The sequence below is a fragment of the Flavobacterium hibernum genome (assembly GCF_000832125.1).
GTDB classification, from domain to species: Bacteria; Bacteroidota; Bacteroidia; order Flavobacteriales; family Flavobacteriaceae; genus Flavobacterium; species Flavobacterium hibernum.
Map to the genome: position 1 here is coordinate 346,029 of NZ_JPRK01000008.1, position 57,671 is coordinate 403,699.

General features: G+C 32.6%; 56 protein-coding genes and 2 tRNA genes (2 of these 58 cut by a window edge). 35 read left to right on the forward strand and 23 right to left on the reverse strand.

All coding sequences use genetic code 11. The features are described from left to right. From IW18_RS10655 to pruA, 4 genes are all read left to right on the forward strand, one after another. Positions 1 to 586, forward strand: partial view of a DEAD/DEAH box helicase gene (locus IW18_RS10655; RefSeq protein WP_041517554.1) — the end only. 2,318 nt of this gene lie to the left of the window's left edge; the window shows 586 of its 2,904 coding nt (coding positions 2,319-2,904); its start codon lies beyond the left edge, outside the window; its stop codon occupies positions 584 to 586. An 82-nt stretch (positions 587 to 668) separates the two neighbouring features. Continuing rightward, entirely contained in the window at positions 669 to 1,931 is a 1,263-nt protein-coding gene (locus IW18_RS10660; protein ID WP_041517555.1) for a type IX secretion system plug protein, read from the forward strand. Between the two features lie 79 nt (positions 1,932 to 2,010). Then, the gene (apaG, locus tag IW18_RS10665; RefSeq protein ID WP_041517556.1) at positions 2,011 to 2,397 is read left to right on the forward strand and encodes a Co2+/Mg2+ efflux protein ApaG; all 387 of its coding nucleotides are present in this window, start codon (positions 2,011 to 2,013) and stop codon (positions 2,395 to 2,397) included. A gap of 154 nt (positions 2,398 to 2,551) precedes the next feature. After that, the gene (gene pruA, locus IW18_RS10670) at positions 2,552 to 4,177 is read left to right on the forward strand and encodes an L-glutamate gamma-semialdehyde dehydrogenase (protein ID WP_041517557.1); all 1,626 of its coding nucleotides are present in this window, start codon (positions 2,552 to 2,554) and stop codon (positions 4,175 to 4,177) included. An 81-nt stretch (positions 4,178 to 4,258) separates the two neighbouring features. Here the strand turns inward: pruA and IW18_RS10675 are convergent, their stop codons facing one another. Next, positions 4,259 to 5,011, reverse strand: coding sequence for a carbonic anhydrase family protein (locus IW18_RS10675; RefSeq protein WP_041517558.1), 753 nt, complete (start codon positions 5,009 to 5,011; stop codon positions 4,259 to 4,261). Positions 5,012 to 5,461: 450 nt separating this feature from the next. Here IW18_RS10675 and IW18_RS10680 point away from each other — a divergent pair, with 450 nt between their 5' ends. Then, positions 5,462 to 6,106, forward strand: a complete 645-nt coding sequence (locus tag IW18_RS10680; protein WP_240475551.1) for a hypothetical protein — start codon at positions 5,462 to 5,464, stop codon at positions 6,104 to 6,106. A gap of 66 nt (positions 6,107 to 6,172) precedes the next feature. Here IW18_RS10680 and IW18_RS10685 read toward each other — a convergent pair whose 3' ends face one another. Continuing rightward, positions 6,173 to 7,351, reverse strand: coding sequence for an NHL repeat-containing protein (locus tag IW18_RS10685; protein WP_041517559.1), 1,179 nt, complete (start codon positions 7,349 to 7,351; stop codon positions 6,173 to 6,175). A 284-nt stretch (positions 7,352 to 7,635) separates the two neighbouring features. Between IW18_RS10685 and IW18_RS22680 the strand changes: the two genes are divergently transcribed. Both IW18_RS22680 and IW18_RS10695 read left to right on the forward strand, forming a co-directional pair. Continuing rightward, positions 7,636 to 8,688, forward strand: coding sequence for a sensor histidine kinase (locus tag IW18_RS22680; protein ID WP_052480138.1), 1,053 nt, complete (start codon positions 7,636 to 7,638; stop codon positions 8,686 to 8,688). Positions 8,689 to 8,717: 29 nt separating this feature from the next. After that, positions 8,718 to 9,422: a LytR/AlgR family response regulator transcription factor gene (locus tag IW18_RS10695; RefSeq protein WP_041517560.1), complete on the forward strand. Its 705-nt coding sequence runs from the start codon at positions 8,718 to 8,720 to the stop codon at positions 9,420 to 9,422. Between the two features lie 87 nt (positions 9,423 to 9,509). Here IW18_RS10695 and rsmG read toward each other — a convergent pair whose 3' ends face one another. Beyond that, a complete protein-coding gene (rsmG, locus tag IW18_RS10700) occupies positions 9,510 to 10,139 on the reverse strand; it encodes a 16S rRNA (guanine(527)-N(7))-methyltransferase RsmG (protein WP_041517561.1) in 630 nt (209 codons plus the stop codon). Positions 10,140 to 10,246: 107 nt separating this feature from the next. Here rsmG and IW18_RS10705 point away from each other — a divergent pair, with 107 nt between their 5' ends. The 7 genes from IW18_RS10705 (at position 10,247) to IW18_RS10735 (ending at position 18,059) form a co-directional block, all read left to right on the forward strand. Continuing rightward, positions 10,247 to 11,341: a fatty acid desaturase family protein gene (locus IW18_RS10705; RefSeq protein WP_041517562.1), complete on the forward strand. Its 1,095-nt coding sequence runs from the start codon at positions 10,247 to 10,249 to the stop codon at positions 11,339 to 11,341. Between the two features lie 67 nt (positions 11,342 to 11,408). Further along, complete coding sequence (locus tag IW18_RS10710) at positions 11,409 to 12,599, forward strand: pyridoxal phosphate-dependent aminotransferase (protein ID WP_041517563.1); 1,191 nt, start codon at positions 11,409 to 11,411, stop codon at positions 12,597 to 12,599. A gap of 119 nt (positions 12,600 to 12,718) precedes the next feature. Then, positions 12,719 to 13,498 carry a hypothetical protein gene (locus IW18_RS10715; protein ID WP_041517564.1) on the forward strand — a complete coding sequence of 260 codons (780 nt, stop codon included), beginning with the start codon at positions 12,719 to 12,721 and terminating at the stop codon, positions 13,496 to 13,498. A 139-nt stretch (positions 13,499 to 13,637) separates the two neighbouring features. Continuing rightward, on the forward strand, positions 13,638 to 15,509 hold the full coding sequence (locus IW18_RS10720; protein WP_041517565.1) for a peptidase U32 family protein: 1,872 nt from the start codon (positions 13,638 to 13,640) through the stop codon (positions 15,507 to 15,509). A 494-nt stretch (positions 15,510 to 16,003) separates the two neighbouring features. Next, positions 16,004 to 17,164: a formate-dependent phosphoribosylglycinamide formyltransferase gene (purT, locus tag IW18_RS10725; protein ID WP_041517566.1), complete on the forward strand. Its 1,161-nt coding sequence runs from the start codon at positions 16,004 to 16,006 to the stop codon at positions 17,162 to 17,164. Between the two features lie 2 nt (positions 17,165 to 17,166). Beyond that, positions 17,167 to 17,484, forward strand: a complete 318-nt coding sequence (locus tag IW18_RS10730) for a DUF6370 family protein (RefSeq protein WP_041517567.1) — start codon at positions 17,167 to 17,169, stop codon at positions 17,482 to 17,484. Beyond that, complete coding sequence (locus tag IW18_RS10735) at positions 17,484 to 18,059, forward strand: Crp/Fnr family transcriptional regulator (protein WP_041517568.1); 576 nt, start codon at positions 17,484 to 17,486, stop codon at positions 18,057 to 18,059. Before IW18_RS10730 ends, IW18_RS10735 begins: the two co-directional genes overlap by 1 nt. A 200-nt stretch (positions 18,060 to 18,259) precedes the next feature. Here the strand turns inward: IW18_RS10735 and aceA are convergent, their stop codons facing one another. Together aceA and aceB are read right to left on the reverse strand one after the other, a co-directional pair. Then, entirely contained in the window at positions 18,260 to 19,540 is a 1,281-nt protein-coding gene (aceA, locus tag IW18_RS10740; RefSeq protein WP_041517569.1) for an isocitrate lyase, read from the reverse strand. 193 nt (positions 19,541 to 19,733) lie between these two features. Next, the gene (aceB, locus tag IW18_RS10745) at positions 19,734 to 21,335 is read right to left on the reverse strand and encodes a malate synthase A (protein ID WP_041517570.1); all 1,602 of its coding nucleotides are present in this window, start codon (positions 21,333 to 21,335) and stop codon (positions 19,734 to 19,736) included. Positions 21,336 to 21,531: 196 nt separating this feature from the next. On the opposite strand from aceB, the gene IW18_RS10750 reads away from it, so the two are divergent. From IW18_RS10750 to IW18_RS10770, 5 genes are all read left to right on the forward strand, one after another. Then, positions 21,532 to 23,013 carry a helix-turn-helix domain-containing protein gene (locus IW18_RS10750; protein ID WP_041517571.1) on the forward strand — a complete coding sequence of 494 codons (1,482 nt, stop codon included), beginning with the start codon at positions 21,532 to 21,534 and terminating at the stop codon, positions 23,011 to 23,013. A gap of 6 nt (positions 23,014 to 23,019) precedes the next feature. Continuing rightward, positions 23,020 to 23,379, forward strand: coding sequence for a hypothetical protein (locus IW18_RS10755; protein ID WP_041517572.1), 360 nt, complete (start codon positions 23,020 to 23,022; stop codon positions 23,377 to 23,379). A 419-nt stretch (positions 23,380 to 23,798) separates the two neighbouring features. Next, positions 23,799 to 24,515: a pirin family protein gene (locus IW18_RS10760; protein WP_041517573.1), complete on the forward strand. Its 717-nt coding sequence runs from the start codon at positions 23,799 to 23,801 to the stop codon at positions 24,513 to 24,515. A 171-nt stretch (positions 24,516 to 24,686) separates the two neighbouring features. Beyond that, complete coding sequence (locus tag IW18_RS10765) at positions 24,687 to 24,923, forward strand: (4Fe-4S)-binding protein (protein ID WP_041517574.1); 237 nt, start codon at positions 24,687 to 24,689, stop codon at positions 24,921 to 24,923. Positions 24,924 to 25,154: 231 nt separating this feature from the next. Then, positions 25,155 to 25,688 (forward strand): YceI family protein, encoded by a 534-nt coding sequence (locus tag IW18_RS10770; protein ID WP_041517575.1) that lies wholly within the window; start codon positions 25,155 to 25,157, stop codon positions 25,686 to 25,688. A gap of 191 nt (positions 25,689 to 25,879) precedes the next feature. Here the strand turns inward: IW18_RS10770 and IW18_RS10775 are convergent, their stop codons facing one another. Continuing rightward, positions 25,880 to 26,743 (reverse strand): helix-turn-helix domain-containing protein, encoded by an 864-nt coding sequence (locus IW18_RS10775; RefSeq protein WP_041517576.1) that lies wholly within the window; start codon positions 26,741 to 26,743, stop codon positions 25,880 to 25,882. Positions 26,744 to 26,928: 185 nt separating this feature from the next. On the opposite strand from IW18_RS10775, the gene IW18_RS10780 reads away from it, so the two are divergent. From IW18_RS10780 to IW18_RS10790, 3 genes are all read left to right on the forward strand, one after another. Then, positions 26,929 to 27,291, forward strand: coding sequence for a DUF983 domain-containing protein (locus IW18_RS10780; protein WP_041517577.1), 363 nt, complete (start codon positions 26,929 to 26,931; stop codon positions 27,289 to 27,291). Positions 27,292 to 27,363: 72 nt separating this feature from the next. Then, the gene (fabD, locus tag IW18_RS10785) at positions 27,364 to 28,239 is read left to right on the forward strand and encodes an ACP S-malonyltransferase (RefSeq protein WP_041517578.1); all 876 of its coding nucleotides are present in this window, start codon (positions 27,364 to 27,366) and stop codon (positions 28,237 to 28,239) included. 123 nt (positions 28,240 to 28,362) lie between these two features. Next, positions 28,363 to 28,644, forward strand: a complete 282-nt coding sequence (locus IW18_RS10790; RefSeq protein WP_041517579.1) for a hypothetical protein — start codon at positions 28,363 to 28,365, stop codon at positions 28,642 to 28,644. A gap of 50 nt (positions 28,645 to 28,694) precedes the next feature. On the opposite strand, the gene IW18_RS10795 is transcribed toward IW18_RS10790, so the two are convergent. The 4 genes from IW18_RS10795 to IW18_RS10810 all read right to left on the reverse strand — a co-directional run bounded on the left by IW18_RS10795 (position 28,695) and on the right by IW18_RS10810 (position 31,670). Further along, on the reverse strand, positions 28,695 to 28,904 hold the full coding sequence (locus IW18_RS10795; RefSeq protein WP_041517580.1) for a hypothetical protein: 210 nt from the start codon (positions 28,902 to 28,904) through the stop codon (positions 28,695 to 28,697). 163 nt (positions 28,905 to 29,067) lie between these two features. After that, positions 29,068 to 30,081 (reverse strand): UDP-glucose 4-epimerase GalE, encoded by a 1,014-nt coding sequence (gene galE / locus IW18_RS10800; protein WP_041517581.1) that lies wholly within the window; start codon positions 30,079 to 30,081, stop codon positions 29,068 to 29,070. An 11-nt stretch (positions 30,082 to 30,092) separates the two neighbouring features. Next, positions 30,093 to 30,533 (reverse strand): nuclear transport factor 2 family protein, encoded by a 441-nt coding sequence (locus tag IW18_RS10805; RefSeq protein WP_041517582.1) that lies wholly within the window; start codon positions 30,531 to 30,533, stop codon positions 30,093 to 30,095. Positions 30,534 to 30,536: 3 nt separating this feature from the next. Continuing rightward, on the reverse strand, positions 30,537 to 31,670 hold the full coding sequence (locus tag IW18_RS10810) for a DegT/DnrJ/EryC1/StrS family aminotransferase (protein ID WP_041517583.1): 1,134 nt from the start codon (positions 31,668 to 31,670) through the stop codon (positions 30,537 to 30,539). 135 nt (positions 31,671 to 31,805) lie between these two features. Here IW18_RS10810 and IW18_RS10815 point away from each other — a divergent pair, with 135 nt between their 5' ends. Then, positions 31,806 to 33,035, forward strand: coding sequence for a 3-deoxy-D-manno-octulosonic acid transferase (locus IW18_RS10815; RefSeq protein WP_041517584.1), 1,230 nt, complete (start codon positions 31,806 to 31,808; stop codon positions 33,033 to 33,035). 348 nt (positions 33,036 to 33,383) lie between these two features. Continuing rightward, positions 33,384 to 33,596: a PG1828 family lipoprotein gene (locus IW18_RS10820; protein WP_041517585.1), complete on the forward strand. Its 213-nt coding sequence runs from the start codon at positions 33,384 to 33,386 to the stop codon at positions 33,594 to 33,596. A gap of 117 nt (positions 33,597 to 33,713) precedes the next feature. Here the strand turns inward: IW18_RS10820 and IW18_RS10825 are convergent, their stop codons facing one another. The 4 genes from IW18_RS10825 to mutS form a co-directional block, all read right to left on the reverse strand. Continuing rightward, positions 33,714 to 34,097 carry a hypothetical protein gene (locus IW18_RS10825; RefSeq protein ID WP_041517586.1) on the reverse strand — a complete coding sequence of 128 codons (384 nt, stop codon included), beginning with the start codon at positions 34,095 to 34,097 and terminating at the stop codon, positions 33,714 to 33,716. Positions 34,098 to 34,220: 123 nt separating this feature from the next. Further along, positions 34,221 to 34,306: transfer RNA gene (locus IW18_RS10830), tRNA-Leu, on the reverse strand. A gap of 14 nt (positions 34,307 to 34,320) precedes the next feature. Then, positions 34,321 to 34,393 (reverse strand) — tRNA-Gly (locus IW18_RS10835). Between the two features lie 161 nt (positions 34,394 to 34,554). Then, positions 34,555 to 37,161 (reverse strand): DNA mismatch repair protein MutS, encoded by a 2,607-nt coding sequence (gene mutS, locus IW18_RS10840; protein WP_041517755.1) that lies wholly within the window; start codon positions 37,159 to 37,161, stop codon positions 34,555 to 34,557. Positions 37,162 to 37,317: 156 nt separating this feature from the next. Here mutS and IW18_RS10845 point away from each other — a divergent pair, with 156 nt between their 5' ends. From IW18_RS10845 to IW18_RS10855, 3 genes are all read left to right on the forward strand, one after another. Continuing rightward, entirely contained in the window at positions 37,318 to 37,743 is a 426-nt protein-coding gene (locus IW18_RS10845; RefSeq protein WP_041517587.1) for a DUF1573 domain-containing protein, read from the forward strand. A gap of 78 nt (positions 37,744 to 37,821) precedes the next feature. Next, on the forward strand, positions 37,822 to 38,364 hold the full coding sequence (locus IW18_RS10850; protein WP_041517588.1) for an RNA methyltransferase: 543 nt from the start codon (positions 37,822 to 37,824) through the stop codon (positions 38,362 to 38,364). A gap of 109 nt (positions 38,365 to 38,473) precedes the next feature. Then, a complete protein-coding gene (locus IW18_RS10855) occupies positions 38,474 to 40,657 on the forward strand; it encodes an Ig-like domain-containing protein (RefSeq protein WP_041517589.1) in 2,184 nt (727 codons plus the stop codon). Between the two features lie 212 nt (positions 40,658 to 40,869). On the opposite strand, the gene folK is transcribed toward IW18_RS10855, so the two are convergent. Continuing rightward, complete coding sequence (folK, locus tag IW18_RS10860) at positions 40,870 to 42,003, reverse strand: 2-amino-4-hydroxy-6-hydroxymethyldihydropteridine diphosphokinase (protein WP_041517591.1); 1,134 nt, start codon at positions 42,001 to 42,003, stop codon at positions 40,870 to 40,872. 280 nt (positions 42,004 to 42,283) lie between these two features. Between folK and sppA the strand changes: the two genes are divergently transcribed. The 3 genes from sppA (at position 42,284) to IW18_RS10875 (ending at position 47,768) form a co-directional block, all read left to right on the forward strand. After that, positions 42,284 to 44,041 (forward strand): signal peptide peptidase SppA, encoded by a 1,758-nt coding sequence (gene sppA, locus IW18_RS10865; RefSeq protein ID WP_041517592.1) that lies wholly within the window; start codon positions 42,284 to 42,286, stop codon positions 44,039 to 44,041. Between the two features lie 10 nt (positions 44,042 to 44,051). Then, positions 44,052 to 45,002, forward strand: coding sequence for an alpha/beta hydrolase (locus IW18_RS10870; protein WP_041517593.1), 951 nt, complete (start codon positions 44,052 to 44,054; stop codon positions 45,000 to 45,002). A gap of 174 nt (positions 45,003 to 45,176) precedes the next feature. Next, complete coding sequence (locus tag IW18_RS10875) at positions 45,177 to 47,768, forward strand: AsmA family protein (protein ID WP_041517594.1); 2,592 nt, start codon at positions 45,177 to 45,179, stop codon at positions 47,766 to 47,768. A 71-nt stretch (positions 47,769 to 47,839) separates the two neighbouring features. On the opposite strand, the gene IW18_RS10880 is transcribed toward IW18_RS10875, so the two are convergent. Next, positions 47,840 to 48,919, reverse strand: a complete 1,080-nt coding sequence (locus tag IW18_RS10880; protein WP_041517596.1) for a glycosyltransferase family 9 protein — start codon at positions 48,917 to 48,919, stop codon at positions 47,840 to 47,842. A gap of 257 nt (positions 48,920 to 49,176) precedes the next feature. After that, positions 49,177 to 49,971: a DUF2797 domain-containing protein gene (locus tag IW18_RS10885; protein ID WP_041517597.1), complete on the reverse strand. Its 795-nt coding sequence runs from the start codon at positions 49,969 to 49,971 to the stop codon at positions 49,177 to 49,179. A 222-nt stretch (positions 49,972 to 50,193) separates the two neighbouring features. Here IW18_RS10885 and IW18_RS10890 point away from each other — a divergent pair, with 222 nt between their 5' ends. The 5 genes from IW18_RS10890 to IW18_RS10910 all read left to right on the forward strand — a co-directional run bounded on the left by IW18_RS10890 (position 50,194) and on the right by IW18_RS10910 (position 53,904). After that, positions 50,194 to 51,702: a GH3 auxin-responsive promoter family protein gene (locus tag IW18_RS10890; RefSeq protein WP_041517598.1), complete on the forward strand. Its 1,509-nt coding sequence runs from the start codon at positions 50,194 to 50,196 to the stop codon at positions 51,700 to 51,702. 42 nt (positions 51,703 to 51,744) lie between these two features. Further along, complete coding sequence (locus tag IW18_RS10895; protein ID WP_041517600.1) at positions 51,745 to 52,326, forward strand: hypothetical protein; 582 nt, start codon at positions 51,745 to 51,747, stop codon at positions 52,324 to 52,326. 109 nt (positions 52,327 to 52,435) lie between these two features. After that, positions 52,436 to 53,020: a hypothetical protein gene (locus IW18_RS10900; RefSeq protein ID WP_041517602.1), complete on the forward strand. Its 585-nt coding sequence runs from the start codon at positions 52,436 to 52,438 to the stop codon at positions 53,018 to 53,020. A 3-nt stretch (positions 53,021 to 53,023) separates the two neighbouring features. Continuing rightward, positions 53,024 to 53,614 (forward strand): Zn-dependent protease, encoded by a 591-nt coding sequence (locus IW18_RS10905; RefSeq protein ID WP_041517604.1) that lies wholly within the window; start codon positions 53,024 to 53,026, stop codon positions 53,612 to 53,614. A 44-nt stretch (positions 53,615 to 53,658) separates the two neighbouring features. Further along, positions 53,659 to 53,904 carry a hypothetical protein gene (locus tag IW18_RS10910; RefSeq protein ID WP_041517605.1) on the forward strand — a complete coding sequence of 82 codons (246 nt, stop codon included), beginning with the start codon at positions 53,659 to 53,661 and terminating at the stop codon, positions 53,902 to 53,904. A gap of 207 nt (positions 53,905 to 54,111) precedes the next feature. On the opposite strand, the gene serB is transcribed toward IW18_RS10910, so the two are convergent. The 6 genes from serB to IW18_RS10940 form a co-directional block, all read right to left on the reverse strand. After that, positions 54,112 to 55,341, reverse strand: coding sequence for a phosphoserine phosphatase SerB (serB, locus tag IW18_RS10915; protein WP_041517606.1), 1,230 nt, complete (start codon positions 55,339 to 55,341; stop codon positions 54,112 to 54,114). A 159-nt stretch (positions 55,342 to 55,500) separates the two neighbouring features. Beyond that, positions 55,501 to 55,944 (reverse strand): VOC family protein, encoded by a 444-nt coding sequence (locus IW18_RS10920; protein ID WP_041517607.1) that lies wholly within the window; start codon positions 55,942 to 55,944, stop codon positions 55,501 to 55,503. Between the two features lie 38 nt (positions 55,945 to 55,982). Then, a complete protein-coding gene (locus IW18_RS10925) occupies positions 55,983 to 56,420 on the reverse strand; it encodes an SRPBCC family protein (protein ID WP_041517608.1) in 438 nt (145 codons plus the stop codon). Between the two features lie 2 nt (positions 56,421 to 56,422). Further along, positions 56,423 to 56,830: a VOC family protein gene (locus tag IW18_RS10930; protein ID WP_041517610.1), complete on the reverse strand. Its 408-nt coding sequence runs from the start codon at positions 56,828 to 56,830 to the stop codon at positions 56,423 to 56,425. Between the two features lie 154 nt (positions 56,831 to 56,984). After that, positions 56,985 to 57,389, reverse strand: a complete 405-nt coding sequence (locus IW18_RS10935; RefSeq protein ID WP_041517611.1) for an SRPBCC family protein — start codon at positions 57,387 to 57,389, stop codon at positions 56,985 to 56,987. A gap of 45 nt (positions 57,390 to 57,434) precedes the next feature. Next, a protein-coding gene (locus tag IW18_RS10940; protein WP_041517612.1) for an SRPBCC domain-containing protein crosses the window boundary here: on the reverse strand, positions 57,435 to 57,671 show its 3' portion. The gene runs 168 nt beyond the window's last position; only the last 237 of its 405 coding nucleotides appear in the window; the start codon falls outside the window, past its right edge; it ends in the stop codon at positions 57,435 to 57,437.

The following is a 57,671-nucleotide window of genomic DNA, read 5'->3' on the forward strand; positions in this document are numbered from 1 at the left end:
TATTATAAATACTTTGATGAAATTAAGACAATTGAGTAACCATCCCAAAATGGTAGATCAGGAATCAGAAATTGATTCCGGAAAATATATTGCAGTTACTCATTATCTGGAAAATTTAGTCAAAGCAAAGCAAAAAGTAATCATTTTTAGTTCGTTTGTTACTAATTTGAGTTTTTACACTTCTTGGTGTAAAGAAAATAAAATAGATTTTTGTGAGATTACCGGCGAAACTCCAGCAAGTAAAAGAGAACAGCAGGTAAAATTATTTCAGGAAAAAGAAAATCCTTTGTTATTTTTTATTTCGCTTAAAGCGGGTGGTGTTGGTTTAAATATTACAAAAGCTTCATATGTTTTGTTTTTAGATCCGTGGTGGAACCCTTTTGCTGAAAAACAAGGAGTGGGACGAGCACATAGGATTGGACAATTGAATAAAGTAAATGTTATTCGTTTTATTTCTAAAAATACGGTTGAAGAAAAAATAATCAAACTACAGGAGAACAAAAAGTTATTATCTGACTCTCTTTTGGAAGAAAGCTTTATCAGCGATGAAATCGAAAATAATTTAGAATTTATTTTGGGGGCATAATAATTTGTTTTTTAGAACCAATATATTGGCTCATTTTTCGTTATAAAAAATTGCTATATTTACAATCTTACAATGTAATACGATGCCAAAATTTTTATATACAAGCTTAGTTCTGTTATTTATTTTTACTTCGGCGAAAGCTCAAGAAATACAAAACGAGATTGATCCACCCTACAATATTAAAACTGTTTCGTTTGTTCAAAATGGTAGTCCGGTAGTTCCAATATTCGAATTAGGTGATACTTTTTCATTTCAATTTGACGATTTATTTGGCAATGAAGCTAATTATTATTTTGAAATCACGCATTGCGATTACAATTGGAAACCAACGGACATTCCGAAAACAGATTATATAATGGGTTTTGATAACCAAAGAATAACAGATTATTCGAACTCATTTAATACGCTTCAAATTTATTCTCATTATCGACTTTCGTTCCCTAATCAGTTCACTACTCAATTACGAATTTCGGGAAACTACATACTTAAGATTCTTAATGAAGACAAAGAAGTTATTTTTTCAAGAAAATTCATTTTATACGAAAATCATTCTACAGTTGCTGCTCAGGTAAAACGAAGCCGAAATGTACTGAATATTGATTATAAACAAAATTTAGATTTTTCAATTTTATCCAACGACATTGTTTTTCAAACTCCTTTACAAAACGTAAAAGTTCTATTATTGCAAAATGGTAATTTTAATACCGCTATTAAAAATGTACCTCCTCAATACACAATTGGAAATCAGTTGATTTACAAGTATGATAAAGAAACCCAATTTTGGGGCGGAAATGAGTTTTTATATTTCGAAAACAAAGATATTCGCACCGCCGCGACAAATGTTGCAAAAGTTGGCGCTAACGGCGATATTTACAATTCTTATTTATTTACGAATCAAGCAAGAGCAAATCAAATTTACACCACAAACCAGGATGTAAACGGCTATTTTGTAGTTAAGAATATAAATGCTTCGAATAATGAAATCGAGGCAGATTATGCCTGGGTTTATTTTAGCTTGTCTGCTCCTACTTTCAGATCATCAACGAAAGACATTTATATTGGCGGAATGTTTAACAATTACAGCTTATCGCCAGAATACAAAATGGATTATAATAGTGAAAAGGGGCTTTTTGAAAAAGCAGTAATGATTAAGCAAGGTTTTACAAGTTTTCAATACTTTATTGCCGACAAAAAAGGTGTTATTGATTTTGAAAATGCGATCGATGGTAACTTCTATCAAACTGAAAATGAATACACCATCTTGGTTTATTATAAAGAAAGTACAGATCGATACCAAAGAGTTATCGGAAAAGGAAATGCAAACTCCATAAACATCATAAATTAAAACATTGTTAAGGTTTTAAATCGGATGATTTTTTTTTGTAGCTTTGCACATATAACGCACACATATATACTACTTTAGTATGGTTTCTCAGATTACAAGAGGCATAAAAATATCAGTTTTGACTAGTTTTGAAGGTACTTACTTCAAGAACTACAAGATTCACTTTGCCTTTAGTTATGTAGTTACAATAGAAAATCACAGTAAAGATTCAGTTCAGTTAACGTCCCGTCACTGGGAAATATTTGATTCTTTGAACGATTTAGAAATTGTTGATGGAGAAGGCGTTATTGGAAAAAAACCAGTTTTAAAACCTGGTGAAAATCACACTTACAGTTCAGGTTGCTTGTTATCATCGCCGTATGGTGCAATGAAAGGTCATTTTAATATGATCAATTTTACTACTACAAAAACATTCAAAGTTATTGTTCCAACTTTTAGAATGTGCGCTCCGTTTGCTTTAAACTAAATTACAGTTTAAAAACTGCATTTTTTATCGTTATCTAAATCATAAAATTGTCAAATTATTAATTTATCCTTTGTACTTTTGTGCAACGTTAGATTATTCGTAATAAATCAAATCATCTAACCTTTAAATTGTCTAATTATCTAATTTAAATAACATGCTAAAAGGATTCTTTCATGTACCAAAAGCGGTAAACGAGCCAGTAAAAAGCTACGCACCTAACTCACCAGAAAAAGCAGCAGTTCAAGCGGCTTACACTACAATGTGGAACTCTCAAATTGATGTTCCTTTATATATTGGAAGTGAAGAAATTAAAACTGGAAATACTAGAAATATTACAGCGCCACATGATCACAAACATATTGTTGGAAAATATCATTTAGCTGAAAAACAACATATCGAAAAAGCAATTGCAAATGCTCTTGAATCAAGAAAAGCATGGGCAAATATGGCATGGGAACAGCGTGCTGCTATTTTCTTAAAAGCTGCTGAACTTATTGCAGGTCCATACAGAGCTCGTATTAATGCAGCAACTATGATTGGACAATCTAAAAATATTCACCAAGCAGAAATTGATGCTTCTTGCGAATTGATCGATTTTTTACGTTACAACGTAGAATTCATGACTCAAATTTACGGAGATCAGCCAAAATCAGATTCTACAACTTGGAACCGTTTAGAATACAGACCTCTTGAAGGATTTGTATACGCTATTACTCCTTTTAACTTTACTGCTATTGCTGCAAATCTTCCTGCAAGTGCTGCTATGATGGGTAACGTTGTGGTTTGGAAACCAAGTGACAGCCAAGTGTTTTCTACAAAAATTATCCTTGAAGTTTTTAAAGAAGCTGGTGTTCCTGATGGAGTTATCAACGTTGTTTTTGGAGATGCCTTAATGATTACTGATACTGTATTGGCAAGCCGTGATTTCGCTGGAGTTCACTTTACAGGATCAACTCACGTATTTAAAGATATCTGGGCAAAAATTGGAGCAAACATTCACAATTACAAAACATACCCAAGAATCGTTGGAGAAACTGGTGGTAAAGATTTTATCATTGCACATCCAAGTGCTAACGTGAAACAAGTTGTTACAGGTATTACTCGTGGTGCTTTTGAATTTCAAGGACAAAAATGTTCTGCAGCCTCAAGAGCTTATATTCCAAAAAGTTTATGGCCAGCTGTAAAAGAACAATTAATTGCTGATGTTAAATCTATGAAAATGGGTTCTCCGGAAGATTTCGGAAACTTCATCACTGCCGTTATTCACGAAGGTTCTTTTGACAAATTAGCTAGTTTTATCGACCAAGCTAAAAAAGATGCTGACGCTGAAATTATTGTTGGAGGAAATTATGATAAATCAGTTGGCTACTTTATTGAGCCAACAGTTATTGTAACTACAAACCCAAAATATACCACAATGGAAACCGAATTATTCGGACCAGTAATTACAATATATGTATACGAAGATGCGAAATGGGAAGAAACTCTAGAATTAGTTGATACTACTTCTGAGTATGCTTTAACTGGTGCTGTCTTTAGCCAAGATCGTTATGCTATTGAAGTAGCAACTACTAAATTACAAAATGCTGCCGGTAACTTCTATATCAATGATAAACCAACAGGAGCCGTTGTAGGAATGCAACCTTTTGGTGGAGCTAGAGCTTCAGGAACTAACGATAAAGCAGGTTCTGCATTAAACTTATTACGTTGGGCTTCTCCTAGAACTATCAAAGAAACTTTTGTAACTCCAGAAGATTACAGATACCCTTTCTTAGGTTAATTTCTTAGCTTCAAGTTTGAAACTAGTTCATATAAAAAAGCCGAATCTTTTAAAAGATTCGGCTTTTTATTTAAGGCTTATTTATAAAAAAATTACTTCGCCCGAATGCAGATCATAATAAGCGCCAACAATTTTAATTTCGCCTTTTTCGGCCATTTCTTTTAAAATTGGACTTTTATCTTTAATATTTTGAATGGTCAATAGTACATTTTTCTTAGCAACAGCATCAACAAAATCGTCATTCTTAGAGGTTTTATCTCCTGCGAAATCTTGAGAACCTGCAATTGCGGGTTTTATTTTAGCAAGCATTGCGGTTATATTTCCCAACTTAACATCATCGATCGCTGATTTAATGGCTCCGCAAGATTCATGTCCTAAAACTAAAATGAGTTTTGCTCCAGAAACTTTGCAGCCAAATTCCATACTACCAAGTATATCTTCATTAACAAAATTACCAGCAACTCTTGCTACAAAAAGATCTCCAATTCCTTTATTAAAAACATCTTCTACCGGAATTCTACTATCTACACAAGAAAGAATTACAGCTTTAGGATATTGCCCTTCTGTAGCATCTCTAACCAGAGCCGAATTATCTCTCAGAGTTAAATCATTTTTCATAAAACGCTTATTTCCCTCTTTCAAACGCTGAATTACAGATTCTGGTGTTAGCGCTTTTTGCTCTGCGGCAGTTAGAACCCTTTCTTTTAAAGGAATTTGCTTTTCATTGAGTTTTGTTTCAACAGCTTTGACTTCTTTAGACTCTTTGTTTTGACAAGCAACGTTTAAAGAAAGAAGTGTAATTGCTAGAACTACTATAAGAAATCTCTTTTTCATATTTTATCTTTTTTGGTTAGGAATCACACTGTTAAAATTAACAAAATAAATCACTAAACAACAAGCAGTTAAGCAAAAAAAAATACTAATAAAAAGAATTTAATTTTACATTTTAATTAAAAAACACATTGTAGTATTTTTCTTATTTTAATGATTATCAGTGCAATAAGTTTTAAAAAAAACTTATTTTATCATTTATAAAACTTATTGCGACACTAAAAAAACAAAGCTCAATATACATTTGCTCTTTCAAAACATTAAAAATAATATGCCTCTTAAAATAAATAGTTAGGCATAAAATAAACAATCATTTAGCTCTAATTGCTAAAAAGAAAAACAAAAAATAATATAAAAAAAGGGTTTATGAAAAGTTTAAAAAATGTACCGCAAATTATTCTAAACTCCCAAACAATTGGACATCCAATTGATTTTAAATGGAGTAAAAGAAAAATGGATCAATTCTTAGATCCTCTGGAAGGAAATGAAGAACTTGAAGCCTTATTATCAAACATAAACCATAAAGCTACAGTTGGACTTAGTGCTGCTTTATTAGAATGGATTTATTGGCGCTTTACTGGATACACTACTAGCATTAACGATACTGAAAAACGTATTGAGGCACTATGGTGTTCTATCGAAAACCAAGATCATACATCTCCTCTTATATTTGATGTAGACCTTGACATTCCAGCTTCAGGTTCTATAAATGGCCCATTATGGGTCGCTCTTATGAATGTTAGAATGATTGATGTAAGATATAGAAAAGGTTCTTACTTTATACAAAATGAGATTGTTGGCTTAGCCTTACTAGCACGTCATATCACACCTAAAAGAAAAACCTTTGACAAATGGTTCAACAACATCGTAACAGAACTAAACCGTCTTTACCCTTGTCAATACAATTATACAAACGTAGACGAAACCGATGAAGCATTCTACGATTCATCTAACGAACCCGTAATATGTCGTGCCTTTTTCTTTGACCCGAAATTTGAATATACAATAGAGGCATCAAAAAATGCAGTAAATGATTTTATTGACAACTTAGATCATAAATCAAATCCCTTTTTACACTTAACAAAAAAAGCATCTTAATTATAATTCAAAAATGACCCGACAAAATTTATTTTGATCGGGTCATTTTTATTTTACACAATTTCTTCATTCTCCTAAATCAAAACTAGAAATGGTATGAAAAGCATCTATCTCCTTATTTTTTTCTCCCTCAAAAGTATCGTAATTCACTACCAATAATTTTCCTTTATAAATAATGGTTTCGCAAGGATTATCTAATTGTCCGTCAGAACCATTTGCTTCTCCGTTTTCCCAAATTAATGAAAGAGTATTAGTATTCAAATTTAATTGATGAACACTATTATTATTGTAATTAGCTATAAAAATTGAATTCCTTTTTTTATCATAAAAAAAACCATCACAACATTTTAGTTTATCCGAATCAAAAACAACTTTTTCAGATTTAATTTTTCCATCATCAAAAAATTCTAATTTAGAAATTACACCATCACCAAAATTTCCTGCATATAAATTCCCTTTAGCATCAAATGCAATTCCATCAATTCCTATAGAATTTGCAACTTCAAATTTTAGAGTAAAAGTGCTTATCAAATAATTTTTCTTGTTTAAAGCATCCAAAACTATATTCTTCTTATTTAGTTCCTCTAACGAAAAACTATAAATCCCGCTTTCTCTCCTATTTTCAAATAATGCATCCGTAATGTAAACTCGGTTTTTAGACCATCTTACAGCTTCTCCAAAATTAAACCCTTCAACCAAAACCTCAGCCTTTAAAGGCTTTCCATTTTTTACAATAATTCTAATTAATCGCGAGAAATCATTTTTTCTTGCAAAAAACTGATTATCCATTATGTACAAATTTCCGTCAGGTCCAAATTCCATTCCCATTGGATGCACTCTTTTTGTAACAGGATGCAAAGGCAATTGATCAAACCATGTTATCGGTTTATCATTTTTGTCAAAAGTTATAATTTTACTTCCATATTTTTCAAATGAAATTGGATTCGTAATAGAAAGAAACAAATTACCATTCTTATCCAAAGCAATTCCGTCTGGGGTTTGACAACTTTCTCCCAAATTAGCAAACAAAGTTGGCTTTATTCGTTTTGACGTTTCGACATATGTGATTTCCTGTAAAGCTTCTTTTTTAGATAAATTGGATTTTACCAAGCTCTCAGATGAAATTGGATTTACAAATTTTGAATCTTCTCTATAAACAATATCCTGCTTGGTCTTCTGCGACCAGCATTTTGTTGTATTGGTGATAAGCAAAATAATTACTATGGCTTTAATAATTTGTTTCATTGGTTTTACGTTTTTTACTTTTTATTTAAGTTTCTTTCCAGAAACAGGACTAGTAGAAAAATAACTTTTATCATTGTACTTTTTTTTTTAGCGAATATAATCTCAGAACAATTCTGATATTTTATGCGCAAATAAAAACACGGATTTAGCATACAAATAATGAAACTAGCCAAACTTTTCATTCGTACTCAAAAAAGCTGTTTTCGGAAGCTAAATGCTATTATTCATCTTAAAAAGTAAGCTCTTTTTTATATTTTATTACCTTGCTGACATTTATAACACTTATGAATTTTATCCACAAAATTGATTTAAAAAGGGCCGCGCTTCATTGTTTCTACTGGATTTTCTTTTTGTTCTTTTATATTTCAAATAAATCCGAAAATGAAAATTACTATGACTTTATTTTTATTTATTCATGGAAAATTTTAGCACAAGCATGTGCTGGATATGGCTTGATTTACTGGATTATTCCTCAAACACTAAACAAAAAGAAATATTTGCTTTTCATAATTTCTGCTTTGGCCTGGCTCTATTTTATTTTCACCCTTTTAATGATTTTAAAATATTATTATCTCGAACCAAAATTCCCGAGTTTCTTTGCTGATTGGCTTGGACACAAAATGACTGTACCCGAAAGACTAACTTCTGTTAAACTGATTTTAAGAGAACTTTCTTTTATTACCTATCCGATTATTATTTTAGGTTTTATTAGTTTTAATCGTAAGCAACAACGTCTTTTAAAACTAGAAGAAGAAAAAAAATCAATGGAATTAAAGGTTTTAAAAAACCAACTTAACCCTCATTTTCTATTTAATACTTTAAATAATTTATACACTTTAACTTTAAAAAAAGATGATAAAGCACCTGAAGTTATTGCCAAATTATCTGAAATTTTAGATTTTGTTTTATACCGTTGCAATGAAGATTATGTTTCTATTGAAAAAGAAATTACACTTATTGAAAATTATATTGCTTTAGAAAAACTTCGTTACAACGAAAACAGATTAGATATTTCGTTTACCAAAAACATTCACGAAAGCAACAAAATTTCGCCTTTAATTATATTAACTTTTATAGAAAATGCCTTTAAACATGGAGTGGTTAACGAAACTGAAAAAGCAGTAATTCTGCTAAATTTAGATAGTAAAAAAGGTGAAATTAATTTTAGCATTGAAAATACAAAACCTCAAAATGAGTTAACCAGAATTTCAGACAAATCTAAAATTGGCTTAGAAAATGTTCAAAAGCAATTGGATTTATTATATCCTAAAAAGCATCAATTACAAATTGAAGAAACGCAAACAAATTTTAAAGTCAAACTTTGTCTTTATCTTTAGATTTTCAAAAATATAAATACTTTTTCTGAATGAAATATAAATGCATTATTGTTGACGATGAACCTCTAGCGAGAGAACTAATTACTTCTCATTTAGTAAATTTTGAAAATTTCGAGTTAGTGGAATCTTTTGAAAATGCCTTAAAAGCATATACTTTTTTGGAGACAAATACTGTCGATTTGATTTTTTTAGATATCGAAATGCCTTTATTAAAAGGAAATGACTTTGTGAAGAAATTGAAAAATGCGCCAAAAGTAATTTTTACAACTGCACATAGAGAATATGCAATAGAAGGTTATGAACTCAACGTGATTGATTACCTTTTAAAACCAATTACTTTTGATCGGTTTTTTGTTTCGATAGAAAAATTCAAACAATTACAAACTCCACAAAAGGAAATAAAAACAATAAATGACAATCATGTTTTTGTAACCAGCGGAAGTAAAAACATAAAAATTGTTTTTGATGAAATTTTATATATCGAAAGTCTTAAGGATTATATTACGATTCATCTCGAAAGCGGAAAATCGCATCATATCAAACAAAACATTTCTGTTTTTGAAAAAGTATTAGATTACAACTTTGTTCGAATTCATCGTTCCTACATCATTCAAACCAAAAAGCTAACTGCTTATTCTAAAAATGAAGTTGAAATAAATTTTGTCGAAATTCCAATCGGAAATAGCTATAAAGAAAACTGGTTGAATCATTTAGAAAATAACATTCTACAATAAAAAAATCCGAATCTTAACGACTCGGATTTTGTATTTTTATCAAAAATATTCAACTTGAAAGCTAAAACTTTGAAACTATAAAACTTTTTACGCCTGAAATTTCAACGGCAAATGCACTACTTTTTTAGTTTCAAAAAATTCATCCTCAAAAATCTCGGCTAAATCATATAAAGTTGCTTTTGGAAAATCTTTCAATTCTTCTGCTAAATCACCACCTTTTAGATATAGAATTCCATTTTTTAAAGTATGCTTGTGTTGTTTTTTGATTTTGCCTTTTATCCAAGAAACAAAATCTGGCATATTGGTTACAGCACGACTTACAATAAAATCAAAATCACCCTTTACCAATTCAGCACGCTTTTGTTCTGCTTTAACATTTTTTAATTCTAATGCATCAATAACACCCTGAACCACTTTTATTTTTTTTGCAATTACATCAATCAAATAGAAACGTGTTTCAGGAAAAAGAATCGCCAATGGAATTCCAGGAAATCCGCCACCCGTTCCAACATCCAAAACAGTTGCCCCTGGCTCAAATTTCATGATTTTTGCAATTCCTAGTGAATGCAAAATGTGTTTTGTGTATAATGCATCAATATCTTTTCTTGAAATAACATTGATTTTTTCATTCCAATCGTGGTATAAAAAGTCTAATTTTTGAAATTGTTCGATTTGAAGATCGGTCAAATCAGGAAAATATTTCAATATCTCATCCATTGCTCTAAATTTTTAACAAAAGTACTACTTTACGATTGAAATATTTAACTCAATTTTGCAAATTGAAAATTTATAATAATTACCTTTGAAAACTATTTAAATTAATTATGAATAAGACTGCGCCTACATTTGCTAAGCAAGACAATCTGAAGTTCTTCAGAACACTTAACTCTCGAGTAAACAATTACTTTAAGGAGAACAACATTCAGAAAACAGGAAACTGGAAGCTGCACTTAAAAGCCGTTATTCTTTTTGCTGTTTTTCTAACACCTTACTTTTTGATATTAACTCTCAACATGCCATTTTGGGCACAATTGTTACTTAATATTTTAATGGGAGTTGGAATGGCCGGAATTGGAATGAATGTGATGCATGACGGAAATCACGGATCTTACTCTTCTAAATCATGGATAAACAAAATCATGGGCGGAAGTATTTACATTCTAGCCGGAAATGTACACAACTGGCAAGTTCAACATAACGTTTTACACCATACTTATACAAATATTCACGGTCATGATGAAGATCTTGATGCGGGAAGAATTATTCGTTTTACACAAAATGCAGAGTGGCATCGTTTTCATAAATTTCAACATTATTATTCTTTTTTCTTATATGGACTTTTGACTTTTAATTGGGCTTTAACAACCGATTTCAAGCAAATGAAAAACTATCTTAAAAGAAAATTATCATATGGAGCACCACAAAGTCCTACTAAATTATGGACCGTTTTAGTGATCACAAAAATCATCTACGTCTTAATTTGGATAGCTTTACCAATGCTTTTAGGCGTAACATGGTGGAAAGTTGTAATAGGATTTTTTGTAATGCATTACACAGCTGGATTAATTTTGAGTATCGTTTTTCAATTGGCACACGTTGTTGAAGAAACGTCGAATCCTATTCCAAATGAAGATGGTGAAATCGAAAACACTTGGGCAATACACCAATTATACACCACAGCTAATTTTGCTCCAAAAAACAAAGTTATTAACTGGTTTACAGGAGGATTAAATCATCAAATTGAACACCACATTTTTCCAAACATAAGTCATATTCACTACGGAAAGATTGCCGAAATTGTAAAACAAACTGCAATCGAATGCAACTTACCATATCATGAATTTAGAACTATGAGAGGAGCTGTTATTGCACATTACAAGCACCTAAAAGATCTTGGAATAAAACCTGAATTAGCGTAAAAAAAATCTATTAATAATTAACCTTCCTTAATTAAAGTTGAAATTAAGGACATTCAAAAATTTCATAATGAATCATATTCTTTCAGACAGAATCAACAATTTAGCGACATCACAAACTTTAGCAATGGCTGCTTTAGCTCGCGAATTAAAAGCACAAGGAAAAGACATTATCAGTTTAAGTTTAGGCGAGCCCGATTTTAATACTCCTGACTTCATCAAGGAAGCTGTTAAAAAAGCAGTAGATGAAAATTACAGCACTTACTCTCCAGTTGAAGGTTATTTAGAATTGAGAGAAGCTATTTGCAGAAAATTTAAAAGAGACAATAATTTAGAATACAAACCATCACAAATTGTAGTTTCTACCGGAGCAAAACAATCTTTGTACAACATTGCGCAAGTAATGTTAAATGATGGTGATGAAGTAATTTTACCAGCGCCTTACTGGGTTTCATATTTCGAAATTGTAAAGCTTTCTGGAGGAGTTCCTGTAGAAGTTCCAACATCTGTAGATACAGATTTTAAAATTACACCAGAACAATTAGAAGCTGCAATTACACCAAAAACAAAAATGATGTGGTTCTCTTCTCCTTGTAATCCATCTGGATCTGTTTACAGCAGAGAAGAGTTAACAGCTCTTGCAAAAGTTTTAGAAAAACACCCAAATATATACGTTGTTGCCGACGAAATTTACGAGCACATTAACTTCTCTGGAACTTTTTGCAGTATTGCATCAATCCCGGGAATGTTAGAAAAAACAATTACTGTAAACGGAGTTGCAAAAGCATTTGCTATGACTGGATACAGAATTGGTTATATTGGAGCTCCTGAATTTATTGCAAAAGCTTGTACAAAAATTCAAGGACAAGTAACTTCTGGTGCAAATTCTGTAGCGCAACGTGCTACAATTACTGCCGTAGATGCTGATCCAAGTGTATTGAACCACATGGTTCAGGCTTTCCATAGCCGTAGAGATTTAGTAGTGGGATTATTAAAAGAAATTCCTGGTGTAAAAATCAACGTTCCAGAAGGAGCTTTTTATGTGTTCCCAGACGTTTCTTCTTTCTTTGGAAAGACATTAAAAGGAACAGAAATTAAAGATGCAAATGACTTGTCAATGTATCTTTTAGGCGAAGCAAACGTTGCAACAGTAACAGGAGATGCTTTTGGAAATCCAAATTGTATTCGTTTCTCTTACGCAACAAGCGACGATATCTTAAAAGAAGCTTTACGCAGAATCAAAGAAGCTTTGACTGCATAACAATATCAATCTTTTTACTAAAACGGCTTAAGGTTCAAAGTTTCATCACTTTATACTTTAAGCTGTTTTTTTTTATATTTATAAAAAGACTAAAATTAAATCGTAATAATCATCTATACATGAAACAATTAATCTTTATAATCATAATCTTTTCAAATATTAGCTTTTACTCTCAAAGCACATTAACCTCATTAAATTTTGGAAAAAACGGTGATTTCCATTCCGATAAATTAGTTTCTGAAACCATAACAAATACCACTTTTTATAATTCAAGTGGTACTATAGAATATAAAAAAAACATAACATCTTACAATGCTCAAAATAATGTTCTTGCCGAACTGAGATATGATGAAAACAACAACTTAAAACAACGATTAACAAGAGCATATGACAGTACAGGAATTCGTTGTAATGGACGAAAACTTGAAAACTGGCACCCGTACATGGGACATACAATCGAAATTGCTTCATACAATTACGACCCAAAAGGTTACTTAATAAATGTTACAGACAAAGATCAAAACGGTAAAATTTTTCGAACAACAGATTTTAGCAATAATGAAAAAGGAGATCCAATCGAATTAGTAAACTATATGGGAAACGAAATTGTCGGAAAAGAAATAAACGAATATAATTACGAAAAAAATGAAGTAATAACCAAATACTTCAACAAGTATGAAAAACTTACAAGTTCACAGACAAGCAGTATAGATTCGTCAAAAAGCAATCCTGAAGATATTATTAATGAATATGGTGATATAATCAAATCTGCAAAATATGAAATGGAAATTAAATACGATAAATTCGGCAACTGGATTAAAAAAAAATATTCAACTATCACAAACGGAAATGTTTTTAAAAAATCCGAGACAACTAGGATTATTAAATATCTAAAATAATCTAAAACCTTAACTATCATCATTCCATATTACCCAACTATTTCAAAAAAAGTCACTTTAGCATTAGCAAACTCGGAATATTTATAAGAACTTTGCAAACTTTTTTCCGTGAATACCACAGAAGGTTAAAGTCTTAAAAATGAAGAAGATCGAAATATTAGCTCCGGCTAAGGATTTAATTGGAGGAATGGCAGCCATAAATAGTGGTGCCGATGCAGTCTATATTGGTGCGCCACAATTTGGAGCACGTTCTAACGCCAACAACTCTATCGAAGATGTTGCCGCTTTGGTACAATATGCACACTTATTTAATGCTCAGGTTTTTGTTGTTATGAACACCATTTTGTACGACAACGAATTAGAAACCTGCCGTTCGATGATCTGGGAATTATACGACATTGGTGTCGATGCCCTGATTATTCAGGATATGGCGATTATGGAAATGGACTTACCTCCTATCGTACTTCATGCCAGCACACAAGCCAATAACCGTGATGCCGATAAAATCAAATTCCTTAAAGATGCCGGAATCAAACGTGTGGTTTTAGCCCGCGAATTAAACTTGCATCAGATTAAAACAATTTACGACGAAGCTGATGTTGAATTGGAATTTTTCGTAACTGGTGCATTATGCGTATCCTTTAGCGGAAACTGCTATATGAGTGTTGCAAACGGAGAACGCAGCGCTAACCGTGGTTCTTGCGCTCAAAACTGTCGTTTACCTTATAACTTAATCGACGGACACGGAGAAACTTTAATCAAAAACAGTCACTTACTTTCTATTAAAGATTTAGATATTTCTGAGCAAATACCGAATTTGATCGAAGCAGGAATTGTTTCTTTTAAAATTGAAGGACGTTTGAAAGATGTAGTTTATGTAAAAAACAACGTATCATACTTACGTCAAAAATTAGACAGCTTTTTAGAAGGAGAAGGAAGCGGTAAATATAAAAAAGCATCTTCTGGAACTTGCACTTATACTTTTGACTCTTCTTTAAACAGAACTTTCAATCGTGGTTATACGGATTATTTTGTAAACGAAAGACACAGCTCTATTGGTTCTTGGGAAAGCCCAAAATCAAAAGGACAGTATATTGGTAAATTAATCAGAACTGTTGGAAACGCTTACGAAATCGAAAACGGCGAATTATTAAACAACGGCGACGGACTTTGTTTCATCAACGAAAATAATGAAGCAGACGGAATCTACGTAAACAAAGCCGAAAACGGTAAAATTTATCCAAACGTTCTAAAAGAGGTAAAAGACGGAACTTTCATTTACAGAAATAACGACGCCGCTTTTATCAAAATTGTAGAAAGAGAAGATAGCGCTGTTCGTAAACTAAGCACTACTTTATTACTGACAGAAACTGAAACAGGTTTTGAGTTAATTGCAACCGATGAAGACGGAAATGTAAGCATTGTAAATTTAGAACACTCTAAAGAACAAACTAAAACTGGAGAATCAATCGAAGAAAACATCAAAACACAATTGGCAAAAACAGGTTTCACACCTTATACTGCTAATGAAATAAACATTATGTTTTCTCAAAACTGGTTCCTTCCTATTTCAAAAATCAACGAAATGAGAAGAACAGTTTACGATCAATTGACTCAAATTCGTTTGGCAAACTACAAACGCGAAGAGCACCAATTAGTAAAAACGTCACACCCATATCCTGAAACTAAACTTGATTTCATGTACAATGTTTCAAACAAAACGGCTCGTAAATTTTACGAACGTCATGGTGTAACCGAAATAGAAAAAGCATTCGAATTACAATGGGATCCAGGAAAATCTCGCGTAATGACAACTAAATATTGTATCAAATACGAATTAAAAAAATGTCCAATACACCAAAAAGACATAGTTGGTGTTAAGGTAAAAGAACCATTAGTTTTAAAGCAAGGAGAACTTGAATACAAATTAAAATTCAACTGCAAGCCCTGCGAAATGGAAATCTGGGAAAAAGATGCAGAATTCGAGATTGAAGAAGATCATTTTCATTAAAACACAAACCGATACTTTTAAAGTGTCGGTTTTTTTATTTTGGGCGTGTCCCTCCGGGTCGGGCTATCCGCTACAAGTCCTCGCACTTCCTTCGTCAGGCTGTGGGCTTTCCACTTCTATCCCTCCCTCACGCAAATCGTAAAACGAGAACCTTTGTATCACTAATTTCATTTCATAATTCTCCACAATCTTGTCATTTCGACGAAGGAGAAATCTCCGCAAGAAGCTCCGCTCCAATATGCCAATCTTTGTAGAGTTTCTCGTGGAGATTTCTCCTTCGTCGAAATGACAAACTGTTTGGTTACTTTATCTAAATGGCAAGTTAATTATTAAATTAAATCTGCTGAATCTCCAAAATCTGCGTGAGGAATTCTTTTCGCACTATTTTATCTTAAAAATAAAAACTTTGCGTTCTTCGCGTAATTCTTTGCGACCTTTGCGGTTAAAAACATTTTTCGTTACTTTTACTACTCCATTATTTACAACACTCCAAAATGAAAATACTACTCCTCGGTTCAGGCGAATTAGGCAAAGAATTTGTCATCGCTGCACAACGAATCGGACAAACCATAATTGCAGTTGATAGTTACGAAAACGCACCGGCCATGCAAGTAGCACACGGTTTTGAAGTCATCAACATGCTCGACGGCGAAGCTTTAGATAGAATTGTAGCCAAACACCAACCAGATTTTATAGTTCCTGAAATAGAAGCCATTCGTACTGAACGTTTTTACGATTACGAAAAACAAGGCATCACCGTTGTTCCTTCTGCAAAAGCGGCAAATTTTACCATGAACCGTAAAGCAATTCGTGATTTAGCTTCAAAAGAATTAGGTTTAAAAACAGCCAAATATCAATATGCAACTTCAGCTGAAGAACTGCAAAAAGCTGTTCAGAAAGTTGGAATTCCCTGCGTAGTAAAACCCTTAATGTCTTCTTCCGGAAAAGGACAATCGACAATAAAAACTGAAAGCGATATCGAAAAAGCATGGCAATATGCTGTTGCAGGTTCGCGCGGAGATGTGATTGAAGTTATTGTTGAAGCTTTTGTAGATTTCAATTCTGAAATTACACTTTTAACGATTACCCAAAACAACAATCCAACTTTGTTTTGCGCTCCAATTGGTCACAGACAAGAACGTGGCGATTATCAGGAAAGCTGGCAACCGGCTTTGGTTTCAGAAAAAGATTTATACGAAGCTCAGGATATGGCCGAAAAAATAACCGAAGCACTTGGTGGCGCGGGACTTTTTGGTGTTGAGTTTTTCTTGACCAATGAAGGTGTTTATTTCTCTGAGCTTTCTCCTCGCCCACATGATACCGGAATGGTAACTTTGGCCGGAACTCAAAATTTTAATGAATTTGAATTGCATTTACGTGCGATTTTAAGTCTTCCAATTTTTGAAATTACCTTAGAAAAAGCTGGTGCAAGTGCCGTAATTTTAGCATCTGAAGATTCTACAAATCCCACTTATACTGGAGTTGAAAAAGTAGCGGCTTTACCTAAAACTGATTTTAGAATATTTGGCAAACCAACTTCAAGACCGTATCGCCGAATGGGTGTTGTTTTGAGTCACGATTCATTAGCGACTCCAATCGAAGAAATAATTGAACGCGCTAAAACAACTTCAAAATTAATAACTGTAAATTCTTAAAAATGAAAAAAATATTATTCTTACTGCTCCTTTTTATGGGAATTGCAACTCAAGCTCAGAATAAAAAAACAACTGAAAAACCTCAAATTGTAGAAACCGCTTGTGGTGAATGTCAATTTGGAATGAAAGGAAAAAGTTGTGATTTAGCGGTTCGCATTGACGGAAAACCTTATTTTGTTGACGGAACAACAATTGACGAGCATGGAGATGCTCATGCCGAAGATGGTTTTTGCAATAAAATACGTAAAGCTTCTGTTACTGGAAAAGTAGAAAATGGCCGTTTTAAAGCTACTTCATTCACCTTACTTAAAGAAAAATAATGGAGTTAATTCTTGAAAATATTGCCAAACACGTTTCGCTAACTCCCGAAGAGCAAGCTCATTTTTTATCCAAAACCGAAACACATACTTATAAAGCCAAAACTATTTTATTAAGTGCAGGCGAAGTTTGTAAACATTCGTATTTTGTAAACTCCGGAATTTTAAGAAGCTTCAATATCAATGATAATATCGTCGAGCATGTACTTTCGTTTGCCTGCGAAGGCTGGTGGATGAGCGATATGTACAGTTATTTTTCGCAAAAACCTGGACAGTTATTTATTGAAGTTTTAGAAGAAGCAGAAATCGTATCATTATCTAAAGAAAATCAAGAACAATTGTTTCACGACATTCCAAAATTAGAACGCTTTTTCAGAATATTAATAGAGAACTCATTGGTTGCCAATCAACAACGATTAATGGACAACTTAAGCTTACCAGCCGAAGAACGTTTTGAGAAATTCACCCGTAAATACGGAACATTGGTTCACAAAGTTCCACAAAAACAAATCGCCTCTTTTATTGGCGTTACTCCTGAATTTTTCAGCAAAATGAAAGCTAGGCTTTTGAAGAAATAAATATTTAGCCATAGATTTCACAGATTAAAATGATTTGAAAAAAGTCGCCACGAATTTTCACTAATTAAATTGGGTTAAAAATTAAAATAAAATTCGTGGAAATTTGTACAATTCGTGAAGGAAAAATCCCTTTAATCTGTGAAATCTGTGGCATAAAAAAACAAAAAAAAGCCAGTTAATAAACTGGCTTTTCTTTTGAATTAAAATTGCTCAACCTCTGTTGAATGTTCCATTGCTGTTATGGTTGATTTCCCAATCATTACCGTATTCTGAACAGCATCAAAATAAGAAGTCCCCACAAAAGCCTGATGTTTTACTGCTCTAAAACCGCTTTGCTGTAGAGCAAATTCTCTTTCCTGTAATTCAGAATACCCTGCCATACCACGTTCTTTATATGCTTTAGACAATTCGAACATACTCGTATTCAAAGCATGGAATCCTGCCAAAGTAATGAACTGAAATTTATATCCCATCGCAGCCAAATCTTCTCTAAACGTCTCCATTTCGGCAACAGATAATTTTGCAGCCCAGTTAAAAGAAGGCGAACAATTGTATGCTAGCATTTTATCCGGAAATTCTTTTTTCATAGCATCGGCAAACTTTTTAGCATAAACTAAATCAGGATTACTGGTTTCCATCCAAATCAAATCAGCGTAAGGCGCATAACTCAAACCTCGGGCAATTCCCTGATCGATTCCGCTATTTACATAGAAGAAACCTTCGTTTGTTTTTTCACCTGTAATAAATTTTGCATCTCTTGGGTCAGCATCACTAGTTAATAAATTAGCTGCATCAGCATCTGTTCTTGCAACAATTAAAGTTGAAACTCCCATAACGTCTGACGCCAAACGAGCTGCAATCAATTTATTAATTGCTTCTTGAGTTGGAACTAAAACTTTCCCTCCCAAATGCCCGCATTTTTTAGCAGAACTCAATTGATCTTCAAAATGAACTCCTGAAGCCCCCGCTTCAATCATTGATTTCATAAGTTCGAAAGCATTTAGATTTCCACCAAAACCAGCTTCGGCATCAGCCACAATAGGAACTAAGTAATCTTTTTTATCTTCAACGCCATTTACAGTTTGAATTTGATCCGCGCGCAACAAGGCATTGTTTATTTTTTTTACCACCATTGGCACACTATTTACAGGATAAAGCGATTGGTCTGGATACATTTCTCCAGCCAAATTTGCATCGGCAGCTACTTGCCAGCCACTTAAATAAATCGCTTCAAGACCAGCATCGACTTCCTGAATCGCCTGATTCCCTGTCAATGCGCCCAAACCAGCAACATAATCCTGACTTTTTAACTTTCTCCATAATTTTTGCGCTCCTATTTTGGCAATAGAATGCTCAATTTGATACGAACCCTGAAGTGTAACTACTTCTGTAGCCGTATAAGGACGTTCAACACCTTTCCATCTCGGGTTCGTAATCCAATCGTTAATCAATTCCTGAATTCTGTCTTCTGTTGTTTTCATAAATAATATAGTTAAAGTGGTTAGTAAAGTTTTCAGTCTCAGTTATCAGTATTCAGTTTTAACTAGACTTAAATAAATAGTATTCTAAAGATCTGCTTAGATTTTTTTTTAACTCTCATTTTATCTGCCTGATCTGCATAATCTGCGTGAAAAATTATTCGCTCGCAGATTTGGCAGATTAAGCGGATTTTTATTATAAATATTTGTAACACGGAATTGTCAAGAAATCAACAAAATCAGTATTTACAACTAATCTTTCCAGTACTTTTTCGGCTAAAGGAAATTGACGTTTTTCGTGATTTTCTTCACCCAATTCTTCTTTGATTTTTCTAAATTCATCCAAAGCCAATTCGTGATAATACGCCAGATCTAATTTTCTTCCATTATCCAAAACCACTTTATTCTGAAGCCATTGCCACAATTGTGATCTCGAAATTTCGGCCGTTGCAGCATCTTCCATTAAATTATGCAAAGCCGCTGCACCTTGTCCGTTTAGCCATGAAGCCAGATATAAAACTCCTACGTTTATATTTTTTCGAACACCATTTTCAGTGATGATTCCAATTGGTGGTTCAATTAGATCTGCTTCTGTAATTTTTTGATGTTCTCTTTTTATATGAATTTGGTTTGGAGTTGGCATTCCTTTATCAAAAATCTCTTTTGCAATTGCAACCAAATCCGGATGTGCAACCCAGGTTCCATCGTGACCGTTTCGAACTTCACGTTCTTTATCTGTTCTTACTTTTGCAAAAGCGACTGCATTGGCCTCTTCATTATTTCTAATTGGAATTTGCGCTGCCATTCCGCCAATCGCATGAATTCCACGTTTGTGACATCTCTGAATTACCAAATTCGAATATGCATTCATAAAAGGCGAGGTCATATTTACCTGATCGCGATCTGGAACTATGAATTTTGGATTTTTTCTAAATTTCTTGATGTATGAGAAAATATAATCCCAACGTCCGCAATTCAACCCTACGATATGTTCTTTTAATTCGTAGATAATTTCATCTAACTGAAAACTCGCCGTAATGGTTTCAATTAAAACCGTCACTTTTATAGTTCCTCTTTCTAACTTCAAATAATCTTCAGTAAAATCAATTACATTATTCCACCAGCGCGCTTCGAGATAATGCTCTAATTTTGGGATGTAGAAATAAGGCCCTGAACTGTTTTCTAAAAGTCTTTTATGATTATGAAAAACATACAAACCAAAATCTACCAAAGAACCCGAAACTTCTTTTCCATCAATCAGAATATGCTTTTCGGGCAAATGCAAACCACGCGGACGTACAATTAATGTTGCAATCTTTTCATTTAAATGATATGATTTTTGCTTAACCAAATCAGTGTAGGTAATTATTTTATTTACTGCATCAATTAAATTCAACTGACCGTCCATTAAATTTTGCCAGGTTGGAGAAGTACTATCTTCAAAATCGGCCATAAATGTTTTAGCGCCCGAATTCAAAGCATTGATAATCATTTTACGATCAACCGGTCCAGTAATCTCTACTCTTCTATCTTGCAAATCTTTTGGAATTTCTCCAGCTGTCCAATTACCTTCTCTGACACTTTTAGTTTCTGGAATAAAAACCGGCATGACGCCCTGATCGAAAGCGGCTTGTTTTTGTTCACGTTGTAACAATAACAATTTTCGTTGCGATTCGAATTTTCGATGCAAATCGGTTATAAAAACAATCGCTTCTTCTGTCCAGATCTTTGGATAAGAAAGCTTCTTTTCGGCTAAAAATTCCATTGCCGTTTCGGTAATTTCTAATTGGTTTTTCATAGCTGTAAATTTTATTTTTAATTAATAAGAACCAAATCGTGAATGCCTTTTTAAAACATTAAAACATAACAATCTGATATCTAATAATTTCCACACCACAATATTAGAAAAAAGTTTTTTACAAAACAAGCGAACGTTCGCTAAATATTAAAAATAATTTTTTGGCGATTATTTTTCAATTGACTATATTTGATTTATGGATATCGAAAAAGACTATATAAAGCTGATATTTGGGCTAAAACTCAAACAGGTTAGAACACAAAAAAATCTTTCTCTTTTTGGCTTAGCCAAATTGACAAATCTCTCAAAATCGTACTTGAACGAGATTGAAAAGGGAAAAAAATATCCAAAAACAGATAAAATTTTACTTCTATGTGAGCATTTAGAAACAAGTTATGACCAAATGGTATCTTTAAAACTTGATAATAATCTCGCTCCGATTGGCGAAATCCTAAAGTCAGGAATTTTAAAAGAGATTCCGCTTGAGCTTTTTGGCATTCAGGAAGCAGATTTAATAGATATTATTGCGAATGCTCCGGCAAAAGTCAATGCTTTTATTAGTACAATTATCGAAATTGCACAGCATTATAACTTAAGTCGAGAAAGTTTCTTTTTGGCTGCTTTACGCTCCTATCAGGAAGCACACAGTAATTATTTTGAAGATCTCGAAGAGAAAGTAATTACTTTTTCGAAATCCTTCCAAATCAATTTAGATTCTAAAATTACAATTGAAGAATTAGAAGCAATTTTAAAGGAAGAATACGAATACAAAATACAAGAAATCGCCTTTACAGATCAGGAAGCACTAGACGATTTGCGATCGATTTATGTTCCAACAAGCAAAACTTTATTGCTTTCGACAGAAATTGATGCTCCACAAAGAGCTTTTATTTTAGCCAAAGAAATTGCTTATAATTACTTGAAAATTTCAGATCGATTACTGACTTTTAGCTGGATTAAGTTTGAAAATTTTGATCAGGTTTTGAACAATTTTTATGCTTCTTATTTTGCCGGTGCATTATTATTACCAAGAAAATTAGTAGTAGACAAAATCAATATTTTTTTAGAAAACGCAAATCCCAATCCGGAAGAATTTGTGGCTTTGATCGAAAGTTTTGAGGTTTCTCCAGAGTCTTTTTATCAAAGATTAACCAATTTATTACCTAAAGATTTTCAACTGAAAAACTTATTCTTTTTAAGATTATCACATCGTGTTGGGTCAGATTTTTATCAGATTAATAAAGAATTACACATTACAAATCAGCAAGAGCCACACGCAAACGAAACCAATGAGCATTACTGCAGAAGATGGGTTTCTGTAAAAACCATTGATGAGGCGATTAAACAAAATAAACCTCATTTTTTTGATGCTCAAATCTCAAGTTATATTCATAGCGGAAATGAGTATCTTGTATTTTCATCGGCTACTAAAGATCCTTTTGTAAAAGATAATATTCGTAGTATTTCTGTTGGAATTTTAATTAATCCAACGATGAAAAAGAAATTCAAATTCATCGAGGGAAAACCTCTCGTAAAACGAATTGTTGGTGTTACCTGCGAAACTTGCGATGTAAAAGATTGCCTTGAAAGAGCTGCGCCGCCAATTGCACTTGAAAAGAAAAAACGTCATGAAAATACGGATGCGGTTGTGCAGCAGTTTATAAATCAATATAGTTAAAACGTTATGAAATATTTTGCCTTAATAATTACTTTGCTTTTTATCAACTTAAACCAGAAAACTGACAAACTTACTGGCCGTTATAATTATTTAATAGAAGATAATAATTCGTATATCTTAAAAGATAAAATCACATTTAACGATAGTGTTTTTGCTTTTGATAATAAGTACCTACCAAAAGGGAAAGTATCTTATGGCAATGTAATAGTACTGGATAATTTCATTAATACTGATTTGATTATAAGTATTCATAAAGATCAAATCGGAAAAGATACTATTTTATTTTACATGCATGATAAACAAAGTTCTTCTGCGAATTATCTTGATGAAGTGGTTGGAAAAGGAAAATTGATTAAGATTAAATAGTTTATTCTTTTCCTTTTATCACCTACTATTGTCATTCCGAGGAACGAGGAATCTCCGCAAGAAACTTGACAAAGATTGGAGATATAATATGCGGAGCTACTTACGGAGATTCCTCGTTCCTCGGAATGACAAACTGTATGGCTACTCAAAACATAACTTATAGTAATCTTGTCATCTCGACGAAGGAGAGATCACAACAGAAATTCCGATACTATAATCGCCAATCTTTGTCGAGCTTCTAGTGTGATCTCTCCTTCGTCGAGATGACAAAACATATACCTACCCTATATAAAAACCTTTGAACCTCTGCAACTTTGAACCTTTGAACCTCTCAAAAAAACTTCTTAATCTAGGTTAAGTGTGTTTCCTTGACCTTGATAGTATCTTTGTACTACAAAAATAACAAAACACATATCATCATGGAAAATATAGTATTACACAAAGCAGAAACTAGAGGAAATGCAAATCACGGATGGCTTAACGCTTATCATAGTTTTAGTTTCGCGAGCTGGTATAACCCAGATAGAATTCAGTTTGGGGCACTTCGTGTTTTAAACGACGACACAATTGCGGGCGGAATGGGTTTTGGAACGCATCCACACGATAATATGGAAATTATTACGATTCCACTAGAAGGCGATTTGGCTCACAAAGACAGTATGGGAAATACTGAAGTGATCAAGAATGGAGACATTCAGGTAATGAGTGCAGGAACAGGAATTCAGCATAGTGAGTTTAACCCAAATGCAGATCAACAAACTAAATTATTGCAAATCTGGTTATTTCCTAACAAAAGAAATGTAACTCCTCGTTACCAACAAATCACTTTAAACGTTGAAGACAGACACAATAAATTGGCTCAAGTTTTATCTCCAAATGCTGACGATGACGGCGTTTGGATTCATCAAGATGCTTGGTTTAATATGGGGAATTTTGATGCAGGAGTATCTACTGAATACAAAATTAAAAAAGAAGGAAATGGAGTTTACGCTTTCATTTTAAAAGGAAACGTAACAATAAACGGGCAAGAATTAAACACTCGTGACGCTGTTGGAATTTCTGGAACAGATATCATAAACATTAAAGCAAATACTGATGCTGAATTTTTATTGATGGATATTCCGATGAACTATTAATTCATAGATTACAATTAATATTTTTTTTAGAAACGATATTTAAGCTGACTTTCAGCTTATTATCGTTTCTTTTTTTGCCTGAATTTCATCAAAACTCAAAAAGAAAATGTATTTTTATAGATGAAAATAGGTTTTTAATTCACTCAAAACTAACCATTTAAAATTTTCACCATGAATCCAAACAGCTTAACTAAAGAATATACAAACGGCGAAGTAACTATTGTTTGGCAATCCGGAAAATGCATACATTCTGCCAATTGCGTAAAAAATAATCCTGATGTTTTTCACCCAAAAGAAAAACCATGGATTTTACCAGACGCTTCTTCAACTGAAAAAATCATAGAAACGGTAAAAAAATGCCCTTCCGGGGCGCTGAGTTATTTTTTAAACAATAAAAGCAAGGTTTAAAAAGCTAAACAATGATTGTTTATTTTTTGCCACAGATTAAGATGATTAAAAAGATTTTTTCTGCATTATAAAGATACTAATCAGTGAGAATCATCTTAATCTGTGGCAAAAAATAAATCTCCTTAAATTATCACCTCTTTTTATTTCTTAATCTAGGTTAAGTGTGTTTCGAATACTACAGACGTAACTTTGTCCTATCAAAATGAAATTAATATTTAAAAAATAAAAACTATGTCAACTACAAAATGGTCAATTGACCCAACACATTCAGAAATTGGTTTTAAAGTTAAACACATGATGTTTACAAATGTTTCAGGTAAATTTGGAACTTACGACGCAACAATTACTACAGACGGAGATAACTTCGAAAATGCAGCTATCGAATTTTCTGGCGATATCGCTTCTATCGACACTGCAAATGCAGATAGAGATGGTCACTTAAGAAGCGGCGATTTTTTTGATGCAGAAAATCATCCGAAATTATCTTTCAAAGGTTCTTCATTCAAAAAAATCAACGACGGAGCATATGAATTAACTGGAGATTTAAAAATAAAAGACGTATCAAAACCAGTAAAATTTCCTGTTGAATTTAGCGGAATCATGACTGATCCTTGGGGAAATACAAAAGTAGGCTTAAGCATTGAAGGAAAAATTAATCGTAAAGACTGGGGATTAAACTGGAACTCTGCTCTTGAAACTGGAGGTGTTTTAGTAGGCGAAGAAGTTCGTTTAAACATTGAATTACAATTTGCAAAACAAGCTTAATTCATTAAGAATAGATTTAATTTGGTTGGTTATAAAATCCTGTACTTTTCAAGTGCGGGATTTTTTTTGGTTTACCACAGATTAAAAAGATTATTTGGATTTTTAATCTGTGAAAATCCTCCAGATCTGTGGGAAAATTTCGGCTTTAAAAGAAAAACTTAGTGGGAATTCGTATAATTTATGACTAAAAATCAACGCACAGTATTTCGAAATTCTGTTGGTGACATTCCGGTTTGTTTTTTAAAGAATCTGGAGAAATACGAATAATCTTCGTATCCTACTTTAAAAGCTACTTCGTTTACTGCTAATTGTTTGTCGATTAACATTCTTTTTATTTCAAGAATCACTCTATCTGTAATGACTTCTGTAGCTGTTTTTTGTAAAATTTCATTACAGATTCGGTTTAAATGTTTTAAAGTAATATTCAGCTTTTCTGCATAAAATGATGGTAATTTTTCTTGCTTAAAATATTGCTCCAAAAGCATTTCAAACTTATCTATTTTAATATTATAAGAATGTGTTTGATGCGAATAGGTTTCGTTGTATTTACGCGCAATTTCGATGTGAATACAATCCAGTAAATTCAACATTTTGTCGAGTTGATATTTATTTTCATGACTACTTTCATAAATTAACAAATCAAAATAAGGTTGGATTTTTGGGATTTCTTTTTCTTCAAAAACCATTTCCGGTCTGTTAAGAATCGAATGATAAAAATTATATTCATTGATGTTTTTTTGTCCGAAATATAAATTATACAATTCTTGCGAAAAAATAATTACAAAACCTTCTATATCTTCCGATAAACTCCAGTGATGCATTTGTCCGGGTTGCAAAACAAATAAACTTCCTTTTTTAATTTCGAATTGATCAAAATCTACTTCGTGCTGCCCCGAGCCTTTTGTAAAAAACACCATTAAATACGAATCATGTCGATGTGGTTCTTCGACAAAACTATGATCTTTTAAATGCTCTTTAAATGTGTTTACATAAAAATCACGATGAATATCATTGCAACTAAAATTCTGAACACTATAAACCGGGTACTTTTTCATATATGTAGAATTTATTTTTTATTGGTCATATATGCGATCGCCCAATCACGTTTTTCGTTTACAAAGTTATTTAGGGTAGGCGATGTCATAATAAATGTCTTTATTGTGCTATAAGTAGCGAAGATATAAAAAAGGCTTTTATAAGTCTCTGAATTACCTTTGTATAAATAAAAATTAACAAGATCATGTCAAGTGCATTAACTCATATTTTAAGCAACGAATGTCCTATTTGTCATAAAGGAAAAGTTTTTAAAGACAAAAATATTTTTTTGAATTTTGGCTTACCAAAAATGAATGAATATTGTAGTCATTGTAATTATAAGTTCCAGAAAGAGCCTGGTTATTTTTTTGGCGCCATGTATGTAAACTACGGATTAACAGTCGCTCAAGGAATTGCAACGTATTGTATTGCTCAGTTTTTCTTTGAGAAAAATTTTGATTTAAGAATCATCCCAATCATTGCTGTTGTCATTACCTTACTAACTTCTTTTAATCTCCGATTTTCAAGATTAGCATGGATTTACATGTTTAAGGATTATACGAAATAAAAAAATGCTATTTTTGCTTTCCAATTGAAGCTAATTTTCAATTTCAAAAAAAATAAAAATTAAATTAGACAAATGAAAGCATACGTATTTCCAGGTCAAGGCGCACAATTTACAGGAATGGGCAAAGACTTATATGAATCATCGGCTTTAGCCAAAGAATTATTCGAAAAAGCTAATGAAATTTTAGGTTTTAGAATTACTGATATTATGTTTGAAGGTACTGCCGAAGAACTAAAAGAAACTAAAGTTACGCAACCAGCTGTTTTTTTACACTCGGTTATTTTAGCTAAAACTTTAGGTGAAGATTTTAAACCAGAAATGGTTGCAGGACATTCTTTAGGAGAATTCTCTGCATTGGTTGCCAACGGAACTTTATCTTTTGAAGATGGTCTTAAATTAGTTTCTCAACGTGCTCTTGCTATGCAAAAAGCATGCGAAATTACTCCATCTACAATGGCTGCAGTTTTAGGTTTAGCTGATAATATTGTGGAGGAAGTTTGCGCTTCTATTGACGGAATTGTTGTTGCTGCAAACTACAACTGCCCAGGACAATTGGTAATTTCCGGCGAAACTACTGCTGTTGAAAAAGCTTGTGAAGCTATGAAAGCTGCCGGAGCAAAACGCGCTTTAATTTTACCTGTTGGAGGAGCTTTTCACTCACCAATGATGGAACCAGCGAGAGAAGAATTAGCTGCTGCAATTGAAGCAACTACATTCTCTGCCCCAATTTGTCCAGTGTATCAAAATGTTACAGCAAGTGCTGTTTCTGATGCAAACGAAATCAAAAAGAACTTAATTATTCAATTGACTGCTCCAGTAAAATGGACTCAATCTGTACAACAAATGATCGCCGACGGTGCTACTTTGTTTACTGAAGTTGGTCCAGGAAAAGTATTAGCTGGTTTGATTAATAAAATCGATAAAGAAGCTGTTACTGCGAATGCTTAATTTTTAAGTATTCAGTTTTCAGTCGCAGTTTTCAGTTAAAAACTATAAATATAAAAAATCCTCATAAATAGATTATTTGTGAGGATTTTTTATATTTATAATTCGTGTTTAAAAACATACAAAATGAAATGTATTTTAAAAATGTACAATTTAACTTCTATAGAAAACAAAAGTAAAACTAAAAAATTTTTACATGAAATTCATTTGGATGAACTTAAGCACTTTAAAACTGCACTTAAGTATTTAATAGAAAATGAATTTGATGATTTTGCAAATGAGATCGTTTTAAGGTTGAAAAAATTTAAGAATGGTAAACATCAAATTTACTACAATCTCATTGAGGATAAAAAACTAAAACGAGCCGTAGAAAATTTTATCAAATTATCCTTTCCTATAATTGCTTAGAGTTTTACCAAAGTAGATTTCAATATTTTTTTCTCCTAGCCTATTTATATTTACTTTTTCCAAGGATAAGCTTTTATTCTTTTAGACATTTCGTTCTTAAATTCTTCAGGAGTTAAACCTTTTGCAAATTCAGCATCAAAATCATCTACCCACCATTCCCTAATTCTTCTCTTCGACTCAGCTTTCGCTTCTTCTAAAGTAAATCCTTTTGCAAACTCTGCGTCAAAATCAAAAGTATTCATTTTATCTACTTTTTCCATATCTACGATTAAACAAGTTTTATCTTACAAATTTATAAAAATAAATCAACCCTAAATAAAAAATCCCAAATAATCATTTCAGATTAATTGGGATTCTATTTCAAATGTTAGACGCACTGCTGCGCGTCTCTACCGAAAACTGTGACTGAGACTGAATACTAAATTAAGAACGAATCTTCTGTTCCCATTTCCAAGCACTTTCCATTGCTTCATCTAAGTTTAATTCTGCTTTCCAACCTAAAACATTATTGGCTTTATCAGTATTAGCATAAGCTTCGGTAATATCTCCTTCACGACGTGGTTTAATTACATATGGTAATTTTTTATCGCTTACTTTTTCGAAACTATTAATTACTTCAAGAACTGAACTTCCTTTTCCTGTACCTAAATTAAAGGTTTCTACTTTTGCTAAATTCTTTTTATTTAATAAACGCTGTAATGCAATAACGTGTGCTTTTGCCAAATCTACTACATGAATATAATCACGAACAGCTGTTCCGTCTGGAGTTGGATAATCATCTCCAAAAACTGATAACTCTTTTCGTAATCCTACTCCTGTTTGTGTAATAAAAGGAACTAAATTTTGAGGAACTCCCATTGGCAATTCTCCAATTTCATTTGTTGGATGCGCTCCAACCGGATTAAAATAACGCAGCAAAATCGCATTAATATTTGTCGCTTTAGCGGTATCAATAATAATTTCTTCTCCTATTTTCTTTGTATTTCCATAAGGAGACATTGGCTGTTGAACTGGAGCATCTTCTGTAATTGGCATTTTTTCGGCTTGACCGTAAACTGTACAAGACGAGCTAAAAATAAAACTAGCTTCTGGCTTTTGCTGTAATTCCTCCAAAAGATATACTAAAGTAGTAATGTTGTTTTCGTAGTACAATAAAGGTTTTTCTACACTTTCTCCAACTGCTTTTGAAGCTGCAAAATGAATTACTCCTGTAACATCGCTGTGTTTTTTAAAGAAATCCTGAACTAATGCTTTTTCTCTTAAATCTAACTTTTCGAATAAAGGCTCTTTTCCAGTAATTGCCGTAATTCCTTTTAAAACATCTTCTGAAGAATTTGAAAGATTATCAATTATCACAACTTCAAAGCCTTCATTTTGCAATTCGACTACGGTGTGAGAACCAATAAAACCTAATCCTCCTGTTACTAATACTTTCATTTTGTGGTTGTTTATGTAGTTAATTTGTAAGCTTGTCTGGCAATCAGAATCCAGTTATTCTTTTGTTTTTGCCAAACTAGCATTATTCCTATTTTAATATCTCGATCAACACCATCATCTTTAGTATGCGCAGATAAAATATGCCGAACGATTGCCACATTATCCTGAATTGTTATGGTTTGATTTTCAAACTCAATGGTTACAAAATCAGATTTTCCGCTTACAATTCCGTCGATAAATTCCGCTTGATTTTGAAAATTACCATTTGAATGGACATAACTCAATTTTTCAGAAGTTAGTGCTTTTAATTTTTCTCCATCAGCATCGATCATTGCTTTACGCAAACCTTCAACACGATTACTAACGGCGGTTTCAACTTTCGAATTTGATTTTTGAGCAAAAACCGAAATTTGAGTAAAAATCAACAAAATTAAAACACAAAGCTTCTTCATAATTTATTTGTTTAGAAATTCTAAAACAGAATCTGTAATAAATTTAATTTGCTCATCGTCAAGCTCTGTATGCATTGGCAAAGCAATTACTTCTTTTACCAATTGATTTGTTACAGGAAATTGCTCTTCTTTATAACGAGTATCAACATATGCTTTTTGTGAGTGCAACGGAATTGGATAATAAATCGCACAAGGAATCGCCTTGTCTAATAAATGTTGCATTAAAGCATCACGATCTGCATCTATAATTCGCAATACATATTGGTGAAAAACGTGATCATTTTCGTTTGCATCAAAGTCTGGTGTAATAATATGTGCGTTTCCTGCAAAAGCTGCATTGTATTTTGTAGCGGCCAAACGACGCGCCGTATTATACTCGTCCAAAAGTGGCAATTTTGCATTTAAAACTCCAGCCTGAATACTATCCAAGCGCGAATTAACTCCCACAACATCGTGATGGTAACGCTCGTACATTCCGTGGTTTACAATTCCACGAATAATGTGTGCTAATTTATCATCGTTTGTAAAAATCGCTCCACCATCTCCATAACATCCTAAGTTTTTAGATGGAAAGAATGAAGTTGCTGCAACGTGACCAATAACTCCAACTTTAGTTTTTATTCCCGATTTAGAAATATAGTCAGCCCCAATTGCTTGTGCGTTATCCTCGATTACATACAAATTATGCTCTGCTGCAATTTCCATAATTGCATCCATATTTGCAGCACGACCAAATAAATGTACAGGAACAATTGCCTTTGTTTTTGGTGTAATTGCTTTTTTTATCGCCTCGATATCAATATTCATATTAACCATATCAACATCAACCAAAACTGGCGTCAATTGTAATAAAGCAATAACCTCAACAGTTGCTGCAAAAGTAAAATCGGCAGTAATAACCTCATCGCCTGGTTTTAAATCCAATCCCATCATTGCAATTTGCAAAGCATCTGTCCCGTTTGCACAAGGAATTACATGTTTTGCTCCTAAATAATCTTCAAGGCTTTTTTGAAATTGATGAACTAACGGTCCGTTTATATAAGTATTTGTATCTAAAACTTCTTGAATTGAAGTATCAACTGTAGTTTTTATTTTTTCGTATTGACTTTTTAAGTCAACCATTTGAATTTTTTTCATTTTCAATATATTTTTAAAATTAAAGACTTGTTTTGAAACAAGAATCTCTAAAAGGAGGAACAAAAATAGTTATTAATACCTTCAAACCAATGAAAATAATCGAAAGAAACGTAATTTAGCCACAAAAATAAACAGATGCTTTTTCTATATAATTTAGTTATTTCTATCGCAGGGTTTTTTCTGAAAATTGTAGCACTTTTTAGTCCGAAAATTAAGCTTTTTACTGAAGGCCGAAAAAATGTTTTTGCAATTTTGGAAGAAAAAATAAAACCAACAGATAAAACTATTTGGTTTCATTCGGCATCTCTTGGTGAGTATGAGCAAGGCTTACCAGTTATCGAAAAAATCAAAGAAAGATATCCTTCCCACAAAATCATTGTTACTTTTTTCTCTCCTTCCGGTTACGAAGTACGCAAAAACAATACAGTTGCCGATGTTACAATCTACCTACCGTTAGACACCAAAAGCAATGCGAAAAAGTTTTTAAAACTAACGCATCCTGATCTGGTGTTTTTCATCAAATACGAATTTTGGCTTAACTATTTAAGGGAGCTTGAAAAAAGTAAAACACCTACTTATTTAATTTCGGGAATTTTTAGAGAAAATCAAATGTTCTTTAAATGGTATGGCGGTTTTTACAGAAAAGCGCTAAAAGCTTTCACTTTCTTTTTTGTTCAAAACGAAAGCTCTAAAGAAAAAATCGAAGCTATTGGATTTCATAATGTAGTTGTGTCCGGCGACACTCGTTTTGATCGCGTAAATGCAATTTTAGAAAGAGATAATAATCTTGATTTTATCGAAAAATTTAAAAACAACTGTCCTACTATAGTTATAGGCAGTTCCTGGCCAAAAGACGAAGCGCTCTTAGCTGAATATATTAATGAAGCACCCGATAATGTAAAGTTTATTATTGCTCCACACAATATTAAAGCAGATCAAATTGCTAGTCTTAAAATCCAAATTACAAAGCCTACAGTTTTGTTTTCAGAAAAAGAGAATCAAGACTTATCAAAATACAACGTATTTATTATAGACACGGTTGGGTTATTGACCAAAATTTACAGCTACGGAACTATCGCTTACGTTGGAGGCGGTTTTGGAAACCCGGGAATTCACAATATCCTAGAACCTGCAACATTTGGAATTCCAATTGTGATTGGACCTAACTACTCTAATTTTGCCGAAGCAGTTCAGCTGGTTTCACTTGGCGGATGTATTGTAATCACCAATAATATTGATTTAAAACAGAATCTAGACCGATTACTCACAGATAAAGGCTTCCTTGAAGAAAAAAGCCGCATCTGCAAGACTTATATCCAAGAGAATAAGGGCGCTACAAATAGCATTATGAGCGTTATCCCATAAACATTTCACACAATTGACATCAAATATATCTGTCTTACAATGAACAAAAGAGCTCAAACGAGCTCTTTTTGCTTTTCTGATTTTATTAAATAATCAATCAAAAGCAATACAAACCACAAATAAGAGAATCAAAACAGCTAATTCTCTTATTGAATATTCAACGAAAAATAATTTATTTAAAATATACGATAATACCATATATTTTTCTTATTTTGGCATATTCTTTGATAACTAAGATAATCGTGAGCAATGAAAATATTTTAAAAAAAAAATAAAAAAATATTTTACATATTAAAAAATTTATATCTTTGCCACGAATTAATAATTAACCTTTTATAATAAAGTAAGATGAAAAAAGTATTTTTAAGTTTAGCTGTTGTTGCTGTTTTAACTGTTGTATCTTGTAAAAAAGCTGACGCTGCAGCTACTGAAGCTGTAGATTCTACTGCTGTTGCTGTTGATTCTGCTGCTGCTGTAGTTGATTCTGCTGCTGCAACTGTTGATTCTGCTGCTGCTAAAGTTGATTCTGCTGCTGCTAAAGTAGAAGAAGTAAAAAAATAATTAGAACCTAGTTTCTAAAAATTTTAAAACCATCCTTGAGATGGTTTTTTTTGTGATTAATTTTAAAATTAATCTTAAGCATAAAAAAAGCGATCACATTGTGATCGCTTTTTTTTATTACTCTATCTCTTCCCCAACTTCTTCCTCAATCAACTCATCTTCAAAAATCGATTCACTCGATGAGAAGTCCAAAATTTCAGATCTCGAACCATACGTTACAATTTCCTTTATTCCCTTTTGCAAAAGCAATTCCGTGGTGTATTTACGACTTGTTGCAAAATGAACCTCGCCCAACATCAATTTAAAGAAATACTTCCCTCCAGAACCTTTAAACTTCAAAAACTTAGCCTGATCTATATTCGCCTTAAACCTCTCAATATCCTCCTCACCTTCGAACTTCAATTCATAACTCAAACTCGTAAATATCACTTTCCCTTTTCTGGAAGTAAACACAAACTTGTATTCATCATTAAACCGCTTACTGATTACAAAAGCACCCATTTATTATTTTAGATTTTAAATTACTGATCTTAGATTCTCCAAAATAAATTTACTTCGTTCATTTATTTTGAGCTGCGCGAGTTTACACAATAAAAAAAGCCTCTTCAAAAGAAGAGGCTTTAGTACTCAGAGCGGGACTTGAACCCGCACGAACATTGCTGTTCACTGGATTTTAAGTCCAGCGTGTCTACCAATTTCACCATCCGAGCATTATATGGCTTTGAGCGAAAAACGGGGCTCGAACCCGCGACCTCGACCTTGGCAAGGTCGCGCTCTACCAACTGAGCTATTTTCGCATTTCAAATTCTTGTAAGAACCGCAACACCTGACTTGTTGTGTATTGCGAGTGCAAATTTAGGACATTTATTCAATTACACAAGCGTTTTTCAAAAAAAAATCACACTTATTTTATAACTTTCTGATAACCTAAACTTTAAACTTGAAACTTTTTTTGATTTTATTTCTTAACCAACATTCGCTTGATTTCATTCAGCTTCATCAGTGCTTCGACTGGTGTTATCGCGTTTATATCAAGACTCATGATCTCTTCTTTTATTTCTTCTAACAAAGGATCATCTAAATTAAAGAAACTCATTTGCATTTCATCCGCAGCAGATTTTACTCCGTTCAAAGCTTCACTCGAATGATTCTTCTCTAATTTCTTCAATAACTTCTGTGCTTTCAAAATTACAATTTGAGGCATTCCGGCCATTTTTGCCACATGAATTCCAAAACTATGTGCACTTCCACCTTTTACCAGCTTACGAATAAACAGAACAGTATCTTTTAATTCTTTTACTGCAACATTATAATTCTGAATTCTTGGCAAAGATTCCGTCATTTCGTTCAATTCGTGATAATGGGTCGCAAATAAGGTTTTTGGCTTTGACGGATGTTCATGCAAAAATTCGGCAATAGCCCAAGCAATCGAAATTCCGTCATACGTACTTGTTCCTCTTCCAATCTCATCCAACAATACCAGACTACGATCTGAGATATTATTCAAAATAGAAGCTGTCTCATTCATCTCGACCATAAAAGTAGATTCTCCCATCGAAATATTATCCGATGCCCCTACTCTGGTAAAGATTTTATCAACAATTCCCATTCTAACACTATCAGCCGGAACAAAACTTCCCATTTGAGCCAATAATACAATTAAAGCGGTTTGCCTTAAAATAGCCGACTTACCAGACATATTGGGCCCCGTAATCATTATTATTTGCTGCGTATCTCTATCTAAAAAAACATCATTGGCAATATAAGGTGTTCCAACAGGTAATTGTTTTTCAATTACCGGGTGTCTACCATTTTTTATTTCCAACTCAAAACTTTCGTCAATTTCAGGACATACATATTGATTCTCTATTGCCAATTGTGTAAACGAACACAAACAATCTAGTTGTGCTACCAAATTAGCATTCATTTGAACTGGCTTAATATAAGTTGCAATCCAGGCAATTAATTGTTCAAAAAGCTCTGATTCTATTTTATGAATTTTTTCTTCGGCACCTAAAATTTTGGTTTCGTATTCTTTTAATTCTTCAGTAATGTAACGCTCTGCATTTACTAAAGTTTGCTTACGAATCCATTCTGTGGGTACTTTGTCTTTATGCGTATTTCTAACTTCAATGTAATAACCGAATACGTTATTGAAAGATATTTTTAAAGATGAAATTCCTGTTCTCTCTGATTCTCTTTTCTCAATTCCTTCCAGATATTCTTTCCCAGAAGTCGAAATAGCACGCAAATCATCCAGCTCTTCGCTTATCCCTTTGGCAATTGCATTTCCTTTTGCAATTGCAACCGGCGCATCTTGATTTAGGGTCACTTTGATTTTCTCTCGCAACAAATCACAAGAATGCAAACTATCTCCAATAACTTTTACCGCTTCTTGCGGACTTTGTAGTGCTAATGTTTTTATTGGAATGATAGCGTCAAGAGATTCTTTTAAATATACAATTTCACGAGGGGAAACTTTCCCAGCAGCGATTTTCGAAATCAAACGTTCTAAATCTGAAATTTGCTTGATCTGATACTGAATATTTTGCAGTACGTCCGGATCTGATTTCAAATACGAAACCACATCATGACGTCCTTTTATTTTATTACTATCTTTTAAAGGAAGAGCCAACCAACGTTTTAACAAACGTCCTCCCATTGGCGAAAGCGTTCTGTCAATTACATCTAAAAGCGTAACTGCATTTGGATTATAACTATGATACAACTCTAAGTTACGAATTGTAAAACGATCCATCCAAACATAAGTATCTTCAGCAATACGCTGAATTGCTGTGATATGCTGAACGCGATTATGTTGTGTCTCGGACAAATAATACAAAATTGCACCCGACGCAATGATTCCTTCTTTTAACTCTTCAATTCCAAAACCTTTTAGCGAAACGGTTTGAAAATGCTTTGTTAAAGTTTCTAAAGCATAATCTTCCTTATAGATCCAATCTTCTAAATAAAAACTATGAAAATCCTCTCCAAAAGCAGCTTTAAAATCTCCCTTGTTATTCTTAGGAACCAGAACTTCACTTGGATTAAAATTCTGCAATAATTTATCTATATATTCTGCATTTCCCTGAGCGGTTAAAAACTCTCCTGTAGAAACATCTAAAAAGGAAATTCCTATATTTTTATTACTAAAATAAACCGATGCTAAAAAATTGTTTGTTTTTGATTGTAAAACCTCGTCATTTAAAGAAACGCCCGGAGTTACAAGCTCTGTAACGCCACGTTTTACAATAGTTTTAGTCATTTTTGGATCTTCAAGCTGATCGCAAATTGCAACACGAAGTCCCGCTTTAACTAATTTTGGCAAATAGGTATTGATGGAATGATGCGGAAAACCTGCCAAAGCGGTTTCAGTTTCAGAACCTGCTCCTCTTTTAGTTAAAGTTATTCCAAGAATTTTTGAAGCCCTAATAGCGTCTTCTCCAAAGGTTTCGTAAAAATCACCTACTCTAAAAAGCAAACATGCATCAGGATATTTTCTCTTGATTTCGTTGTACTGTTTCATTAAAGGTGTCTCTTTCACCACTTTCTCTTTCGCTGCCAAATTATTGTATTTTAAATGAAATTTTGTGACAGCGAATTTATAATATTTTAGCGGCATATAGAAGAGCTTCAAAAATTAAAATATTTTAAGTAATTTTTAAGTCGAGATATTAGAATTTTCTCTAGATTTGTTCATAATTAAAAAAGACCCTACAAGATGAAAAAAATAATCTTAATTGCTATGTTAGTTGTGGCTGGAATCGCTACTTCTAACGCTCAAAGCACTAAAAAAGCTGCTAAAGCTGCTAAAGTTGAAGGAGCTGGAATGGCTTTTGAAACAGAAACTATTGATTACGGAACTATCGCTCATAATGCCGATGGAAAACGTGAGTTTGTTTTTGTAAACAACGGAACTAAACCATTAATCATTACTAACACACTAGGTTCTTGTGGTTGTACTGTACCAACAACTCCAAAAGAGCCAATCGCTCCAGGTGCTAAAGGTATTATTGGTGTAAAATATGCTACTGACAGAGTTGGTGCTTTTACAAAAACTGTAACTGTTACTTCTAATGCCGAAGGACAACCAACAAAAGTACTTACTATTAAAGGTACAGTTTTACCAGATCCAGTTAAAAGCTAATCTGAAAAACAAAATAAAATAAATCGAAAAAGCTTCCTTATCTTTGGAAGCTTTTTTTATGACCTGAATACAACACAAATGAGAAAACTAGAAAATAGCGAACTTGACAGAAAATCGATTGAAGATTTTAAAAAATCAGATAAAACGCCTTTAATAATAGTATTAGACGACATTCGTAGCTTACACAATATTGGATCTGTGTTTAGAACTTCTGATGCTTTTTTGGTCGAAAAAATAATCTTGTGCGGTATTACTGCAACTCCTCCTAACAAAGAAATTCACAAAACTGCTCTTGGCGCTACCGAAACTGTAGCATGGGAACATCATGAAAATGTATTAGAAGTTATTGAAAATCTTAAAAAAGAAAACGTAATAACAATGGCAATTGAGCAAGTTGAAAGTTCCATTTTTCTACAGGATTTTAAAGTGACAAAAAATCAAAAATATGCATTGGTTTTTGGCAATGAAGTTTATGGCGTTGCACAGGAAGCCGTTGCCATTTGTGATGGCTGTATTGAAATTCCTCAATTAGGCACAAAACATTCTTTAAACATTGCAGTTAGCGCCGGAATTGTAGTTTGGGATTTATTTCAAAAATTAAACTGGCCAAGCAACGTTTAGATACAACATTTTGTATTCTAAAAAATATTATTTTATATGAAATTCGAAATTTATATGTTAGAATTTTAAATATATTTTTTTGTTATCATAAAATTGATACTTTTATGAAATGAAAAATATTAATTTCTTAACAATATCATTTTTGTTTTTCGTTTTTTGTTTTAATCAATCTTACGCAAATAAGACGATTAAAACTTTAAACAGAAATGCCATTGCAATAAAGAATGATACTTTAAAATCAAACAAAAAAAACACATCTAAAGTAAATTTTGATGTTACTCCTCCAAGAATTATAGCTTCCGGAGATCAATTCTACTGCCCGCAAAACACCATTAATATTGTAACCTCGATTCAAATTTTTCATGATCCTCTAGAATTAGGAACTAAAGCTGGATATATTCAAATTTCTTCTGGCTACTCGAGTTTAGACAAATTGGAACTTGCTAACCTAGCAGCTCATCCAACAATTAAAACGAGTTGGGATCCTGTTGCAGGAAAATTAACCATCGAAAATTCAGCAGGAGGAGATATCCCATATTCTGATCTAGAATTTGCGATTAAAGATGTCGTATTCTCCAATTCTTCAAGTACAGCTTCTGGCACAAGAACTTTTTCGATAACAATTGGTCAAGCCAATTTTTTACCCTCAACGCAACATTTCTATTTATTCGTTCCCAGCATTGGCATATCGTGGAGCCAGGCAAAAACAGCAGCCGAAACAAGTACTTATTATGGGCTTAAAGGATATTTAGCTACTATTTTATCTGCAGACGAAGCCAAACTAATTGGAGAACAAGCCTCTGGAACCGGATGGATTGGTGGTAGTGATGCCGAAACCGAAGGTGTATGGAAATGGGTTACAGGCCCTGAAGCCGGAACTGTTTTTTGGAACGGAGCTGCAAATGGATCGACACCCAATTTTGCTTTCTGGAATACAGGCGAACCAAACAATCAGGATAATGAAGATTACGCGCATATTACTCAACCAGGAGTTGGCATTAAAGGCTCTTGGAACGATTTATCGAACACTGGAGCTGGCGGCGGCGATTATCAACCAAAAGGCTATGTTGTCGAATTTGGCGGAATGCCGGGCGAATCACCTTTAGAAATTGCTGCAAGTACCAAAATTACCATTCCTGTTGCAACACCTGGTCCAAATCCAAGTGCAATTTGCGATTCGGGTAGTTTTGTTTTAACCGCCACCGCAACCCCAGGCGCAACAATAAGCTGGTACGATAGTGCAACGGGAGGAACAGTTTTAGGAACAGGAAATACCTTTACTACTCCAGTTATAAACACAACAACAACTTATTATGTTGATGCTAGTTGCGAATCTAATCGAAAATCAGTTATCGCTACTATAAATACAACTCCTAATACACCAGTTGCAACTCAGTCGACATATTCTAACTGTGGAGCAGGATCTGTAACGATTCAAGCTACTGCAAATATTGGCGTGATCAATTGGTTTGCCGCTTCAACTGGAGGTACAAGTTTATACACAGGAAATAATTTCCAAACACCTGTAATTTCAGCAAATACTACTTATTATGCCGAAGCTTCAAATAATGGCTGTATTAATACAAATCGTACTCCGGTAAATATTGTTATTTATAGTCCGCCAGTAGTTACTGATGAAACTGTAATATTATGCGAAAATCAAGAAATTAATCTCGACGCAGGAATTGCTGGAATGACTTACAAATGGAGCACTGGCGAAACTGCTCAAATAATTACGGTTGCAACTGGTGGAACTTACACAGCTGACGTTACAAGTCCAAGTCCGGAAAACTGTACAAGTCGAAAAACAATTATTGTCGACGAGCATCTAATTCCTAAAATTTCACGTGTTGATGTTAACGGCTCGCAAGCTGTTATTTATCTTACTAAGGATGCTGATTATTATGAGTATTCTGTAGATGGATTAACTTTTCAGGATTCTAATGTTTTTTATGATGTTCCCGCTGGATTAAGAACTGCTTTTGTTCAGGAAAAAAATGGTTGCGGAGGTGATACTTTTAACTTTATTGTCATTATTTTCCCTGCATTTTTTACTCCAAACAATGACTCATTTAATGATTCGTGGGAGGTTGCTGGAATGGAAAATTATCCGCAAGCACAAGTAACTATTTTTGATCGATACGGAAAACTTGTGGCACAGCTAAATGGTTCTAAAATGAGTTGGGACGGAACTTTAAACAAAACCCCTCTACCGGCTTCTGATTATTGGTACGCAATGAAAATCGATAATGACCATCCTGTTTTAAGAGGTCATTTTTCTTTAAAAAGATGAGTTTAATTAGGGAATTTGATAATTAGAAAATGAGATAATTATTGGAATGCATTAATTAGAAAATGTGCCAATTAGATAATGAGATAATTATTGGAACGCATTAATTAGAAAATGTGTCAATTTAGAAAATTAAATAATTATTGCAATGCTATTTTTTTACAAACATAAACAATTGTCTAATTTTCTAATTATCTAATTATCTAATTGCCACATTAATTCAATTTCTTCTGAATTTCATTCAATATAAAAAGATAATCTTCATGCTTTTTTACAAAATCACGATCTGAAACATCTATTATCAAAACATTCAAATCTGCCTGTGTTTTGATGTACTCCAAGTAGCCATTATTTATTTTATCCAAATATTCTGCCTCAATATTCTGCTCGTAATTTCGTCCACGTTTTTTGATGTTTTGAAGCAAACGCTCTGTGTTTTGATACAAATAAATGTACAAATCAGGCTTTGGCATTTCTTTATAAATAATATCAAATAAGTTTCGGTACAAACGGTATTCATCTTCTGCAAGCGTAATTTTTGCAAAAATCAATGATTTGAAAATATGATAATCGGCTACGATGAAATCCTTAAATAAATCAAACTGAGCCAAGTCATCAGATAATTGCTGATAACGATCTGCTAAGAAAGACATTTCTAACGGAAAAGCATATCGGTTTTGATCTTTATAAAATTTAGGTAAAAACGGATTATCGGCAAAACGCTCTAAAACTGTTTTGGCATTAAAATCTTCAGCAATTTTTTGTACCAAAGTGGTTTTTCCTGCTCCAATATTTCCCTCAAAAGCGATATAATTAAAATTCTCGAGTGTAATTCCCTGCAAAGGATTCTTTAAATTTTGAACCACTGTACAAACACTATCGTCTGGCGAAATCGCAATTAACTCTACAATAGATTTCTGAAAAACGGGATGTTTCCAATCTATATTTAAATCCTGCATTGGCAACAATACAAAATTTCGGTTTTGCATTAACGGATGTGGAATTTGCAGTTTTTCTGATTCAATAATTTCATCATCAAAAAAGATCAAATCAATATCAATAAGTCTAGATTGATAACCTTCTTGATTAGATCGAATACGACCCAATTGTTTTTCAACTTTCAAAACCTGATTCAGTATTTTTTGGGCAGATGAATTGGTGTGCAAAATCAATGCACAATTATAAAAAGCATCACTCTCAAAGCCCCATGCAGGAGTTTCGTATAATCTGGAAACTCTGATTACAGTTCCCACTTCCTGATGTATCAAATCGATACAACTTTCGATGTTTGCTAACCTGTTTCCCTGATTACTTCCTATAGATAAAACGACTTGATGCTGTGACTTCATAATTACTGCAAATTAACTAAAACTATTTTAGAATTACCTACATTATTTGCCTCAAGAATCAGAAGTTTTCAAGAGATATAAACTCTTCTTTTGTTAATTATTTTCTTTAAATCAACAAAATAACATTTATTATCTTACAAAATTACATATCTTTATTTTTATAATTTAAAAATGTAAAAACTAAACTTATTTCGTCAAATACGGAACAAGAATTAATTCGTTTTTAGATTACATTTGTAACAAACCAACCTTTTTTGCTACTTATTAAAAAAATATTATTATGAAGTTTTTAGGAAATGTAATTGCCACAGTTATTGGTATTTTTGTATTTATTATGCTCTTCTTTTTTGGAGTAATTCTTATTGGGACTATTTTTGGAGGAGACGACTCCGTTTCAGTCAAAAGTGATTCTGTTATAGAATTAAATTTAAAGCAAATTCAAAATGATTATGCCGGAAAATACAAAGACCCTTGGGTAACTGTTTTTTCAGATAAAAAAGGAATTGGTCTAACGGATGTTATCAATGCAATCGAAGCTGCAAAAACAGATGACAATATTAAAGGAATCTCGATCTTAAACGACGAATCTTCACTAGGATTAGCTCAATATAAAGATTTAAGAAACGCACTTGAAAGCTTCAAAAAATCAGGAAAATTTGTTTGGGCTTATGCTAATACCTATTCTCAAAAAGAATATTACCTAAACTCTGTTGCTAATACTATTTATTTAAATCCTGCAGGAGATTTAGATTTTAAAGGACTTTCGTCTGAAGTAATGTTCTTTAAAGATTTTCAGGATAAATCCGGTATTCATATGGAAGTGATTCGTCACGGAAAATATAAAAGTGCTGTTGAACCATTTTTAGAAAACAAAATGAGTGATGCCAATAGAGAGCAAGTAACAGCGTTATTAAATTCGCTTTGGGCAACGGTTTCTACTGATATTTCAAAAAGCAGAAATATTCCGCTACCTAAACTAAACGAAATCGCAAATGGTTTATTGGCAAGAACTCCAGAAATGGCAAAAGCTCAACATTTGGTTGACATTATTGCTTATGAAGATGTTTACCATAATGCAATCAAAAAAGCTTTAAAAGTTACTGGAGACGATGACTACAACAAAATTTCGATTTCAGATTATACTCAAAACAATATTACAACTGCGTTAACCAATACTGCAACAGATCAAATTGCGGTTATTTATGCTCAAGGCGAAATACAAAGCGGCGAAGGAGATGTAACTGTAATTGGCGAAGGTTCTATGCGTCGTTCTTTGCAAGAAGCGCGTAAAAACGAAGATGTAAAAGCAATCGTTCTTAGAATTGATAGTCCGGGTGGAAGCGCTTTGACTTCTGATTTAATTTGGAGAGAAATTGAAATTACTAAAAAAGTAAAACCAGTTGTGGTTTCTATGGGAAATTATGCTGCATCTGGCGGTTATTATATTGCTTGTAACGCCAACAAAATTTTTGCTGAGAATAACACAATTACGGGTTCTATTGGAGTTTTTGGAGTTTTACCAAACTTTAGCCCATTAGCCAATAAATTAGGAATTAATACTGAACAGGTAAAAACACACGAAAACGCAGCTAGCTATAGCCCATTTGTACCACTTGACGAAAAGTTTAAAGCTTTTACGCTAGAAGGCGTTGAACATATCTACAACACTTTTGTAACACATGTTGCCGAAGGTAGAAAAATGACTTTTGCTCAAGTTGATGCTATTGCTCAAGGAAGAGTTTGGTCAGGAACTGAAGCTGTAAAAATTGGCTTGGTAGACAAAATTGGAGGATTAAATGATGCTATTGCCGAGGCAGCAAAAATTGCCAAAGTAAAAACATACAGTACACAAAATTATCCTGAATACGAAAAAACATTCAACGATCTTCTTTCTAATCTTCCTTTTGCACAATCAAAAGAAGCTTTTATTAAAGAAGAAATTGGCGAAGAAAACTATATGCTAATTGAGCAGGTTAAAAGACTTCAAAAACAAAAAGGAGTTCAGGCAATTCTTCCATTTGGATTAAATATCAAATAATTCCAATAAAATGAAAAAAGCTTTTGTTTTTCTTGCCGTTTTATTCCTAAGCTTTGTAAACGCTCAGGATAAGAGTGAAAAAACTTTTAAGGAATCTCCTTTAGTTTTAAAGATTAATGTAGTCGAGATATTTGGCACACTAACCACTCCTAATAATTTAACCAAGAGAGTTCCGGTAGCGCTTATCATTTCTGGTTCAGGACCAACAGATAGAGATGGCAATAACCCAATGATGAAAAATAATTCATTAAAAATGCTATCTGAAGCTTTGGCTAAAAATGGCATTGCAACATTACGATATGACAAAAGAGGAATTGGCGAAAGTAAAGCCGCAGCTGTAGCTGAAGCAAATTTAGTTTTTGAAAATTACACCGAAGATGTAAAAAGCTGGATTAACTTACTCAAACAAGACAAACGTTTTTCTGAAGTAATTGTTATTGGACATAGCGAAGGTTCATTAATAGGAATGATTGCCGGTGCAAAAGCCAACAAATTTATTTCGATTGCAGGTCCCGGAGAATCTGCAGATAAATTAATAAAAGCACAAATTGCATCTAAATCGAATAAACAATTGGACGATATGACTTTCCCAATCATTGATAGTTTAAAAAGAGGAAACAATGTGAAAAAAGTCGATCCAATGCTTAATTCTCTTTTTAGACCAAGTATTCAGCCCTATTTAATTTCATGGTTTAAATACAATCCGCAAGAAGAAATTAAAAAGTTAACAGTTCCTATTTTAATTGTTCAGGGAAACAATGATCTACAAGTAACCGTAAAAGATGCCGAGCTTTTGTCGCAGGCCAATAAAAACGCTGAACTTTTAATTGTGGATAAAATGAATCACGTAATGAAAATTGTTGACGGAGACCAACAAGCAAATTTTGCAAGCTATAGTAATGAAACCTTGCCTATTTCTGAAGTCATGACCAGCAAGATTATTTCTTTCATTAAAAAATAATTAAAATCATAAAACCATTAAAAATCCGTTTGAACTATATTCAAGCGGATTTTTACTTTAACAAAATTTAAGTATAATTCTTACATTTTTATATAAACTTTATATACAAACTCAATCTAAAAAACTATTTTTGCACGGTTCTATTTTAAATTTAAACACTCAAAATTTATCTATATGTTAAAGAAAATTTTAAAAATATCTGCCATTGTTCTTGTGGTCATTGTAGCAACATTGTTTGCTATTCCATATTTCTTTAAAGACCAAATAAAAGCCAAAATTGCCGAAGCAATTAACGAAAGTGTCGATGCTAAAGTAAGTTTTACTGATGCAGATTTAAGCTTGTTTAGAAACTTCCCAAATGCTACAGTTGGAATAGAAAAACTAGTTATCATTAACAAAGCTCCTTTTGAAGGCGATACCTTAGTTTCGCTGGGACAATTGAACTTAAAAATGAGTATTAAGGAGCTTTTTAAAGGCAAAGACGAACCTTTAAGTATTCAGGGAATTAGCTCTACAAATGGTTTAATCAATATTATCTTTAACAAGGATGGTGTTGGCAACTTCGATATTGCTTTAAAAGATAAAGACAAAACACAAAAAGACGACAAAAGTAAACCACTTTCTTTAAAAATTCAGGGGTATAAAATTGAGAATTTTACCTTTAGATATATTGATCAGGGTTCTAAAATAAAAATGGTCATTGATAGTTTAAACCACGAAGGAACAGGAGATTTTACCAATTCTAAATTAGATTTGACTACAAAATCTACAGCAAAAGTTTCTTTGGATATGGATAAGATCAATTACATGAAAAATGTAAAATTAACGCTAGACGCTGTTTTAGGAATTGATTTAGAACAAAGTAAATATACCTTTAAAGAAAACAAAGCATTAATTAATCAATTGCCTTTAGAGTTTGACGGTTTTATTCAGATGGTTGATGCGGGTCAGAATTATGATTTAAAATTTAAAACCCCAACCTCATCATTTACCAATTTCTTAGGTTTAATTCCATCGGCTTATTCTTCTGGTTTAAATGGCGTTAAAACTACAGGAGATTTTACTGTCTCAGGTTTTGCAAAAGGTCAGCTAACAGAAACAACTGTACCAAAATTTAACGTTAAAATCGCCTCTAATAATGCTTCTTTTCAATATCCTAACTTACCAAAATCAGTTCAGAATATTGTAATTGATACTAAGATTATTAATGAAACCGGAATATTAAATGATACTTACGTTAATCTGGACAAACTTTCGTTTAGAATTGATCAGGATGTTTTTAATGCTAAAGCGAATATTAAAAATATTACTGTAAATCCTTTTGTAAATGCGGCATTAAAAGGAACAATCAACTTGGCTAATCTTTCAAAAGCATATCCAATAAAAATGGACAAACCTTTGACTGGTATTTTAAAAGCTGATGTTACTACTCAATTTGACATGGCATCTGTAGAAAAAAGTCAATATCAAAATATCAAAAATGCAGGAACTATGAGTTTGTCAGGATTTAAATATACTGACGAAAACAATAAATCAATGAACATTAGTACTGCCTTAGTAGAATTTAACCCAAGTACAATTAATTTGAAAAAATTTGATGCTACAACAGGAAAAAGCGATTTAAGTGTTACTGGTGTTTTAGAAAACTTCTACGGTTTTATGTTCAAAAAACAAGAGTTAAGAGGAAACTTCAATATGAGTTCAAACCAATTGGCAGTTGACGATTTTATGACTGCAGGTACACCTGCAACAAAAGAAACTACTGCGAAACCAGCTGAAGCCATAAAGATTCCTGCTTTTTTAAATTGTACGTTAAATGCTAAAGCAACAACTGTTTTATACGATAATTTAAAATTGAAAGATGTTTCAGGAAGATTAATTGTAAAAGACGAAAAAGCTACTTTAGAGAATTTTAAAACCTCTATTTTTGGTGGAACAATTGGTTTAACAGGAACGGTTTCGACCAAAACTAAAGTACCAACTTTTGACATGAATTTAGGTTTTAATCAAGTTGATATTGCACAAACTTTTACGCAATTGGACATGATGAAAAAAATTGCACCTATAGCAGGAATCATAAACGGGAAATTGAACTCTACTATAAAACTAAACGGAAATTTAGATGCTAAGGAATTAACTCCGGATTTAAGTTCTATTTCTGGCGATTTGTTAGGCCAATTACTTTCGACTACCATAAATTCTAAAAATTCAACTTTATTAAATGCTTTAACTTCGAATATTAAATTTATCGACATGAGTAAAGTAAATTTGAATGACATTAAAGCGGCATTGACTTTTGAAAATGGTAAAGTAAATGTAAAACCTTTTGATATTAAATATCAAGATATTAAAATTACCGTTGGCGGAACTCATGGTTTTGATCAAACAATGAATTACAACTTAAAACTTGATGTTCCGGCTAAATATTTAGGAAACGAAGCCAATGCTTTTCTTGCAAAAATGTCGCCTGCCGACGCAGCAAAACTGCAAAACATTCCGATAAACGCTGTGATTACAGGTAACTTTTCTAATCCGAAAATATCAACAGATATGAAAACCGCTGTAACAAGTTTGGCTACTCAAGTGGCAAATCAGCAAAAAGAAAAGTTGACTCAAAAAGGTACTTCTGCCCTAAATGATTTAATTAATAAAAATACAAAGGCAAAAGACACAACTCAGGCTGCAAAAACAGAGAAAGAACAAAAAACTCAGGAAGTGACGAAGAAAGCAAGTGACTTAATAAACGGTTTATTTAAGAAGAAATAAACCAAGTATTACAATACAAAAAGAGGCATTCGTAAAATAAACGAATGCCTCTTTTTTATTTCTGATTTTATCTAAATAGCGTCTGAATAGATGCCTAACTTTCCGTTATTTAAAATTGAATTGATGATTTTTATGTAATCTTTTTTAGCATATAAATTTACATCAATTGCAACACTACAATTATCATAAGGCTCATATTTTTTAATATTTGACACAGAAAATAATCCAATTGTTGGCGTTTGAACAGCACTAGCCAAATGCATTATTCCACTATCTGCACCAATAAACAAATCAGCATTGGCAATAACAGATCCAATTTCGCGAATATCTTTACTATAAAATGTTGGAGCCACAAATCCAATTTGCGAAACATTTTCTACAGGTAAAATTTCGATAATATTAAAATCTTTATATTCTTCTTTAAGTTGTGTATAGAAGTTATTCCACCAATCTTCAGACAAACATTTTGCGCCTGTTGCAAAAGTAAATATGCAAATTGTTCTTTTTGTATTCTGAACTAAATCATTTAAAATTTTCTTTCCTTCGGCAATTTCAGAAGAAGATAATTTAAGATCTATAGGAGCTACTAATTTATTACTTTGTGCTAATCTAAGTTTTGTTAAGTAATATCTAAAATTGTAAACGGGGTATTTTGCTATGTGGTCGTAATCACTTTTTACAAGTTGAGATTCATCAATTAAATCTCCAAAAAATTTGTACTTAGCATTAGAAAATTGGACTGCTAAACGTCCTGAAGAAGAGTTTTGATCTACGTTTATCGCAAGATCATAATTTTGTCTTTTTATTGAAATCCATACTTTAATATATTTCAATAAGCTTTTAAAGGGCTTTTTGGGTAAATCGATTATTTTATTAACACTGTCATAATTCTCAAAAATTATTGGAGCTAACGTTCCCTTAACAAATAAATCGATTTTACAATTTGGAAATATTTCTGTTACTTCCTGAACGAGTGGTGTAATTAGCAGCAAGTTTCCTAACCTCCCATTTGGTCTGCAAATTAAAACTCTTTTAATTTCGGTTTTATCAACCAAAATAATATCGAGCTCTGTCTTTGGTTTTCCAATGTTTTTAGTCAGGCCACGCATTACACCACGCCTATAATCGTTTATTTTATTTAAAAAACTCATCTATAAAAAATTTCAAGGATTAAAAAAATCTTTATCTAATTTTAAAAAAGTCAAAAGATTGACCAGGTTCAAAACTAGGCTTTCTTTCTTTTCAAAATTAAATTCTTCCAATAAGCTATTATTACAAAATTGTAACCAAATGTATCAACATTCACATTTATAGCTTCTTAAAGGAGATTTAAAATTACAAAAAATATTCTATAAATAAATAACTATTAGATAGTTAGCATTTTTAACTCTACCAACACCCCATTTTACTAGACGTTTATAGTAACAACATAGCCCTCTGAACCTCGAATATTAAAAACAGTTCCGTTCTCAAAAATTAAATATTGCCCTTTAATTCCAACCAATTTCCCTTGAAACGAAGGCGATTTATCTAAGTTCAAACTCGCAACTTTAGTTGGGTAACTTAAGACCGGATATTGCAATTCATATAAATCATTTTTTTGAGCATAAAAGTATTCTTGAACTTCTGGCGGAATCAAACTTTCGACTTTTGCTTTCTCTGCAATTAAATCAAAATTTTCACCTGCATTTTGAAGCATTTTTCTCCAGTTCGTTTTATCAGTATAATGATCTTTTAGAGCAACCTCTGTAATTCCTGCTAAATATCGATTAGGAACCTCAACTATTGCAATTGCCTGCGTAGCGCCCTGATCGATCCAACGTGTTGGAACCTGAGTTTTACGCGTTACCCCAACTTTTATTTCGCTGGCAACAGCCAAATACACAACGTGCGGTTGCAATTGTACTTTTTGTTCATAGTCTAAATCACGATCTGCAATTCCTAAATGCGCTGTACTTAATTCTGGTCGCATAATCCAGTCACCAACTGCGGGACTTGAATAAAAACATTCGTAGCAAAAACCCTGACGGTATATCTTTTTCTTTTTATGGCAATTCAAACATTCAAAACCTACAAAGTTAATCTCAATCTCTTTGTTTAGTAACTGATTCATATTTAAGAAACTGTCTTCAAAAACTAAATAGTATTGAATTGGTTTTCCTAATTCCGTTTGCATTTTTGTAAGTACTCCTTGATATTGCATATGATTTTAGATTGCTGATTTTAAATTTTAGATTTATGCCGAAAGTGAATTTTTCGCGCAAATAGAATGGTTTTTTTTACAAAAAAACACTATTTTTGATACAACGACAAAGTTAATATTTGTCTATCGATATTCAAATTTTAAATTTTCTGATTTATACACTAATTGTAGTAATCTGAGATTTAAAATCTAAAATCAGCAATCTAAAACTAAATTCTTTCCATGCCCTTATCAATAATCAACTCTTTTGCTTCTTGGGTCCTGAAACAAAGGATACATCAGATAGAACTTTTTCTAAAATACCCTAATGAAGTTCAGGAAGAACTATTGCATAATTTATTGACGTCCGCAGAAAATACTGTTTTAGGGAAGCAATATGATTTTGAATCGATTAACTCGTATCAAACTTTTACCGAAAGGGTTCCTATTTCTACTTATGAAGAACTACAACCTTTAATCGAAAGAACTCGTCAGGGCGAGCAAGGTGTTTTTTGGGAAACTCCTATAAAATGGTTTGCCAAATCGAGTGGAACTACAAATGCTAAAAGTAAATTTATTCCTGTAAGTAATGAAGCTCTTGAAGATTGCCACTATAAAGGCAGTAAAGATTTGCTTTGTTTGTACTTGAACAACAACGAAGATTCTGAATTGTTTTTAGGAAAAAGTCTTCGCTTAGGCGGAAGTTCCCAGATTTATGAAAACAATAATACTTTCTTTGGAGATCTATCGGCTATTTTGATTGAGAATATGCCAATTTGGGCTGAGTTCAGCAGTACGCCAAGCAGTAAAACTTCGTTAATGAGTGAATGGGAAGCCAAGATTGCCGCTATTATTAATGAAACCAAAAACGAAAATGTAACCAGTTTTGCAGGTGTTCCATCGTGGATGTTGGTTTTAATGAATAAGGTTCTCGAAAATACTGGTAAAGAAAGTTTACTTGAAATTTGGCCAAATCTGGAAGTTTACTTTCACGGTGGTGTAAGTTTTTCTCCGTACAAAGAACAATACAAGAAAATATTACCAAGTAAAGATTTTAAATATTACGAAATATACAATGCTTCTGAAGGCTTTTTTGCCATTCAGGATTTGAATAATTCAAGCGATTTATTGTTGATGTTGGATTACGGAATTTTCTACGAGTTTATCCCAATGGATACTTTTGGAACTCCAAACCAAAAAGTGATTCGTTTGGCCGATGTCGAGTTAGATAAAAACTATGCAATTGTTATCACTACAAACTCTGGTTTATGGCGTTATTTAATTGGCGATACCGTTCGTTTTACTTCATTGAATCCTTATAGAATAAGAGTTACCGGAAGAACCAAACACCATATTAATGTTTTTGGCGAAGAATTAATGGTCGAAAATACTGACCAGGCAATTGCCAAAGCTTGCCAAATTACACATACTGAAGTTATCGATTATACGGTTGCTCCTATTTTTATGCAAGACAAAGAAAAAGGCGCTCACGAATGGATGATCGAATTCAAGAAAAAACCTGCCGATGTTGGGCTTTTTCAAAAAGTACTAGATGAAACGCTACAAACTTTAAACTCAGATTACGAAGCAAAACGCCATAATAATATGACTTTAAATCCGCTTGTGATAAATGTAGCACGTGAAAATTTATTTTACGATTGGTTAAAAGAACGTGATAAATTAGGCGGACAACATAAAATTCCGAGACTTTCGAATCAAAGAGATTATTTGGAACAGTTGAAAGAGATGTAGAATTTATGTTGTAAATATCTTGTACTTAATAATTATAAAATAATGAAACTATTTAACTTCTTTCGACGAAAAGAAATTAGCGAGATACAACATGAAAATTGCATTTATTTCCATGAAGATCTCTTTAATCAAGTTGAATTTCTTCCGAGAGAGAACTTATCATATCTCAAAACAGAAAACAAACAAATTGAATATTTTGGAGAAGAGAATTCTGACGCACTTGGATTTAAAGATATTTATATGCGAAAGGATAATCCAATAACACTTGCTGACAAAAAGATAACTCTTGACAAACTGAATAAGATCCTGACTTATTATGAATTTAAAAAATATTCAGAAGTTTACGAAGGTTATGGGTCAGCAAAATATAAATGCGAAAATACTTTTGCATACACTTATGATGGAGCCGAAATATTTGTTTCTATAAAAAATGATTTTGTCAATGATTTCTGGATTAATAACTTTAGATTCCATGAAGATTCTGAAACCAAAACTAAATTAAGGAATTTACTATCGAAAATAGGCAATGAAATAGATTTAATATTGAATGATTGGGATTTAGCGACCATCATTGATTTGAAAGATGAGTTAGAGATTCAAAAATATTTAGACGAAGAATTATGATCCTCACTTCTACAAGCATCTTGCTTGTGAACACAATTAGAAGTATTATTGAGAGAAGTTAAAAAAACATAGGATCTAAAATAAATTTAAAAAAATTGCTAAATTAGAAATGAAGTCAATAGAAAAATTACAAAATTTAATTCCGCTAGGATACCTCTTTCTTGTAGTAATGGGGATTTTAAAAGAAAGTGTTTATTTTTATCAACTGAAAATCAACATCTTAAAATATTCGACAATTATGGACATTTTAATAAGTCCAATTGCTGATTTAACCGCAAATCCACTTATATTATTTTTCATAATCCTCTTTTTACTTCTTATAACCCTTATTCTGCTTCTTATTTATAATTATCGTTCTAAAAACTGGGTTAAAAAAAAATTTAACCTTAATGATAATGAACCATCAACTGATATCATTAAAAGTAAATTAAAAAAAGCTTTTTTACTTGCTGTAAGTACTGGAATACTGAGCTTTTTTTTAGGAATTGGCCTTGGCGGAGGAAAAAATATGGCTCAAAAAATCAAAAACAATAAACTGGAATACAAACAAAAGCTGACCTTTAATACTGGAGAAACTGAAAATATTTTCTTGATAGATGCTAATAGCGCTTATTATTTTTATCTAATAGCAAAAAGCAAATCCATAAAAATTGCTCCCATCGGAGCTATCAAAACTATTGAATTAGAAAATTAAAAAATGAAAAAATACTTTCTCTTTTTAATATTAGCGCTGATTTCCTGTGCAAAAAGTGAACATCAAAAAATAATTGTAATTCAACCTTTAGGGAATTTTAATACTGAAGAAGCAAAGGAAGTTTATAATAAAATACGAACTATCAGCCCGAACGTTGTTTTAAGATCTAACATTCCATTTCCTGAAAATGCTTTTTACCAACCTCGAAACAGATATCGAGCGGACAGTATTATCAAAACTATTAAAAATAATATTGGCAAAGATTCTGTGATTGTAGGCTTATCGAATAGTGATATTAGCGTAACCAAAGGAAAAATAAAAGATTGGGGCGTTATGGGATTGGGTTATCATCCTGGCAAATCTTGTGTAGTTTCTGATTACAGATTACGCAAACAAAATAAAAACGAACAATTTTACAAAGTAGTCTTACACGAATTGGGACATACTGAAGGTTTACCTCACTGCCCAACAAAATCATGTTTAATGAGAGATGCCGAAGGTAAAAATCATATTGATGAAGAAACTGATTTTTGTATAAAGTGCAAAACCTATTTAATTAAAAAAGGATGGAAATTAAGCAATGCGCAAACTTGATTGACCAAATGAAACATATATAATTAACCAAAAACTAAAACCAAATGAAAACCAAGAAATTTGCAGAAATGACTACTGAAGAATTAGTAAAAACTAAAAAAATATCGAAAGGCGTTACGTATGCGTTTGTGATACTTTTAATTTTATTATTAGGAGCTAATGTTTTCCTTGTACTAAAAAAAGGTTTCGGTCCTTTGCAAATTATTCCATTCACACTGTTACCGTTACTTTTTTTAAATTTTTACAATCTGAAACAAATTAAAAAGGAATTGAAATCCAGAGAGAATTAAGAAGACGTTTCTTCTAACTGCATAATAAAAAAACCTTAGCTTTAAAAACTAAGGTTTTTGTTTTTTAATGGAAACCTATATGTCATCTCGAGCGAATGGAGAAATCGCACTCGCATCTCGACAAAGATTGGCGACATTGTTTACGGAATTTGTAGTGTGATTTCTCCCTGTGGTCGAAATGACAAAAATGTCGCAAACGTTGATTTATTACATCATATCAATATATCTGTCATGGTATCCTAATAAGTATAAAACTCCATCAAGACCTAAACTTGAAATTGATGTTGAGGCATTTTCTTTTACTTTTGGTTTTGCGTGAAAAGCGATTCCCAGACCTGCTAGATTTAACATTGGCAAATCGTTGGCTCCGTCACCAACCGCAATTGTTTGGTTAATATGAATTCCTTCTTTCTCAGCAATGGCAGTTAGGTATTCGGCTTTCTTTTGTCCGTCAACAATATCACCCAAATATTTACCGGTTAATTTACCGTCTTTAATCTCTAATTGATTGGCGTGAACGTAATCGATTCCTAATTCTTTTTGTAAATATTCTCCAAAATAGGTGAATCCTCCAGAAAGAATTGCCGTTTTATATCCGTAATATTTTAAGGCTTTCATTAAACGATGTGCGCCTTTTGTTATTGGTAATTTTTTGGCTACTGATTGCAAAACGTCTTCGCTCAAACCTTCCAGCAACGCCATGCGCTGTTTAAAACTTTCGTTAAAGTCAATTTCGCCATTCATTGCAGATTCTGTTATGGCACGAACTTGTTCTCCTACTCCATTTAGTTCTGCCAATTCGTCGATTACTTCTGTCTGAATTAAAGTTGAATCCATATCGAAGCAAACCAAACGTCGGTTTCTTCTATAAATATTATCTTCCTGAAACGAAATGTCAACATTTAGCGTTCGGGAAATTTCCATGAAACTTGCTGTCATAGCTATTTTATCTACAACATCGCCTGTTAATGATAATTGTATACAAGAGCGTGGATAATCTTCTTTTTCTACAACAGATGTTCTACCTGTTAATCTTATAATAGAAACTATATTTAAGTTTTGATCTGACAATAATTTAGCTACTGCGGCCAATTGTGAAGCGGCTAACTGTTCTCCTAAAATATTAACAATATAGCGTTGTTTCGATTGTGTTTTTACCCATTTTTCGTAATCGTCTATAGAAATTGGAATAAATTTAACCTTTACTTCTAGTTCGTAAGCTTTGAACAATAAGTCTTTTAAAACTGGCCCAGATGTTGAACCGGCTTGAATTTCGAATAAAATCCCTAAAGAAAGTGTATCGTGAATATCGGCTTGACCAATATCTAAAATAATAGCATCGTAAGTAGCTAATACTGCTGTTAAACCAGCCGTAACTCCTGGCTTATCATGACCTGAAACTTTTAATAGAATAATCTCTTTATCTTCTGCTGCCATTTTTTCTATATTGTTTTTAAGAAGCGACAAAAATCGGCAATCTAATGCTTATAAAAAAGAATATTCTTTGTTTTTTTGAAAAGAAAAAGCACGTTAAAACGTGCTTTTTCAAATATTTTAACAATTATGTTTCACTATTGCAATAACATAACTTTTTCGTTATTGACCCGGTTGATTTTCGTCAAAATTTACCATCCAGCTTACGCCAAATTTGTCTTTGAACATACCAAAATAAGCTCCCCAAAAAGTTTTATTCATTGGCATGTAAACGGTTCCGTTTGCCGAAAGTCCGTTAAAAATTCTATTAGCTTCATCTGTACTCTCAACGTTTATTGAGATTGAAAAGTTTCCTCCAAAAGCTACATCTCCAGATTGCTCGTTACTATCACTTCCCATTAAAATGGTATTTCCAATTGGCAGCGAAACATGCATTACTCTATTAGCATCTTTCTCTGATATTTGAGCACAACTTCCGTTTTCATCTGCAGGCATATCTTTAAATTTTCCTATGTATGGAAACTCTCCTCCAAAAACTGATTTGTAAAACAAAAATGCTTCTTCGCAATTTCCGTTAAAAATTAAATAAGGGTTTACTGATGTCATGATTTTTTGTTTTTTGTTTTTTGTTTTTTGTTTGTTTTTTATTTTTCTGCTAACTCTTTTACCTTTTCCAATCCTTTTGGAAAAACTCCTTTATAATAATCGATATACTGCTCGACTGTATCAATCTGAGCAATGAGATCTATAAATTCATCATCCTGAGTTAATCGATAGGTTTCCATTGCGCCGCTCCACTTTTTGGTTTCTTCATTAAGAGGAATTTCTTTAAAGTCTTTTATTTCTCCTAAATGTTTAAAAGCCATATATTCATTTGGAATTTTAGTTTCAATAATGCTGTACATTCCTTCTCCATTAGGAGACATAAAATGCACTTTATCACCTTGCCCCCAATCAGTTATAGTGTACGAACCTTCGCAAAAAACTCCTGTCCATTTTTTATAGGTTTCTTCTTCCCACAAAACTGACCACACTTTTTGAACAGGTGCTTTAATTCTAATTTTAAACTCTAACGTTTCCATGTTTAAGATAATTTACTAAAATCCATAAATAAAACGTTCCAACGATGACCGTCTAAATCTGCAAAGCCACAACCGTACATCCAACCTTGGCTATCTGCAGGAGGTGCAAAAACAATTCCACCGGCCTCTTTTACTTTCTCTGCCAATTCATCTACTTCGGCAATACTTTCGGCATCAATTGAGATCAAAACTTCTGAACTCGATTGCGTATCTGTCAGCTTATTTTGTGAAAAACTAACAAACAAAGATTCTTCAAAAAGCATTACTACAAATTTTCCTTCGCCCACCACCATGCATGTAGAACTTGGCGTGTCATGTTCTTCGTTAAAAGAGAATCCTATTTTCGAAAAAAAAGCTTTTGATTTTGCCACCTCTTTTACAGGCAAATTCAGCCAAATTTGTTTTGTCATTTTTTGATATTTTAATATTTTTAAACCATATAAGTCTTATAAGATAATTTTAGCTAGTTGTTATATCTCGCAAAGGCGCTAAGTCACCAAGTTTACTTTTTTTGTTCCTGAACTTTGAACCTTTGTTACTCTGCCTCTTTGAATCTAAAAAAAACTAATTCGCTTCTGTGTAACTTTTAAAATTATCTAAAATTGCTTGCCAGCCACCACGCTGCATTTCTTCTGGATTTTGCGTTTCGGGATCAAAACTTTGAATTATTTCTACTCCGCTTGGGGTTTCTGTAAAACTGATTTCGACTTTTCTCCCATCCTCCAAAATATATTCAATTGCTTTATTTTTCTCAACTAAAGTATATTCGCCTCCAAAATCAAAACTCATACTTCCGTCTTTTGCAGCCATTGTAGACGAAAATTTCCCGCCTTCTCTCAAATCATTTTCGGCATGTGGAGTATGCCAGTCTGGAGAGGCAAAACTCCATTTGGTAATATGTTCAGGCGTTGTCCAAAAATCCCAAACTTTATCTATTGATGCGTTAACTGTGTTTTGTATTGTTATCATACTATTTTCTTGTTAAGTAAATTATTTTTATTTGAATTGAAACTGTTAAATACGCTCTACATACTTTTTAAAATTGTCAATCACTGTTTGACACCATTCTTCTTGCATCTTTACAGAATCTTGTTTTGTTGGTTCAAATGTTTCTGCAATTTTTACTTCATCCGCAATTTTTTCAAATCTTACTTGCCCTGTTCTATCATCATCGAGTTTATACTCTATTAATGATAAACTTTCGATGTTAGTATATATTCCTTCAAAATCAAAACTTAAACTTCCATCTCT

What these genes read in the sequence shown, in the direction of transcription:
- IW18_RS10805 (WP_041517582.1), bottom strand. Translation starts at nt 30,533, where the DNA reads ATGAAGAAGCTTTGTGTTTTAATTTTGTTGATTTTTACTCAAATTTCG.
- IW18_RS10720 (WP_041517565.1), top strand. Translation starts at nt 13,638, where the DNA reads ATGAAGAAGATCGAAATATTAGCTCCGGCTAAGGATTTAATTGGAGGA.
- IW18_RS10900 (WP_041517602.1), top strand. Translation starts at nt 52,436, where the DNA reads ATGAAGTCAATAGAAAAATTACAAAATTTAATTCCGCTAGGATACCTC.
- IW18_RS10735 (WP_041517568.1), top strand. Translation starts at nt 17,484, where the DNA reads ATGGAGTTAATTCTTGAAAATATTGCCAAACACGTTTCGCTAACTCCC.
- folK (WP_041517591.1), bottom strand. Translation starts at nt 42,003, where the DNA reads ATGAAGTCACAGCATCAAGTCGTTTTATCTATAGGAAGTAATCAGGGA.
- rsmG (WP_041517561.1), bottom strand. Translation starts at nt 10,139, where the DNA reads ATGGATGAGATATTGAAATATTTTCCTGATTTGACCGATCTTCAAATC.
- aceA (WP_041517569.1), bottom strand. Translation starts at nt 19,540, where the DNA reads ATGAAAACAACAGAAGACAGAATTCAGGAATTGATTAACGATTGGATT.
- serB (WP_041517606.1), bottom strand. Translation starts at nt 55,341, where the DNA reads ATGGCAGCAGAAGATAAAGAGATTATTCTATTAAAAGTTTCAGGTCAT.
- IW18_RS10710 (WP_041517563.1), top strand. Translation starts at nt 11,409, where the DNA reads ATGAATCATATTCTTTCAGACAGAATCAACAATTTAGCGACATCACAA.
- IW18_RS10775 (WP_041517576.1), bottom strand. Translation starts at nt 26,743, where the DNA reads ATGAAAAAGTACCCGGTTTATAGTGTTCAGAATTTTAGTTGCAATGAT.
- aceB (WP_041517570.1), bottom strand. Translation starts at nt 21,335, where the DNA reads ATGAAAAACCAATTAGAAATTACCGAAACGGCAATGGAATTTTTAGCC.
- IW18_RS10905 (WP_041517604.1), top strand. Translation starts at nt 53,024, where the DNA reads ATGAAAAAATACTTTCTCTTTTTAATATTAGCGCTGATTTCCTGTGCA.
- IW18_RS10675 (WP_041517558.1), bottom strand. Translation starts at nt 5,011, where the DNA reads ATGAAAAAGAGATTTCTTATAGTAGTTCTAGCAATTACACTTCTTTCT.
- IW18_RS10695 (WP_041517560.1), top strand. Translation starts at nt 8,718, where the DNA reads ATGAAATATAAATGCATTATTGTTGACGATGAACCTCTAGCGAGAGAA.
- IW18_RS10660 (WP_041517555.1), top strand. Translation starts at nt 669, where the DNA reads ATGCCAAAATTTTTATATACAAGCTTAGTTCTGTTATTTATTTTTACT.
- IW18_RS10815 (WP_041517584.1), top strand. Translation starts at nt 31,806, where the DNA reads ATGCTTTTTCTATATAATTTAGTTATTTCTATCGCAGGGTTTTTTCTG.
- IW18_RS10755 (WP_041517572.1), top strand. Translation starts at nt 23,020, where the DNA reads ATGAAATATTTTGCCTTAATAATTACTTTGCTTTTTATCAACTTAAAC.
- IW18_RS10870 (WP_041517593.1), top strand. Translation starts at nt 44,052, where the DNA reads ATGAAAAAAGCTTTTGTTTTTCTTGCCGTTTTATTCCTAAGCTTTGTA.
- IW18_RS10685 (WP_041517559.1), bottom strand. Translation starts at nt 7,351, where the DNA reads ATGAAACAAATTATTAAAGCCATAGTAATTATTTTGCTTATCACCAAT.
- IW18_RS10920 (WP_041517607.1), bottom strand. Translation starts at nt 55,944, where the DNA reads ATGACATCAGTAAACCCTTATTTAATTTTTAACGGAAATTGCGAAGAA.
- IW18_RS10930 (WP_041517610.1), bottom strand. Translation starts at nt 56,830, where the DNA reads ATGACAAAACAAATTTGGCTGAATTTGCCTGTAAAAGAGGTGGCAAAA.
- IW18_RS10680 (WP_240475551.1), top strand. Translation starts at nt 5,462, where the DNA reads ATGGATCAATTCTTAGATCCTCTGGAAGGAAATGAAGAACTTGAAGCC.
- IW18_RS10935 (WP_041517611.1), bottom strand. Translation starts at nt 57,389, where the DNA reads ATGATAACAATACAAAACACAGTTAACGCATCAATAGATAAAGTTTGG.
- IW18_RS10845 (WP_041517587.1), top strand. Translation starts at nt 37,318, where the DNA reads ATGAAAAAAATAATCTTAATTGCTATGTTAGTTGTGGCTGGAATCGCT.
- IW18_RS10715 (WP_041517564.1), top strand. Translation starts at nt 12,719, where the DNA reads ATGAAACAATTAATCTTTATAATCATAATCTTTTCAAATATTAGCTTT.
- IW18_RS10925 (WP_041517608.1), bottom strand. Translation starts at nt 56,420, where the DNA reads ATGGAAACGTTAGAGTTTAAAATTAGAATTAAAGCACCTGTTCAAAAA.
- IW18_RS10850 (WP_041517588.1), top strand. Translation starts at nt 37,822, where the DNA reads ATGAGAAAACTAGAAAATAGCGAACTTGACAGAAAATCGATTGAAGAT.
- sppA (WP_041517592.1), top strand. Translation starts at nt 42,284, where the DNA reads ATGAAGTTTTTAGGAAATGTAATTGCCACAGTTATTGGTATTTTTGTA.
- pruA (WP_041517557.1), top strand. Translation starts at nt 2,552, where the DNA reads ATGCTAAAAGGATTCTTTCATGTACCAAAAGCGGTAAACGAGCCAGTA.
- IW18_RS10765 (WP_041517574.1), top strand. Translation starts at nt 24,687, where the DNA reads ATGAATCCAAACAGCTTAACTAAAGAATATACAAACGGCGAAGTAACT.
- IW18_RS10910 (WP_041517605.1), top strand. Translation starts at nt 53,659, where the DNA reads ATGAAAACCAAGAAATTTGCAGAAATGACTACTGAAGAATTAGTAAAA.
- IW18_RS10890 (WP_041517598.1), top strand. Translation starts at nt 50,194, where the DNA reads ATGCCCTTATCAATAATCAACTCTTTTGCTTCTTGGGTCCTGAAACAA.
- purT (WP_041517566.1), top strand. Translation starts at nt 16,004, where the DNA reads ATGAAAATACTACTCCTCGGTTCAGGCGAATTAGGCAAAGAATTTGTC.
- IW18_RS10820 (WP_041517585.1), top strand. Translation starts at nt 33,384, where the DNA reads ATGAAAAAAGTATTTTTAAGTTTAGCTGTTGTTGCTGTTTTAACTGTT.
- IW18_RS10780 (WP_041517577.1), top strand. Translation starts at nt 26,929, where the DNA reads ATGTCAAGTGCATTAACTCATATTTTAAGCAACGAATGTCCTATTTGT.
- IW18_RS10770 (WP_041517575.1), top strand. Translation starts at nt 25,155, where the DNA reads ATGTCAACTACAAAATGGTCAATTGACCCAACACATTCAGAAATTGGT.
- IW18_RS10825 (WP_041517586.1), bottom strand. Translation starts at nt 34,097, where the DNA reads ATGGGTGCTTTTGTAATCAGTAAGCGGTTTAATGATGAATACAAGTTT.
- IW18_RS10760 (WP_041517573.1), top strand. Translation starts at nt 23,799, where the DNA reads ATGGAAAATATAGTATTACACAAAGCAGAAACTAGAGGAAATGCAAAT.
- IW18_RS10750 (WP_041517571.1), top strand. Translation starts at nt 21,532, where the DNA reads ATGGATATCGAAAAAGACTATATAAAGCTGATATTTGGGCTAAAACTC.
- fabD (WP_041517578.1), top strand. Translation starts at nt 27,364, where the DNA reads ATGAAAGCATACGTATTTCCAGGTCAAGGCGCACAATTTACAGGAATG.
- IW18_RS10730 (WP_041517567.1), top strand. Translation starts at nt 17,167, where the DNA reads ATGAAAAAAATATTATTCTTACTGCTCCTTTTTATGGGAATTGCAACT.
- IW18_RS10790 (WP_041517579.1), top strand. Translation starts at nt 28,363, where the DNA reads ATGAAATGTATTTTAAAAATGTACAATTTAACTTCTATAGAAAACAAA.
- IW18_RS10895 (WP_041517600.1), top strand. Translation starts at nt 51,745, where the DNA reads ATGAAACTATTTAACTTCTTTCGACGAAAAGAAATTAGCGAGATACAA.
- IW18_RS10795 (WP_041517580.1), bottom strand. Translation starts at nt 28,904, where the DNA reads ATGGAAAAAGTAGATAAAATGAATACTTTTGATTTTGACGCAGAGTTT.
- IW18_RS10885 (WP_041517597.1), bottom strand. Translation starts at nt 49,971, where the DNA reads ATGCAATATCAAGGAGTACTTACAAAAATGCAAACGGAATTAGGAAAA.
- IW18_RS22680 (WP_052480138.1), top strand. Translation starts at nt 7,636, where the DNA reads ATGAATTTTATCCACAAAATTGATTTAAAAAGGGCCGCGCTTCATTGT.
- IW18_RS10880 (WP_041517596.1), bottom strand. Translation starts at nt 48,919, where the DNA reads ATGAGTTTTTTAAATAAAATAAACGATTATAGGCGTGGTGTAATGCGT.
- IW18_RS10705 (WP_041517562.1), top strand. Translation starts at nt 10,247, where the DNA reads ATGAATAAGACTGCGCCTACATTTGCTAAGCAAGACAATCTGAAGTTC.
- IW18_RS10855 (WP_041517589.1), top strand. Translation starts at nt 38,474, where the DNA reads ATGAAAAATATTAATTTCTTAACAATATCATTTTTGTTTTTCGTTTTT.
- galE (WP_041517581.1), bottom strand. Translation starts at nt 30,081, where the DNA reads ATGAAAGTATTAGTAACAGGAGGATTAGGTTTTATTGGTTCTCACACC.
- IW18_RS10875 (WP_041517594.1), top strand. Translation starts at nt 45,177, where the DNA reads ATGTTAAAGAAAATTTTAAAAATATCTGCCATTGTTCTTGTGGTCATT.
- apaG (WP_041517556.1), top strand. Translation starts at nt 2,011, where the DNA reads ATGGTTTCTCAGATTACAAGAGGCATAAAAATATCAGTTTTGACTAGT.
- IW18_RS10810 (WP_041517583.1), bottom strand. Translation starts at nt 31,670, where the DNA reads ATGAAAAAAATTCAAATGGTTGACTTAAAAAGTCAATACGAAAAAATA.